Source organism: Iodobacter violaceini (assembly GCF_011601265.1).
GTDB lineage: Bacteria > Pseudomonadota > Gammaproteobacteria > Burkholderiales > Chitinibacteraceae > Iodobacter > Iodobacter violaceini.
The window spans coordinates 1-56,848 of the sequence record NZ_JAAOLX010000002.1 but is presented as its reverse complement, the minus strand read 5'-3'; the positions used below and the strand labels follow the sequence as shown (position 1 = coordinate 56,848).

Below are 56,848 nucleotides of genomic sequence, written 5' to 3'. Positions count from 1 at the left end.
CCCTCGGCCTTGAGCTGTTCCACATCTGCATCAGCCCGGGCTGTTGCAAAAACACGCCACCCACTGGCTTTTAGCCCATGGGCCGTTACATAGCCAATTCCACTTGAACATCCCGTAATTAAGATCACGCCAACCGCCACAGCAGCCATCCTTTTTGTTTGAGCCGCGCAATATTGCGCCAATAATTTTCAACAACCAACAATTAAACTTGCAAATGCATTAAGCGATTAAAATAAAGCTAAACATCCAAAGAAAAATCATCACCAGCAATGCTTAATACAAATTTCATAAAATACAAATACTTATGCAACACAAACTTGTTTTTATGACTAGAAAAAACTAGTAATAAAATTCACACGTACCTTACACAAAAACATACTATGCTTATGCATACAAACAATGTAAGATTTTTAACGGTTTCTATACAAACATTCACACAAGCAAAGAAAGGGAGAGTCTATGAAAAAAATCGCACTCGTCACTGGTGGCATGGGTGGTATCGGTTCTGCTATTTGCAAGGCACTCGCAGATAGCGGCTTTAATGTTGTAGCGACTTACTCTAAGGCAGGCAGAGAGCTGCAATGGCTGGCAGACATGAAAGCATCGGGCTATCTTTTTAGCGCATATGAGTGTGATGTTACTGATTATGACGCCTGCGTTCGCATGGCTGAAAAAATCAATGAAGAAATCGGCCCTGTTGATGTATTAGTAAACAACGCAGGCATTACCCGTGACGCTACGTTCAAACGCATGGGCAAGCTGGATTGGGACAGCGTGATCAGCACGAATCTTAACTCGCTGTTTAATGTATCCAAGCAATTTATTGATGCCATGGTAGAGCGCAACTGGGGCCGTGTTATTAATATCTCTTCCATTAATGGTCAGAAAGGCCAGTTTGGCCAAACCAACTACTCCGCTGCCAAAGCTGGTGTACATGGTTTTAGTATGGCTTTAGCGCAAGAAGTTGCAAAAAAAGGCGTTACAGTGAATACCATCTCACCGGGCTATATCGCTACCGACATGGTCATGGCTGTTCCTGAAGACGTACGCAACAAGATTATTGCCGGCATTCCTGTCAATCGTCTTGGTACACCGGAAGAAATTGCAGGCTTAGTCAGCTACCTTGCTTCTGACTTATCCGGCTTTATGACTGGCGCCAACATCGCCATCAATGGTGGCCAGCACACCTGCTGATGAAATAAAACCTTATCCGCCGATAGCGGCAAGGCGGGTTAATGATATTGAGGCCACACCTTCTTATCATTAACCTGCCTTTTTTCTTGCCTGCCAAACCCTGCACCATCGCCTTCAACACGAAACCTTATTCGTTAAAGCACCTTCTGAATCTTGCTCATTAACGAGCTGCAAACTCTTATTTAACCGGATTGAAAGACGTCCTTTAATTTAAGAATGCCACTTAAGAAACGCCGTACCTATCCAGCGGGCTTTGCACCCCCATGCCACCCCGATTTAAAACATGCGTGTAAATCATAGTAGTGCGCACATCGTTGTGCCCCAGCAGCTCCTGCACAGTACGAATATCGTAGCCCGCCTCTAATAAATGGGTAGCAAAAGAATGGCGCAATGCATGTGGCGTAGCCAGCTTTGGGATGCCTGTTGCCTGCAGCGCCTGCTTCATGGCCCGCTGCATGCCCTTTTCATCCAGATGATGCCGCCGCATCCGCCCCGAGCGCGGATCAGCACTGCGCTGAGCAGAAGGGAAAATATATTGCCAGGGCCATTCCCGATTAGCATTCGGATATTTTTGCGCAAGGGCAAATGGCAGATAAACCTCGCCCCAGCCTTGCGCTAAATCGGCCTCATGCAGCGCTTTTGCATATGCCATTTGCACTTGCAATGCAGTGACGATATTCGCGGGCAGCATGGTCACGCGGTCTTTATCGCCCTTGCCCGAGCGCACCACAATTTCATGCCGGGCAAAATCAACATCCTTTACGCGTAAACGTAAGCCCTCTAATGGCCGCAAACCCGTGCCATATAAAGCCGCCCCAGCATAGACCACACCCCATTCAGCTTTGCCAGAATCTGCTGAACCTCTTTCAGCGTTAATACCACCAGCAGGCTGGCGCTGACCACCTCTTTTAACCATGGCAAATCAATGTGCAGCACCTCACGATAAAGAAACTTGCATTAGCCCTTAATCAACTGATGCCCTCTGCTGAACCGCCAGGAATATGGGTCGTTGCCCTCAAGTGGCGAGAAATGGTTGTTGATTCAGTTCTTGCCAATGATCTTTAACTTTTCCGTCTAGGGGGACGCTCCGCCGGCAAGCCGGCTCCGCGCCTCTTACCTCAAACGTTAGGAACTTCATGTCCGAGCCATCTCAGCAGTTCAGCGTCATCTTGCGTTCGGATTTACTCGACCGTGAGCGCGAGTTACTTGAGTAGTTTTGTTGCAAGATCACAAATGATTCAGGGCAAGGCTTACTTCATCTTCTGTGCACTAGAATTGATATCTCGGACAGATATTATTTCAAGATAGATACCTTCATGCCGGGCGATGCTGCGCCCCATCTGCGTCAGATTCCACATCATTTTGTGATCCAAATTTCGGGCTCCTATGAGCGCCCGCGCTGTGTCCAAGGTGTCTCTGCTCCTGACACGACATTCAAGTGCGCTACACTTCGTTCCGCCGGACGCGCTGACGCGCGCCGATTAACTCTACGTTAGGACTCCCCATATCCCATGGCTACCGAATTCTTCATTGCAAAAACTCAATATTGGTTAGCCTCAGAAAACCCAATCACGTTAAGTGAATGGCTCAATCTATGTAAAAGCGATCCTTCTTTACGCGTTCAAGGTGAACTTAGTGTAACTAACCCGGAGACGGGCGAGGAAATCAAGATCAAAAGCCCAAGGTACGCATTCTTCAATCACCCTGTCGTTAGCAAGAATTTCGCATTTGAGTATCGGAGCGGAAAAATCGCAACTAGGTACAACGAAGAAATACTTTCCAAAGCCAAGGAACTTGCGGCGAAGCTCGGAGCTACTGTCCAGGATGAAGACGGTGAGCCAGTCTGAATTAATTAAATAGGCCAGGCTCGAATTAATTTCAGCAGCAATACTGCTAACATGGCATTCAAACAGGCTGGCTGCAACGTGCGGCTTTTTTATTCAATTGCAGCGCAGACAATTTACCGCATTTGACATCAGGCCCTGGGAGGGGAAATGTTTTTCACATTACTACTCGTTACTTTTGTGTTGTCTTTTTCAGTATCCGCCATTGTGGTACGTATTTTTTCAACGCCAATAGATCAAATTTTAAAAAGAATCATTGCTGATGAAATCAGCAGCGCATGGTTAAAATATCTGAAATTTGCAATCTTTGTGGTTGGCGTTTCTGCCGGAGTGCGTATTTATGAGCTGGAGAAATACATCACGCCAGCGCGTTGGGATAAAGATTCACAGATCATTGAGCTAACCTAGGAGCGTTGGGTTTTAGAGATTTATCGCACCATCATTGAAAGCTTGCAGGGCATTGCCTGGCTTTTGCTTGTTTTCTTTGTTTTTGCATTAATGGCCTTCGTGATTGTCCGCTTTGCTGAAATCAGAAAACAAAAAACAAATAACTAAAGCCGGTATTTTAAATATTACGCACACCATTCAGGCCCGTTCTCACCCGTCATGCAAGCATGACTGGCCAAAATCCAGATCATTTAATCATTAAGTCATATATAGCAACAGGGGAAAACAACTTGAATATTGAACTCAAACGCATCGAATCCATCCTTCTGTTCGTAGCTGATATTGAGGCCGCCGCGGCTTGGTATGCATCAATTTTTGGCGCTGAGGTGCAGCACGAAAATCCGCAGTTCGCCTTTATTCGCGCCCCCGGCATTGTCATTGGGTTTCATCCCGCTGATGAAAAGTGCCCTGGTGGTATAGGTGGCACCTCTGCGTATTGGGAAGTTTCAGATATCACGCACGCGATCGAAAACCTGGTCAGGCTCGGCGCCAGGGTATACCGCGGCCCTGGCGAAACGGACTTTGGTGCAAAGATTGCGCTGCTGATTGATCCTTTCGGCTGCACCATCGGCCTGAACCAGGCTTCGGCAGTATCCCGCAGCAAAACAGGTGTGGTTCTGCCTTAGTATCGGGCGCAAAGATGATTTAAGCACGCGTTCCAGCGGACCAACAAAATGCCTTGCTTTTTGTTGTCCGCGCTTGAGCCGTCAGATATGGAAGTTGTCAGTGATGAGTACGCCTGCCCTATCCATGAAGAGATGTGTTACATGGCCCCACTTCAAACGCCATCCCCTCCTGGTTTTGATCATGTTTAAATTTATACCCCTGATAACACTGCTGCTCTTGTCAGTATCCACGGCCTTTGCCGCGTCGCCACTCATGAGTTCGCTGAAGGTCAGCCAGCCTGAAGCGGCAGTAATGCGGGCGTGTACGCAGGACGAGCTCTGTGTTGAAATCGTACCCGGCTGCGAAGGTGAAGCGTGCGCCAGTGGCGAGGCCGGTGGCAAGGTATTAAGCCTTACTGGCGGCCAGCGCAATCCGTTGTACTCGCGCTACCGATTAGCAGAGCTGGTATCCCAAAATGCAGATGCTTCTCTGCAGCTGTGGCCAAAGCTGATCCGCTTTGGGGATGGCATTCTGGCTGGCGCAGAGACAGAACTGCGTGGCGCGTATTCTGGCGGCGGAGCGAGCTCAACCACCCTGCACCTCATCGCCTTTTTGCCAGGTCAGGCGCCGTTTGAGGTGCTCAGTGTGCCGCAGAGCGCCAGCGTGTTGATCAGGGCATGCTTTAGCGAGCAAAACATGAGGCAGCGTGCCGGGGTCTGCCACGATTTGTATGATTTTAAGGCCAGCCTGACAATTACGGGAACATACGCTGCAGGCCTGCCGGTGCTGCGCTATCGCAGTAAAGCAACCTCTTTTCCGGGGCCTGTATCGCGATCCAAAGATTCGCTGTCTGGGCGGCCTCTTCGCAAGCGCGACATCCATACCGTCACCGATCCCCAGTGCAGCTACCAGAGGTTGTACCGCTTCGACCCGGCCGCCCGCGCTTATATTGCAAATAAGCCAGAGCCCAACTGCTCAGCTTACACCATGCCCTGACTTTGATCTTGTCTTAGGCCACGCGACTGCACGCTGTTTCACTTTGTACTACTGCATGGATGCTTATGTCGTCTGTAACGCAGCAGGCATCTGGCCAGGCAAACATCCACAAGGATTTGGCATTGCAGTGCTGCGCAGCCGCAAAATCGCAGCAATCCTCACAAATGTAAATAGGGCGCTTCGGATGAGGGCTTGGTTATACACTGATGAGAAGATTATTTATTCGCCCGCCATAAAGCGGCTGTGGGTTGATGTTATGCATTTCAACAGCATTGAATAAAGCATTCATACCCGCTGCGCGGCTCTATTTTTATCCCCAAACACCTGCCAAAGCAGTGTTTATTGGGCATGAATGATATGCTTATGCCCATTGGCAGAAAATACCTCGCTGCCCACACCCTATTTACCCTCTTATAAAAGGAAAACAAATGGCTCAATATGTTTTCAGCATGAATCGCGTTGGGAAAATTGTCCCGCCTAAGCGCCAAATTTTAAAAGATATCTCACTGAGCTTTTTCCCTGGCGCAAAAATTGGCGTTTTAGGTTTAAATGGCTCGGGTAAATCGACCGTGCTTAAAATTATGGCCGGTATTGATAAAGATATTATTGGCGAGGCCACGCCAATGCCGGGCCTGAATATTGGCTATCTGCCACAAGAGCCACAGCTTGATCCGCTTAAAACAGTGCGTGAAGAAGTGGAATCCGGCCTTGGTGAAGTATTTGAAGCACAAGCCAAGCTGGAAGCCGTGTATGTAGCCTATGCCGATCCGGACGCTGATTTTGATGCATTGGCCGAAGAGCAAGCCCGCCTGGAAGCCATTATTTCTGCCGGATCCGGCGACAATGCCGAGCTGCAGTTAGAAATCGCCGCAGATGCGCTGCGCCTGCCGGCATGGGATGCCATCATTGGCAATCTGTCTGGTGGTGAAAAGCGCCGTGTAGCGCTTTGCAAGCTGTTGCTATCCAAGCCGGATATGTTGCTGCTGGACGAGCCAACCAATCACCTGGATGCAGAATCCGTAGAATGGCTCGAGCAATTCCTCTGCCGCTTCCCGGGCACTGTTGTGGCCGTAACGCACGATCGCTACTTCCTGGATAACGCCGCCGAATGGATTTTAGAGCTTGATCGCGGCCACGGTATTCCATGGAAAGGCAATTACTCCAGCTGGCTGGATCAAAAGCAAGACCGCCTGAAAGTGGAAGAATCGCAAGAATCTGCCCGCCAAAAAACCATTAAGAAAGAATTGGAATGGGTTCGCCAAAATCCTAAAGCGCGTCAGGCCAAATCCAAATCACGGATTGCCCGCTTTGAAGAGCTCAATAGCCAGGATTATCAAAAGCGTAATGAAACTCAGGAAATCTTTATTCCTGTGGCCGAGCGCCTGGGTAATGAAGTGGTGGAATTCGAAAACGTCAGCAAAGCCTTTGGCGATCGCTTATTGATTGATGACCTCAGCTTTAAAGTACCACCTGGCGCAATTGTGGGGATTATCGGGCCAAACGGCGCGGGTAAATCCACCCTCTTTAAAATGCTGGCAGGCCTTGAGCAACCCGACAGCGGCACGGTTAAAATCGGCACGACCACCAAAATGGCCTATGTGGATCAAAACCGTGAAGCCTTGGGCGATGGCAATAAATCCGTCTTTGAAGTAATTTCCGGCGGCCACGATATTCTGACTGTGGGCCGCTACGAAACATCCAGCCGCGCCTATATCGGCCGGTTTAACTTTAAAGGTGCGGATCAGCAAAAGATTGTCAGCCAATTATCCGGCGGCGAGCGCGGCCGCCTGCATCTGGCCAAAACACTGATTGCCGGTGGCAATGTCTTGCTGCTGGATGAGCCATCCAACGATCTGGATATCGAAACCCTGCGCGCGCTGGAAGACGCGCTGTTGGAATTCGCCGGTTGTGTAATGGTGATCTCGCACGATCGCTGGTTCCTGGATCGGATTGCTACACACATCCTGGCATGTGAAGGCGATTCCAAATGGCAATTCTTTGACGGCAACTATCAGGAATACGAAGCCGACAAGAAAAAACGTTTGGGTGAAGAAGGCGCTAAACCAAAACGCATTCGTTACAAGCCAATCAGCCGCTAAAAAAGCTAAAACGGGAAGCCATGGCTTCCCGTTTTTTATTGCACCGATTCAACGTCAACAGCATTTCAAACGCCTACCGGCTTATCTGCTGCGGCCAAAAACTTCTGCAATGCCTCCGCCATCTGCACTACATGCCCGCATATCTTCATTCATAAATAATGGATCTGCTTCAGCAAATCAGTAAGCCCATCATTCTGCCTGACTCACCACAAATGATTACTCTAATATTATATTTTGTGACTAATATAATTAATCAAACTTAATAAATACACATCATCCACTTACACGCCATTGCAGATAATATCGGTACTGGCATTCAATGCAGGAACAATAAAATGCCTGAAGGCTTAGCCGATCTGTTTGGATCAGACCAATGGGTTCCCACAGGGGCGGTTAAAACCACCGCACAAACAAAATACGATTTTGAGCTGCTGGTACAAGCGCATGTAAACCCCTTAACGCCTGGCGTGATTGATGGCGGTGGAACCTGCGCCAATATCCTGGCAGCCATCCCTGCCGGGCTGCAGAATATTTTTGAATTTGAGCCCAGATCACAGCATGGCTTCAAATTTACATGGACAGATACAAATGGAGTGCAGTGGCAGGTGCACGGGCACGAGCCAGATGCAGGTGCTGTTGCCGGGCATGTGGGCGCAGGCGCATGGACCATGCGCGTGCAATGCGGCAGAGATTTTATGATGTCACGTCAGCTGGTTTCTGATTTCCCCGCCCTGCACGCCAACTACACTCCTCCTACATTCTGGAGCCGCTGCAGTACACCATTAAAAGTTGGGCTTAGCCATATTGTGATCAACAATCCATAGCCCATTCCCCACCTTGGCCGGAGTGCACCATGCCTGCAGGAAAAAGAGCTTTAAATGATCAGCTGTATGTTTTCTCTGATAACAACGGCAACCGGCATCACAACGATGCCATGATTACGGCGCATGGTGAGCAGCTGCTGTTTGGCAACACTTTCAGCAGAACATTCACCGTGCCCGCTGGCACCGCAATTTCTTTCTTTGCACCGCATGGGAGCACCCTCACCACCACTTTCTACAACTGTGGCCGTGGTGCAAACCGGCCAGCAGGCGTAGTAGAAAGAATCGCGGCGGGAGCAGAGTGCTACGATTACAACCTGACTAAATTTGAAGGCTATCACTGCGATGGCGTAACTGGCATTGCCACGCTGGATAAAATCATAGACTGCTGCTACGACGGCCAGCGCGGCCTTTCTTACGACAATCTTGAAACACTGGTGCAAGACCCAACTGTAAACGTAGACGTGATCACCATCAGAAACCGCTGGTGGAGCCGCGAAATGACACTCAGCCGCCTGATTTTCCAACTGATTAACGCAGGCTATCACTACAACGAAATCTATTGCTCCTTCTGCCGCGGCCCCGCATGGGTTTCATGGGGCAGCATCCGCAACTGCGGCATACCTGATCACCGCTTCTGACTGCTTTGCAGGCAGTGCGTTGCGGTTAAACACCGGTTGCGAAGCAAGGGCCAGGTCTTGCAATACAACAAAAAATTAACTAAATTTTTGCAATGCAATACCTGCCCCTCCCTGCTCAAAACAGTCGTCGGGGCGGCCATGCGCAAACCAGTGCATTTGATTTATGGAATTGTGAAATCAGGCATACCGTTTGATGCCCATTTCGGGATTGAAAACCTTGACTTGCAAGACGGTATCTGACCCTCGCTTTTTTTCATTGATCAACCAATCCCCAATTATCTTCATCCATTGGTTCAGCCAGGTTTTCTTTTGGGTAGTTACGTAAACCCTCCAGCACAACCGACAAATCCTGCTCAATAGCAGTCAACTCATCCAAGGGCAAATGATAAGCCGCTTGATAACGAGGCAAATCAAAAGACTCTAAAATAGCTAATGCCCATGAGTGAAAATTACTTGGCATATAATCCCATTGCAAAGCTCGTTTCGAGTGAGCCAACCAATGAATCGGCAATTCAGGGTTAGGCTTAAAAAATGATTCCAAACCTTCATTCATACTCCACCAGAAACTTGCAGAATATATATCTTGCCTAGCCAATAACCAGTGGTGCTCTTGCACTTCAATACGCTTTTCGTACGAACCAGAATCATACAGTTCTGCATAATATAAGAGTAAATCTAAATACACAGGAGTGCATGTTTCGAACTGATACATCTCATTATGAATCAATGCTTGCACTTGAATATTTTTAATCATATGTGCCTCTATAACTCTGCTTATTGCCACGGTAGGGTTGGCTATAATGTTGATTTTAGGATTAGATAATGGTGCTTAAAAAGAAACAAGGCGGCCATCTTTATCTGCAATCACTTTCCCATTGTTGTGATAAACCCCGGCCCCTGAACCTAACCCACGTCTATATTCCTACTATCCAAGCCCATAATAGGTTTGATTAGTTCCAGCCACCAATGCACACCTAATTTAAAATTTTCAGGCAAATCAGGCCTTAATATAACACTATCTATTTCTTTCTTAACGACACGAAACTCTTCTTCTGTTAACTCATCAAATCTCACAAAAATTATTTGTTCTGTTATTTTATCGAAAATCTCTGAGTGTTTTTTTTCAAGAGCAAATGATAGCAGCTCAGAAATACAACTATCAGTGGCCGAATTGACGTCAACGCTTAATAATTCATCAGAATTATCTGAATTTATACCTATAATATAAGTCATTCCCATTTGTCTATCTCACTATTAAAATTTCTCTTTTTGAGTTAAAGAAAGATTCTTCATAAAATGAATAAAGAAAAAATGGGGGTCAAGTCTTGCAATACAACAAAAAAATTAACTAAATTTCTGCAATGCAGTACCTGCTCAAAACAGTCGTCGGGGCGGCCATGCGCAAACCAGTGCATTTGATTTATGGAATTGTGAAATCAGGCGTACCGTTTGATGCCCATTTCGGGGTTGAAAACCTTGGCTTGCAAGACGGTATCTGACCCTGCTTTTTTTCATTGATCAACCAAACCCCAATTATCTTCATCCATTGGTTCAGCCAGGTTTTCTTTTGGGTAGTTACGTAAACCCTCCAGCACAACCGGTAAATCTTGCTCAATAGCAGTAAACTCATCCAAAGGTAAATGATAAGCCGCTTGATAACGCGGCAAATCAAAAGATTCTAAAATAGCTAATGCCCATGGGTGAAAATTACCTGGCATATAATCCCATTGCAAAGCTCGTTTAGATATAGCCAACCATCTCATCGGAATTGCAGGGTTTATTTTCCCATACAACTCCCAAGTTTCATTTATTACCCACCAAAATAGATACCCATAGTTAAAGACCTCTTCATCAACAAGTTCATTCATTACATCATAGTCAAAAATGGATGAATAACATTTCAATAATTCCAAATAGACAGGGTTACAGCTATTAAATAAATAAACATCATCAGACGTTAAATCATCAATACTTGAACAAGGAAACATACAACCTCATTTATTAATTAAGTAATTTTGTTTTTCAGGCAAAGAAGGCCATATAGGAGCCTTTTTCGGAACTGGTGCTTGGACACTAATGACTCGCCCTTATTTATAAGCAATAATTTTCCCATTATTATGATAAACGCGCACCTCAACATTTGGGAATAATTCTAAAAATTGTCTAGAAATTACATCCGTACAGCCCACGCATGGTGAACGCTCAGTAAACAAATCTACTGTAGCACTTACTTTATTATTCATTTTATATTGCTGAGAAAAATTCTCTAATATTTTATACTCCGTATCAACAGCACGATCAATTTTCGACTCAAAAACAACTAACGGCTTCAGAATTCGCTTACTCTCCGCAGGAAGAGTAGCAAAGCCATTAACCACGCTATTTGCATCGTTCCCAAAACCAGAATACGCCTTAACTTCAACGGGCATTTTCCCATCAACACGTATTGTCGCCGTCGCTAAATTACCTGGCAAATGTCCTTTCTCATTCAAAACATTCAGGTTTGCATCCAAACGAACTTGCGCTGCTTTACCTTGCAAATCAAACCATTTATTCACCAAAAAATTCTCGGCATCCCGGCCAGAATTAAGCTCAACTCTGGTCTTTGCAATCGTTTCAGCTTCTAATTTTGCTAATGCTTTTGCTTCTATATTTTTAGCAACTAAATTACCCACTGCGGCTTTCGTAAGCGTGCCACCAACCTTAAATAATGGGATGAGAACATCTTCAACAATAACCGGATCTAATGCAGGCTCGCCTACTTTTGAGTACCGAATAGAGCTTATACCTAGTTGATTGATTGTAGCGACCTCCTGCTCGGCCTTAGCAATCAATGCTTTCTTAGTATCAATAATATCTTGATATTTTTCAGGTGTGCAGTTCTGTACTACAACAGAGCAACCACCTGTACCCGCTTTAATTAATTCAGCCAGTTGATTCTGCTGATCAATTAATACGGCTTTCGTTACCGCAGCGATTTCTTGGCATGCTCCTTGTATATTACAGCTATCAATTGCTGCTTTTAAAGAGAGATCACGCTTTTTATCGGTAGTCTTGAGCTCTTCAGCTTTTTTACAACTGCCACTATTTGTGACATTGCATGCTTTTTCTGCAGCAATAAGCTCTTTCTTTTCGCTACGACTTAAAAAATTATTCTCCATCTCAATCTGCGCCGCATTATTCGCCGCTGCTGCATTGCCATCCGTGGCCACAGCAATGCCGGTGATGATGGAGCCAACCAGATTCTTACGTTTCTCCTTCTCGCTGGCCTTCATCTTATCTGCATTGGTGTTTTCAATTTCTGATAAGACGTTGTTGATGACAACACTCGATGCCGCGCCCACGGCGGCGCTGCTGCAGTTGCTGGCTGAGACTGCCGCTCCGGCGCAGGAGGCGATGGCGTGCAGGGCGGCGCGGACGTTTTGGCTGGTTTGGTTTTCTTCTCCCTTCTTCGTCTGGAAGCTGTCGGCGATGTCTTTGATCTTTTCAGCGCCGATACTTTGCAGGTAAGCCACAGAGGCGTTTTGCACCAAACCCGTTACGCCGCCGCTGACATTACCGCCCACTGCGGCTTGCAGTGCGGTCATGGCGCGGCCGTAGTCTCCTCCGGGTGTCCATCTATCTGCTTCGGTTTTTTGCTCGCCCAGACTCGTTATTTGAGCATCCAGCTGGCGGATCAGCGCCTGATTTTGCTGATCTTGTGGCTTGGCTTGTTCTGCTTTTAAGCTGGCCGTTGTGCCGTCCAGTGCTTTCTTCGCCGCATCCGCCTCAGCCGTGCGGTTGGCCATAAAGGTGTTGCCTTCTTGCAGGAAGGTTTTGGTGGCGCTGAATAGCTCGTTGATTTTTTCCGATTTAAAATCGTTAGCGAGTTGCTGCTGCGCGCCATCGGTGTCGCGGCTCAGGCTGGCGATGGTTTCGGCGGCAGTTTTACCGGTCAGCTCTTTTTGTTTGGCTTCGTCGGTGATGGTGATTTTGGCGGTGGCGATGGCGCTTTTGGTGGTGCTCGTGCCATTGTCTCCAGCGCTAAGGGCGACAGGCGCAGTGGCCGTCACGCCACTTGGGCCTGCATTGTAAAGCTTATTGCCCGAAGTGCTTGCGGCTTGATCGCTACTTGGGGCACTGCCATCATCGGCCTTTTTATCCGTACCGCCCATGCTAAAGCCACCACCAATGCCGATACTGCTGGCGCTGTATTCGGCGTGGTTGTTGATGTCTTTTTGCGTGAGCGTGCCGGTGCTCAGGGTGTTGTCCGCCGATTTGCTGGCGATCACCGCGCCGTTCAGGTCGGTATTCTTTTTAACCTTGATCTCAAAGCCATCTTTGCCTGCAAACAAGCCGCTTTGTTCTTGCACAGCCGCATAATCAGATTTGGTTTTATCTTGGCTAAAGCTGGCGCTGCCCGATACGCCTACCCTCGCCGTAACGCTCGCGCTTGCACTGGTCTGCTTGCTGTCAAACTGGCAGGTATCCTGGCGGCTGGCGAGTTTTAAATCGCCGCCGATGTCGGCAATGATTTTATTGCCGCTGACTACAGCCCCTTCTACGCGGGTGTCGTTGCCGGAGTCCAGCGTCAGGGTTTTACCAGCGTTGATATGGCTGTTTTGCTGAGCAGTATCTTTGCCGTCGGCATGGCCTCGGCTCAGGCTGCCGTTGGCCGTAAAGCCATAGCTGGCGCTGCCTTGGCCATCGTAATAGCCACCCCAGCGCCCCAGCTGGAGCTGCTATTTTTGCTGTGCTGCTCGCTCTCATCCAGCGCCGATTGCAAGTTGATATCGCCATCCGATTTCGACTCGCCATAAGTAACCGATTTAGGATCTGCAGCGGCGGTCTTGGCAGCATCGATGCTATTTTTTGCAGGCCTGCAGCAAGGCAAGACCAAACATACAATGTTGAAATATTTAACCTCTCACATTTCTCTATTTAATTTAAACAAAATCAGGCCGAGGAACATTTGGCATATTCTCATAAGCTTTTAATATGACTTCCAATGGAGTGAGCGTGGTCTCACGATGCCAATAAACGATCTTAAGCCAAATTGCCGCACGTATTGATTGACCATATCCCAACCAATCATCCTCTATTTTACTCTGTAGCATCTTCCTGCCCGCAGCAAAGAGCTCATCTGCATCAAAATCACCCCGAGAATAATGAAGACATAAAGCATATCCAAAATCACGCGGTGGTAATTTACGCTTTAATGATATTTTTTTAACACCATGATATTTCTCAAACTCGGCAATGCCCAACTCATATTGCTCAGCCTGAAAACACAGTGCCATATAATCATCCAAACACTCTTTAGCCATCATTGCTTTAGTGCAATAATCGTCGTTATAAACAGCTATCTCATAAGCTATTCTGGCTTCATTCCAGCTACTTAATGAATTAATCTCATTGTTTATCCATAAAGCCACAGCCAGCCCAATATGCATATCCATTGCATGTGACGCCGGAGAAGCGCCAAACCATTTTTCTTCATGGTTTAAAATGGCAGCATTAAGGTGATTAATCGCCCTAGGTATAAGAGGAAGCAGCTCCTTATGTAATCCAATGAGGCATGCATATATATACGTATACATATCACCACATGCAAAGTTACCAATCGGATCATACTCCTCCGCTTTATCTTTAAGATAAAAATTGAGCATTTCAACATTATAACCATTAACCCTCGATTTCTCTGGATTAAAAAACATAACCCCCCCTTAACAAGGCTTACCATAACAGTACTTAATAATAGTAAAACCTGGGACAGACCATGATTAATTTTCTTCATTGTATATTTGAACCATAACCTATCCCCAGCTTTACTTTTGTTCTATTAATTTTACTATTAATATTTCATTGACTATCTTCAAACCAATACCCCAAAGTTATGTCTTCAACAGCCCTATTTTTTAATCTTTTAATAAAAACTGGCCCAGTAATATCATTTTTTATTTCGTAAAAATCCCTGGTTTGCCGAGAAATTTCTTTTTTTATTAACTCATGCTCATCAATAGCCAGATCATTAGTCGAATTCACGGGGAGATCGACATTATCATAAGCGAGCCCGTCCACAATGTTCAAACAAAGCTCAGAAATATATAATGATTCATTTTTATCACTCCCCCCTAAAAGTCTCGATAAACAACTCAGAGCATCCACCACATCAATAGCAGTAGCAGAGCTACTATCAAAAGCTTCCTCTGGCAATATATTTTCAAAATTAAAAACAGGCACCCCGCATGCCCCCTCCAACCAATCCCATACTTTATCCAAACACAAGCGAATAATTTCATCCCCCGACCTATCTATATTTAAAGACGATCTCTTATAAGCTAAAAAACCTCTTTCACAACACAAAGTTGAAAACAAAACCAACTGAGTATGATCTAATTTTATTAACTCTATTTTTAGCATATTCAAATGAACTAACAATGGTCTCATCAATTTTATCTACCTAAAAAAAAGGGGGAATTGCACCAACCTTTTCGAAGCATGAAGTCAGGACTTATATTTCACTTGAAAAAAATTTACAGAAATTTGCAAATGCGATTAAATTAATTAACTTATTTAAAATTAAAAGCCTAGCCCAGTATTTTTCAAAACTGTATATTTTCTAATCAAACGACCGATCATATATCAAATTGTCGGCCCACACTTTTGCCTCACCCATTCCAATCATATATTCATGGTCGTTCCAGCAAACAACGAAATCCATTTCTAGGTTTGATACATAAAAAACAAAGCCAAATAATTCTTCAATAATCGATGAAAGGTCTTTAAAATTGTTTAGTAAAAAAATTGCAGGATCTACTTCCTGCTCAAAAAAAAACGACAATGCCCTTGCTGATAAAATCAGAAAAAATACATCTTTCACCAGGTAAATGTAACGAGCTATCCAATGACGATGCTCTGCTCCACAAAGGGGTCTCACCGCTTAAAAAAAACTTTCCCTCGCATGAGCGGCGAAAGGAAGCAGCGTCCAGTATTGCCATTTCTACACAATAAATATTTTGCTTTTTTGCTTCAGCAATAAAATCATCAGCTATGTATCTCATTTCAACACCTACACCTCACAAACACTTAAATAAAATACTAATTATTAAACAAAAAAATATAATTACACTCATCAAAAGATGAATTACCTTCACAAAAATCACGCAAATCATCCAACAATGCATTCATTTGTTTTATACCTACTTCAGGGAATATTATTTTCATTGCCATTTTATTTATTAAATAAATATAAAACCACTACACAATCGTTAGCCTAACTTGCATCTTTTTGCCATCAAGTCTGAAAACAATTAAACTCAGCCTATTGCTTTTACACCAGCCTTTGCAGTAAATCCGAGGGAGCGATATATAAAGTGCTTCTGCCATCTTTGCTTGGCAGCAATAAACGATATTCAGCCAGTTTGTTTAAATAGCTTCTGGCTGAGTTATCTGCAATGCCGTAATCGCTCACAATTTCTTTAACTGAGAAATACCTGCCAGGTGATTTTGTTGCTTTTTTAATTATATCTTTTTGTACAAAATTTAAAGACTGGCCAAATTTTGATTTTTCCAGCAAGGCAACCACCTGATTGAATTCTTGTGTTTTTTCTTCCAGATATTTCTTAAGCTCATCAAATGCTCTGATAATGATATCCAGCTGATAATCAATAAAATACGTCAGGTCATTCTGATCTGTTTCGGTGTAAAGATAAGATAAGCCGTAGTCTTTTGGGCTGTCTTTCAATAATTTACTGATCGAAATATATTTAAATAAATCGTATTCGCTTTTTAACATATACCAGTAAAACAAAGCCCTTGCGGTTCTGCCATTGCCATCCCGAAACGGGTGCTCGTAGCCCAGCATAAAATGCAGAATTATCGCTTTAACTACGGGGGCAATAAATTCGCGGCCATCCAGCCCGGAATGATTGGTATTGGCAAAGGCACAGAGTGCCTGCAGCCGGTCCTGGATCAGCTCGTGCGGGGGCGGCTGGTGGGCAATACCACCATCGCCATCTTCCACATAAATATCGTCGCCCCCCCTGAATTGGCCGGGCACCACACTATTGCCTGTTGTGCCCTGCGTAGCAACATGGTGAAAATCTAAAATCAAATCAACGCTTAATTCTTCATTACAGCTTTTTTCGGCTTTTTTCAGCAAAAAGAAATTATTCAGAATCATCCGCTCGTCTTCATTAAGCGGTGCTCTTTCGTCTTCCAGCATTTTTTTGGCCACTTCGCGCGTTGTGGCTGCGCCTTCCAGCTGGGCGCTGCTGATGGCTTCTTCCATAATCAGGGAAGACACCAAAAACTTGGCCTGAATCTGCATGGTTGCCGCCATACCTGCAACCACGGCCACGCTGCCGCCTGCGGTTTTTATGACCTGATGCAGCTTGGCTTCCATCGAGTTGGGAATGCAGTAGCTAAAAGATTCGCCATTCACATCAAACAGATCGACTTCTTTCATCTGAATAAAGCGCTGGAATTTAATCGCAAACCAGATATTTTGCGCCTCGGCCCTGGGCACCCGCCATTTAAGCTTATCCCAATGCAGGTAGCGGCCCTTGCTGTCTGTTAAATCATATAAAGGCAGATACTTTTGCAGCATAGGAAAATCAACATTAACCAAATCAAATTTTGGTGCTCTTTCTACTCTTGGCTTGGCCATTATCTCAAATCCTGAATTTTGCGTTTACAGACTTTAGCATAAAAAAAGGGCAGCGATTGCTGCCCTTTTAAATGAATGCTTTCCTGCCTGATTAAGCTTGTAAACCTTTCTTTAACAGCTCAGTCACTAATTCTGCCATGGTCACTTCCCGCGTTGCGGCAGCAGCATGCAGCTCTTTAATCAAATCGCCATTCAGCTTTACTGCAAAAGGAACCAAACCTGCGGCCTGATCGGCCTTACGTTGCTCGCGCTTATCCATTACTTTTGCAGCCTCTTGCCCAAAACGTCCCGGAGTACGTTCTTTTTTATTTTGTTCGTCGGATTTAAAGCCGTCTAATTTATATAACTGAAACTTACTTGCCATACTCTATTCCCCATTCAATCTGTAGCCATCATTGCCAGGCCCGCAGGCGGCGATGTACAGCTAAAAAATCCAAGGGCGAAGGATGCGGTGTTTTAGTCAACTGCGCAAGGCAGAAGTGAAGCCACCTCCCCGCCAGACATCGATTTATCTGCCTTGTGATGCAAAAAACAGGCAAAATACGCCCCCTCAAAGACAGTCAAGCCGTTTTCATGACAAACCCTTTAATTTATCACGCTCATCCCGACAATCCGGCGACATGGATCAAGTTTCGCGATGATTTATGCAAAAACTGCCAGTCTTCCTGTTGCACCATGCCGGTTGAAGTAAAGCTCAGCGATTTAGTCCGCATGAATCTGGTGGATGCTTTTGAAGCAGAAGGCGAGCCGCCTAAGCAAATTGCCAAGCGCTTAACAAAAGCGGGCATTATTGATCACTTTAATTTTAAAAACAGTATTTACACCCTCAAGCGTAAGGCAAACGGGGATTGCCGTTATTTAGATTTAAAAACGCGCCTTTGCACTATTTATGAAAACCGTCCTAACACCTGCCGCAACCATCCAAGGATTGGCCCGCGCCCTGGCTATTGCGCTTACCGCAGCCGCCCTGCCAAGTTGTTAATCACGGAATAACGCTGACCACGCTCAACACAGATTAATCATCACGGTGATACGCTAAAACAATGAAACCTATCCTCATTCTTTATGCCAGCCGTGATGGCCAGGCCATGCGTATTGCGCAAAAACTAGCCCTGCATCTTGATGCTTACCCGGTGCAGCTGGCCGATTTAAAAACACCCTCCGCGCAAATTGTTGCTTGCAAGGCGCTCATTGTGGTTGCTTCTGTACGCTATGGGCGGCACCTGCCCGAAGCCATACAGTTTTTTAAGCGCCATACAGCGCAAATATCACAGCTTCCCCTGGCCATTACCTCTGTCAGCTTAAGCGCCCGCAAAGGTGATGGCTCGCCAAATGGCTATTTAAAAAAGCTGCTTCAGCAGTTTCAGCTCAGCCCCTTTGCCGCGCTCTCTATCGCGGGCAAGCTCGATTACCCCCGCTACGGCTGGCTGGATACGCAGATTATTCGTTTAATTATGCGCATCTCCGGCGGCCCCAGCGATGGCACCTGCTGTGTTGAATACACAGACTGGCAGCAGCTTCAAAACTTTGCGCAACAAATCACAAGCTATCTTCGCCAGGATCACGCAGATGGATAGTAAACTGCGCCCCAAAGCCCTCACAGAGAAACACCATGACCACCCATACCATCAGCAACCTGATCAGCCATCAAATCAATAAAGAAGCCCACGGGCCGGTAAGCTTACGCTTAAGCGATAAAGAAATTACCCACACCCCTGCCGCACAAAGACTGATCGATCAGCTTTGTAAGCTCTACACCCAAAAGCTGGGCAAAGGCTTTGGCAGCTTTGAAGAAGATCAGGAAGCCTTTCCCATGCAAGGGCTGATTCGTCAGCTTATGGAAGGCGCAGATTTTTTAAGCAGCTCTAAACAAATGATGCAGCACCTGCTGCTGCGCTTAGAGCAAGAGCCCTTAGCCAGCGGCGGCCATGTGCTGATTGCCCGCATCAAAGGCGATGGCACAGATTTTATCCTGTTCACTATTTTGTCTGAAATTATGGGCACCATGCTGGATGAAGAGCTGAATGTGGCCGACAGCATCTACCTGGACACCAGCAATTTAAAAGTCGCAGGCAAAATTGATTTACAAGCATGGCAAAACGGCGCTGAGCGCTATATCAGCTTTTTGCGCGGGCGCGGCGATGTAGCCGCTTATTTCAAATCATTTTTAGGCTGCAACGATATTGTAGTGGCGCTGAAAGAAACACAAAAACTGGTACACGGCCTCAGCCAGTTTGCCGAAGAGCAGCATTTACAGCCTGCAGAGCGCGATCAGTTGTTTGAACGCGCCCACGAATACCTGGACGAGCTGGGCAACGCCAGCTGCGCCGTCACGCTGGAGCAGGTGGCAGAGCAAGTGTGGCCGGATGCCCCCATGCAATTACAAAATGTGCTGGACCATCAGGATCTGGCGTTAAACGATGGTTTTGTACCAGACCGCCGTGCCATCAAGCCACTGCGCACCTTTAAAACCAAAGCCCCCCACTGGAAGCTGGAATTTGACCGCAGCAGCTTACGCAGCGGCGCTGTGCATTACAACCCGGAAAATGACACCCTGGTTTTATCCAATATCCCAGAAGAAATGCGTAAGGAGCTACTTGCGGAAACCAAATGAAAACACGCCAAAATACGCAGTAAAAGATGTTGCAACGCAATAAATTTGCGCTAAACTAATCTGGCAAAGCGTGTGTGATCAATCACTTACTTGCTTTGCCAACACAAAAAACCTTGGTTGTAATATTACATACACAAACTATTTGGCGTAGTATCTTTAAACTGTAATCTGTAACAGCGATGCTAGTGTGGCAATGTGCTCGGTTTCATAACCTGAAACCTCAGTGATCAAACGGTAACCCTCAAAAAAGGTATTCCCATGACTCTGTCGACTACGTTTAAAACCCCCCGCCAGCGCCGTCAGCTGGAACAATCGCAAAGAAATATGGAAATTGTGGTAATGGGACTTCATCGTGCACAGTTTGAAGTAAGGCGTCAGATACGTAACGAGCTTGCAGATCGCGCAGCAGCCAAGGCAGAGAAAGAACTGGATTATCTTGAAAGCGGTAAATAATGAATCAGCAACAAAAAAAGCCACGAATTAATTCGTGGCTTTTTTTATATTATTACGCTTTAAAACAACTCTTTCTTATGCCGCCCGCAACTGGCGCTCATAAACCACATAATTACGATTAGGTTTCCAGCCAGCATCCTGATAAAGCGTTAATGCTTTGGCTTCACTCGCTTCAGATTCCATTTCCATATAGCCCACATTATGAGTGGCGGCGAAGTCTTCTGCGGCTTTGATTAATGCACGGCCAACGCCACGGCCACGGGCATCTTTGGTTACAAATAAATCATTAAGCAGCAATGTTTTCTGCATACGCAATGAAGATAAATTCCAATATAGCTGGGCAAAACCAACGGTTTTTGTGCCTTCACATGCGGTAAACAATACGGAATCGCCTGCTTTTAAGCGCTCTACCAAATATTGATGCCCTGCTTCTAAATCTGCCTTTTGATTAAAATGCTGGCGATATTCATCAAACAAGGCCCATGCGCCCCATAAACGCCAGATTTCGTGCAAGTCATTTAAATCAGCCTGGCGTATGGTTAGTGTTGTTCCATCATTTAATAGGGTATTCATTTTCTCATCATCCGGATAAATCATTAAGCAGCGGTTTATTCTTTAGTGAACAACTGTTTTGTATTCCCTTGTTATTTAGCATTCAAACACATGCTTGATTTATGGTAAAACAAGCAATTCTTATGTTGCATAAGCCAAACTGATGCTTGACTACAAATTACTTGAAGCGCTGGACATGGTGGTGCGTGAAAGCAGTTTTGAGCGGGCTGCCAAGCGCCTGTTTTTAACGCAGTCAGCCGTGTCGCAGCGCATTAAATCGCTGGAAGAAAAACTTGGCAAAGTATTGGTGGTGCGTGAAAGCCCGGTACACGCCACGCGCGCAGGTGAAAAGCTGATTGTGCATTTTCGCCAGGTGCGCCAATTAGAGGCAGCCCTTGCCGAGCAAATCGATTTTAAAGAGCAGGATTGGCAGAGCGTGCGCCTTGGCGTAAATGCTGACAGCCTGGCGATTGGTTTACTGGATGCGCTGGCCCCGCTGTTAGAAAGCGAGCGCTTATTGCTGGAATGCGTAATCGATGATGAAGGCTATACGCTGGATTTGCTCCGTGCTGGCGATGTGGCCGGCTGCATCAGCACCCAGCCCAGCGCGGTAACCGGCTGCGCCGTACAAAGCCTGGGCAGCATGCCCTATGTGTTTGTGGCAACGCCTGCTTTTGCAGAGCGCCATTTCGCCCAGGGGTTTACCCAAACCGCGCTGATGCATGCGCCAACGGCTATTTTTGGCAACCGTGATTCCCTGCACAAACGCTGGTTAGGCGAGCGTTACGGCATTATGGATGATCACTTCCCCTGCCATCAGATTCCTGAAAGCCATGCGCTGTTTGATGCGGTATGCTTTGGCCTGGCTTACGCAGCAATTCCTTACGCACAGGCCAAGCCTGCCATTGCATCAGGCAAAATTATTGAGCTGGCCAGCAGCGAGCGTATTCATATCCCGCTGTATTGGCATCACTGGCAAAAACAAACGCAGGAAGCCAAGCGTATCAGCGATGCCGTGCTCGCATTTGGCCGCCGCGCCTTGCCTTCGCAAGAGGCTTCACTGTATTTGAATGCTTTGTAAACTTGATGCAAAGTGAGCCGCTTTTGCCCAAAGCCGAATCGGCAATCGAACCTGCTTTTATTCGAAAATGGCACGATCAGAGCGAAATCAGCTAAAAATAGAGCGTTTAAGGATAAAATGAACACACAAGATTTTATATGATGAGGGCTCTGATTAAGGAGCCTCACCATGAAAGCCATGCTATTAACCGCCTTACTGATTAGCCAAACTGTTTTTGCCGCTGATTTTAGTGTTCATAGCTCAGATATCAAGGCCGGCACACCAATGTCGGCCCAGCAAGAATTTAATGGCTTTGGCTGCAGCGGAGCAAACCTCTCCCCCCAGCTACAATGGCAAAATGCGCCAGCAGGAACCAAAAGTTTTGCCATTACGGTATTTGATCCAGACGCACCAACGGGCAGCGGTTGGTGGCACTGGAATGTGATTAACATCCCGGCTAGTACGACTTCTGTAGCCGCCGGCAGCGTCCCTAAGGGCGCACTGGAAACACGCACCGACTATGGCTCAGCAGGTTTTGGTGGTGCATGCCCGCCCGCCGGAGACCCCGCTCACCGTTATATCCATACCATCTGGGCTTTGGATATTGAACAGCTGCCCCTTGATGCCCAAGCCAGCGGTGCTTTAGTTGGCTATATGCTGAACCAACACAAGCTAGGCACTGCTCAACTGATCACCACGTATCAGCGAAAAAAATAAGATCGCTGGCTGGCTCCGCGCTTAACCAAACGATCCTCAATTAATCAAACGGAAGCCTGAATGAGCCAGCTTACAAGCCGTAGTATTCAGCAGTGCGTTGTTCAGGCCAAAACCACGCAGTCCTTACGAAAAGTGGGCTTTCTGCAATTTACGCTGATGCGGGTGCGCCATGGCGCCAAGCATATTTACTTGAACGAGCAAACGCAGATTGCCCGCAGCGGAGACATCGTCATTGTGCCCGCAGGTATGGAAATGAGCCTGTCCAATCAGCCCGATGCGCATGGCTATGTTTGCGAAGTGCTGCAACTAGACCCAAAGGTCATGCAAGCTTGCCGCAGCGCCTATCCTGAGGCTGTCCAAGCTCTGCAATCCACGGCGCTATGCGCCAAGCTCACCCCCGTCATTGCCCAACTATGGGATGAGCTTTTTACCGCCAGCCAGAAGGGCGAAGTGACCGAGCTGCTAGAACATCGGGCCCTGGGTTTATTGCTGGGGCTGGTGCTTGCAGGATTGGGCGGCGCGCTGTTTATTGACCGTCACTCCCCCGTTGTCACACGGGTTCAGCAACTGGTTTTATTTCAGCCAGGCAAAGAATGGACGGTGGAAGAGATGGCACAGCATTTGCAAATGGGGCCATCCACGCTGCGCCGCCAGCTTGGGCAGGAAGGCAGCTCGTTTCGCAAAATACTTGAGCAAGTCAGATTAAATACCGCACTGGGCATGATTCAAACCAGCAAACAGCCGATTGGACAAATAGCGAGCCAATGCGGCTATGCCTCTGCCTCCCGCTTTAGCAGTCGCTTTTACCAGTACTTTGGAGTCAAACCCTTACAACTCCGGGCAAGCGTAATGTAACGGAGCGGCCCTGCCTTGCTTCGCCATACCCTGCCCGGCTTATTGCGTTTAAAACACCACCGTAAGCTCTGCGACAAAACACAACATTAAAACGATCGTTTGTAAAGGCGGGATATTCCGGTCACAAGCGGCGCGGTTTCTTGCTATTTTATCTTCTACTCCAGCCAGATAAGGCCACCCAGATGACCCGCCCACTCAATAAAATGAGCCGTATTGCCGCCAAAACGGCCAATCTGCCACAAGGCTTACGCAGCTTTATCCTCACCCGCCTGTTTGGCCGTATCGTGCCGTTTTTAGCCACGGCTTCAGTGCAGTTTGAAGAAGTCGGCGCGGCGCGGCTGGTTGTCTCCATTAAAAACCGCCGCAAGGTGCAAAACCATATCAAAGGCGTGCACGCTGCGGCGATGGCGCTGCTGGCCGAAACCAGCACCGGCTTTGTGATGGGCATGAATGTGCCGGACGATAAACTGCTGCTGCTTAAGTCCATGCATGTGGATTACCAGAAACGCTCGCAGGGCGATATGCGGGCCGTGGCCACCTTAAGCGATGAGCAAATCGAGCTATTACACAGCACAGACAAAGGTAACTTCGCGGTCAATGTAGAGATCAGCGATGAATCTGGCGAAGCGCCCATTCAGTGCGAAATGGTCTGGGCATGGCTGCCTAAAAAGCGCGACTAAGCCTTTCACATCAACACCACCACAAGCTTCTGCTCACCAAGGATGCCCCATGCAATACGAAACGATTGAAGTAAAGGTCAGCAATGCCATCGCCCTTGTCACACTGAATCGCCCTAAAAAAGCCAATTCGCTCAACGCCCTGATGTGGCAGGAAATTAAAGCAGCGCTGAACTGGTGTGATCAAAGCGCCGAAGTACGCGCCGTGGTGCTTAATGGTGCCGGGCGAAATTTCTGTGCAGGGATTGATTTAATGATGCTGGCCGAAATCCAGACCAGCCTGACCAGCGAATGCGAAGCGCGTAATCGCGAAACCATCCGCAGCCTGATTCTGAATTTACAATCCTGCGTCAGCAGCCTGGAGCACTGCCGCAAGCCCGTCATTGCGGCCATTCATGGTGCCTGCGTAGGCGGCGGGCTGGATCTGGTGCTGGCCGCAGACTTCAGATACGCCAGCACAGACGCCAGCTTTAGCGTGCGCGAAGTAGCCATGGGGCTGGTGGCCGATGTAGGCAGCCTGCAGCGCCTTGGCCGCGTAGTGGGCGAAGGCATCGCCCGGGAAATGACCTTCACCGCAATGGATATGCCCGCCAGCGAGGCACTCAATGTGCGCCTAGTAAACAAGGTGCTGGCCAGCCCGGAAGAATGCCTGGCCGCCGCCATGCACACCGCCAGCGTCATCGCAGCGCAATCGCCACTTGCTGTGCGCGGCAGCAAACAGGTGCTGAACTACAGCCGCGATCACAGCGTGGCCGACGGCCTGGAATACGTCGCCACCTGGAACGGCGGCATGCTGCTCTCTGCCGATATCAAAGAAGCCATCACCGCCCAAATGAGCGGGCGCGCGGCACAGTATTTGGATTAAAAACGCAGGAAGGGGCATAAGTATCTGCACAAGTTTGATGTACTTATTCCCCCTTTGAAAAAGGCTCTGCCTGCATTAATAGTTGAAACATTACAGTGTGTGGATACTTACGCTTTTATATAGTGTGCAAGTCGCGGCATCAAACAGACGTTTTTAATTCTTCATTCAGTGCAAAACGCTGCATGGCCAGCTCAATCAATTGAGTGATGAGTTCTCTATACGCCAAGCCGCTGGCCTGCCACATAAGAGGATACATACTCATACTGGTAAACCCCGGAATCGTATTGATTTCATTTACAAGGAGGCTGCCATCCTTGCTCAAAAAGAAATCCACCCGGGCCATGCCCGTGCAACACAGCACATGAAAAGACTGCAAACTCAATGCTCTGACCCGATCAGTCATCGTCGGGTCTATATTTGCGGGTACCGTCAATTTCGCAGCCTTCTTATCGATATACTTCGCCTCATACGAATAGAAATCATGACTGCTACTTATTTCGCCAACAACAGAAGTAACTGGGTTGCCGTTCCCTAACACAGCACACTCGATTTCTCGCCCTTCAACAAACTTTTCCACCAAAACCTTGGTATCAAATTTAAAGGCGGCGTCTATTGCCGCTTGCAACTCAGACGCATCCTCCGCTTTTGCTACGCCAACAGATGATCCAAGGCTCGCGGGCTTAACAAACACGGGCAATCCAAGCTCTTCCAGCACTTTACGGCAGTCGATCGCGTCGCCCCGCCTGAACGCATAAAAGGGAGCAACTGGAATACCCGCCTCGCGCAATAATCGCTTGCTTACATCCTTGTCCATGCCAATGGCAGATCCAATAATTTCCGATCCAACACAGGGAACGCCAGCTAGTTTCAATAAGCCCTGAATGCTGCCATCCTCGCCACATGAGCCGTGCAATACAGGAAACACAACGTCAACAAACGTGCTGCTCGCCATGTCAGAAAGATGCACCAACCTCCCCTTGCCACCAGGAACAAACGAAACCAACAGGCCGGGGCTTATTGCGACCCCGTCTGACTCTGCTGCCGCCCCCCCGAGCAAAAAATCCAGAGAGTCCACCAGCAACCATCGCCCGGCTTTATCAACAAAAATCGGGACAAGCTCGAATCTGTCTGAATCGAGTGCATCCATCACATTTTTCGCAGACAGCAATGAGACTTCATGCTCAACCGACTTACCACCAAAAAGGATGCCCACTTTCACTAATGCTGTCTCTACCATGTGCTGCGCCCTTATCAAAAGCCAAAAATTGATTACAACTTGCCTGTATATTGTTTTCTAGTTTGGTGAAACGATCCTGATGAAGCTCTGACATACAAAAAGCCCAGCTAAGCAAGCTGGGCTTTAATTATTCAAAAAAAATATCAAGCCAAGCCCTGCTCCAGATCCGCAATCAAATCATCAATATATTCCAGCCCTACCGAAATACGGATCAGGCCTTCGGTGATGCCTGCTGCCTCGCGCGCGGCGGGGGTGATGCGGCCGTGGGTGGTGCTGGCAGGGTGGGTGATGGTGCTGCGGGTGTCGCCCAGGTTGGCGGTGCGGCTGATCAGCTGCACGGCATCGACGATTTTCCAGGCCTGCTCACGGCCGCCTTTCACCACAAAAGACACCATGCCGCCACCGGCGTTTTGCTGGGTCATGGCCAGCGCATGCTGCGGGTGCGAAGGCAGGCCGGGGTAGTAGACTTGCTCTACGGCGGGGTGCGCTTCCAGATAAGTGGCCAGCTTTAAGGCGGTTTCTGAATGGGCGCGCATGCGGATAGGCAAGGTTTCCAAGCCCTTGAGTAAAACCCATGCATTAAAGGCCGACAAGCTTGGGCCAGCGGTACGCAAGAATAAATACACAGGGTCAACCAGAGCAGATGAGCCCACGACCGCGCCGCCCAACACGCGGCCTTGGCCGTCAATATATTTGGTGGCCGAATGCACCACCAGATCGGCCCCCAGTGCGAGTGGTTTTTGCAGGATGGGGGTGCAAAAGCAGTTATCCACCACCAGCAAAGCGCCCCGTGCGTGGGCGATTTCGGCAATTTTGCGAATATCGCTGATTTCAGTCAGCGGGTTGGATGGCGTTTCCAGGAACAGCAATTTGGTATTCGGCTGGCAGGCATCGGCCCATTCGGTGGTGTCTGTAGCGGACACATAGCTAACGTCTACGCCAAACTTGCTGAGATAAACATTAAGCAGCTGAATGGTGGAGCCAAACAGGCTGGCCGAGGCCACCACATGATCGCCCGATTTTAAATGCGCCATAAACAATGACAAGATGGCACTCATACCCGATGCAGTGGCCACAGCGCGCTCTGCGCCTTCCAGGGCGGCAAGGCGTTCTTCAAAGGCGGTTACGGTGGGGTTGGTAAAGCGGGAGTAAATAAAGCCGGGCATCTGGCCGGTAAATTTTAATGAAGCTTCTTCAGCGCTGCCAACCACAAAGCTGGATGTCAGATACATCGCATCAGAGTGCTCGCCAAACTGACTGCGGGTTGTGCCCGCTCTGACGGCTAAAGTATCGGGGTGCAGGAATTCATCTTCAAACATGGCTTTCTCTACTTGATCACGGGCTAAGGAAGGGCATTCATTCAAGGCAGCAACATCCGCTTTTGGCGCTTATTATAACGTAAGCATTACAGCGCGCCGCCTCTTTCCCCGCTTATTCAGGCCTTTTTCCTTAACCAGCTCCATGTAATGCAATTACTCGTCTGCAAAACGATCCTGTATATGCCGCCGTTCCTGCTCTGCGCCACGCAGGGCATTCACGCATTCAGCATCCAGCCGCCCAAGCGCTGCTTCGTGCTCCAGCTCTGCCCATACCCGCTCTTCAGACCAAGACAGCTTATAAGGCCGTACATTGGTCAGGGCATCAAACACATCGGCCACGGCTACAATGCGCGCCTCCAGCGGAATATCGGCCATCAGCAGGCCACGCGGATAGCCAGAGCCATCGCCCCGCTCATGATGAGCCGCCACCATATTACGCATCACGCTGGTCGACATGTTTTCTGCCATGCCCAAGGCTGAAATAATCTGATCAATCAGATTTTCACCCATTTCTACATGCCTGCGCATAATCAGCCATTCTTCATCATTTAACTGGCCGGGCTTAAATAAAATCCGGTCTGGTATGCCCACCTTGCCGATATCGTGCAAAGGCGCAAATAAATAGACATATTCAACAAATTCATCAGGCAAAGAATGAGAATGCGCCAATTCTTTAGCAATAATGCGCGAATAACTGGCCATACGCTCCAGGTGGTTGCCGGTTTCCAAATCACGGACTTTGGCTAAATCACTGGCAATATGAACCGTGCCAATCAGGCTGCGCACGGCGGTGAGCTGCAATAAATAAAGCTGGGCAATTAAGCCCGTGAAAATATCTAAAAACCGGGCTGATTCTTCGGTAAAAAAACGATCCGATTTTGAATCAAAAAAGATAAACCCTGCCAGCTCGTCTCTTTGATAAACAGGCACGGTATAGCTGGATAAATAACCCATGCCTTTCAGCCAGTCTGTATGTTCTGTACATACTGGAAAGCTGTTGCTGATATCCTGCACAACCCGCGACTGACGGGCACTGGCCAGTGCTTTTAAGGATGGCACGTCCTGCAATTTTGCTTCATAAGCAGCCAGCGCCACACCATCGTGATTGCTGCTCACAAAGGTTTTCAGCGTGTCGCTGGCCGCGTCATAAATCGCCATAGCCACCCTGTCTACGCCGGGATAGCGGGACGAAATGACTTTATGAATGGTCTCCACACTTTCAGTCATGTTTTTGGCTGAAGGGCCCAGCTCTAAAAATTGGGGTATCGCATTTTGCATACAAAACCTGCTGATGATTTAGAAGCGCCATAAAAATACAAGGCCAGATTAAGCAAAAAATAAACTTGATTACTTAAACAATAGATTCAATCCATAGCAGCAACAAGACTACTGTTCACCTTTGGGCAGATAAGCAAAAAACCAGCGTAAGGAAATACCAGCAAACAGAATGTTTTTGTAAACATACGCATATCTTAAAAACCCCGTGCTCTTTTTAACCCGCGCCCTGCCCCAGCTGATGTGCCGCCGCAAGCAATTAGCAACGCAACAAATCAAAATCTCAGGCAAAAAAAACGCCAACCCTCAGGCTGGCGTTTTAATCTTGAACAGGCTTAAAGCAAATTCTGCTCGCCTACTCCAATATTCATATCTAATAAGCGGCTTTCTGCCACATCACCGGCTTTAGCTGATAAGGGTGACAAACGCTTTGCTTCTAATTCATCCAGATAGGCAGGCGTAATATCACCTGTAATGTATTGCCCATCAAAGCAGGATGTTTCAAAAGAAGTAATTGCACCACCGCTGGCTTTGCTGCACGCATCAATCAGAGCGTCTAATTCCTGATAAATAATGGCATCCACACCAATTTCATCGGCAATTTGCTGATCAGTGCGCCCTGTTGCAATCAGCTCGGCACGGGTTGGCATATCAATACCGTAAACATGCGGATACATCACAGGTGGCGCAGCGGATGCCAGATAGACTTTAGTTGCACCACAGTCGCGAACCATTTGCACGATCTGGCGGCTGGTTGTGCCACGCACAATCGAATCATCCACCAGCAATACATTTTTACCGCGAAATTCAACAGCAATTGGGTTCAGCTTTTGGCGAACTGATTTTTTACGGCTTGCCTGGCCCGGCATAATAAAGGTGCGGCCAATATAGCGGTTTTTCATAAAGCCTTCGCGATATGGCAAACCTAATTTATTGGCCAATTGCAAAGCGGAATCACGGCTGGTATCCGGGATAGGAATCACCACGTCAATATCAAGCTTTGGAATCACGGCAGCCACTTTATCCGCCAGATTTTCACCCATATTCAAGCGCGCTTCGTGTACCGAGATACCATCAATCACGGTATCCGGGCGGGCAAAGTAAACATGCTCGAAAATACAAGGCACCAGTACAGGGTTAGCGTGGCATTGCTTGCTTTGGAATTCACCTTCAAAAGTCACAAATACCGCTTCACCCGGCGCAATATCACGCTCAAATTTAAAGCCTAATACATCATGTGCCACCGACTCAGAGGCCACGATATATTCCAGGCCTTCCGGTGTTTCATGTGTACCAAGGCAAAGCGGGCGAATACCATATGGATCACGGAATGCCACCAGACCAAAGCCAGCAATCATGGCAACAACAGCGTAAGCCCCTTTAACCCGGGCATGCACCGCAGTAATTGCATCAAAAATGGTCTCCGCATTCAGCTCAGGGCCTTTTACGCGGCGGGATAATTCGTGAGCAAAAACGTTCAGCAGCGCTTCAGAATCAGAATTGGTGTTGATATGGCGCAGGTCAGTGCGGTACATATCGTCTTTCAGCTGCTTATCGTTAGTTAAGTTGCCGTTATGCGCCAGCACGATACCAAACGGGCTGTTGACATAAAAAGGCTGAGATTCAGCCAGGCTGGATGCAGATCCTGCGGTTGGGTAACGCACATGCCCAATGCCGGCATTGCCCATCAAAGAGCGCATATTGCGAGTGCGGAACACATCACTCACTAAGCCCTGCCCTTTGTGCATATGGAGCGTCAGCCCCTCTGCCGTTACAATCCCTGCTGCATCTTGCCCACGATGCTGTAAAACCAACAAGCCATCGTACAACAGCTGATTAACGGGTGTCTTGGCGACGATACCTACAATGCCACACATCAGAAATGCCCCTTTGAGTTCTTAATCGTAACAAATGCGTACTGCCAGTCAGTCTGGCAGTTAATTTTGGCCTGAACGGCAACTGCTAAAAACAAGGGACGAAAAACTCATCCAAATCAATCCGCCATCTGCAAGGCGGTTAATCATAATGAATGCGGGCTGCCAGCGCTTCTGGCAGCCAAATTTTAGCCATCACGGCCGCTTCTTCAAATAAGGGGCTGAACATGGCATTTCGCCATATTGTTTGCTTGGGCAGACTGGTAAACCCCGCCAGCAAGACCAGCGTTAAACTCAGTAAAAAACCTCGAACCAGACCAAAGCCTGCGCCAAAAAGCCGGTCAGCAGGTTTCAGGCCGGTGGCCTGCATAAATTGATTCAGCGTTACCCTCAACATAGCCGAGGCCACCCAGGTCACAAAAAAAATCGCCACAAAAGCGGCCAGATAGCGCAGCTCTTCATTAGGCAGATTTTTGGGCATCCATACAGACACCTGACTTGAGTAATGGCTGGCCAGCCAGAACGCCAAAACCCATGCCGCCAGTGCCAGCGCTTCCTGCACAAGGCCCCGCATCACTGAGAGCAGCATGGAAAGCCCCATGATGCCTAAAACCGTGTAATCAAAGCCAGTCATGCTTTAACCTATTTGCCAGACAGGTGCCCGCTAAATCCAAGCACTCCCATTTTTTTAAGGTAACTCTGCGCCTTTGCTTCATCGTTGACAGGGCCAACACGTACCCGGGTTAAAGCGCCTTTATCTGTAACTGTTTTTTCGGAATAAGCAGGAATCCCCGCGCCTTGTAACTTACTGACAACCTGTGCCGCTTTATCCGCATCGGCATAAGCACCAATTTGAATGTAATAACGCTTTGGATCAGCAGTCACTGCGGGTTTTGCTGCAGGAGCCACATCCAGCCCTTCCAGAATGCGCTGCGGATCAACGGCAGGCTTGGGAGTGGGCGCAGGTTTGGCTGCAGGAGCGGGTTTAGGGGAAGGTGTTGCGGTAGGAATCACCACTTTTTTCTGGTGATTAACCAGCTTACCCGGCAGCACGTTTTGTGCTGAGCTTGCTACGCGATAAGCAGGTTCGGGTGTTGCAACAGGAGGCTGAATTTCTTCTGGCACCGGGGTAATCAGTGCGGCACCGGCCTGCTCTGTGGCAGAGGCCTGCGCCACAACGACAGGCTCGGGCGATGGCTGTTGTAATGCCGGCGAGCTGGAAATAATTTCAATATTATTCCCCCCGGCAATAACGGCTGGCGGCGCACTATCCAGTGCAGTCCATAAAACGATCAGAGCAAACAGCACCAGTGCAATCGCACCCACAAGACGGCGGCGGGCACGTTTTTTAAGCTGCAGCAAATCATCGCTGACATTTCGGTTGATCATATTCAGCGCTCACGCGTCGCCATGACTTCAGCAACTGTGTAAAAGGATCCAAAGGCGAGAATTCTATCACTTTCATCCGCAAGCTTACAGGCCGAAGCGAAAGCAAGCGCTACATTCTCATAAATATTTATTTTCGCCAGCGGTGCAAGCTTGCCGACAATTTCAGCAAGTTGCGCCGGTGTTGCTGCTCGTGGCAGTTGCGGTGCGGCTAAATGCCAGACATCTATACGATCTGCCAATAAAGCCACCACACCAGCAATATCTTTATCCGCCATCATTCCCAGCACTGCATGGGTACTTGAATAAAAACCCATACTATCTAAATTGGCACGTAAGACTTTTGCCGCATGCGGATTATGCCCCACGTCCAGCACAACAGCAGGACGGCCGGGTAAAACCTGAAAACGCGCAGCCAGCTCGACTTCCAGCAGGCCACGTTTGATATCGCCAATCCCAACCGGCAGTACATCTTTTACCGCATCGAGCAGCGCCAGCACAACGGCAGCATTACCTAACTGGTACTGGCCGCGCAGAGCAGGAAACGGCAGCGCATGGCGGCGCACGCCTGCTTTATTCCACCATGTCCACTGCTGCCCTTCTGCCTGTTTTTCAAAGCCAAAATCCTGACCGATCAGTTGCAGATGCGCACCAATACGCTGCGCTTCGGCAATCAGTGTGGCAGGTGGCTCAGGGTCTGCGCAAAGCGCAATTTTGCCCTGCCGGTAGATGCCGGCTTTTTCATGCCCGATGGCTTCGCGGGTATCACCCAAAAATGACTGATGATCCAGCCCCACATTAACCACGGCAGAGGCAACAGGCTCAAAGGCATTCACGGCATCCAGACGGCCGCCTAAACCAACCTCCATCACGGCCACATCAACGCCTGCAGCCATAAACTGCTGCATCGCGGCTAAGGTGCCAAATTCGAAATAAGTAAGGGAAGTGTCGCCACGGGCAGTTTCAATGGTTTGAAAGCTGGCGACAATATCAGCATCAGAAGCGGGGCGAAGATTAATCGCCACCCTTTCCTGATAATGCAGTAAATGAGGTGAGGTATAAGTGCCGACTTTATATCCAGCTGCACACAAAATACTGGACAGCATGGTACAAACAGAGCCTTTGCCGTTTGTCCCTCCCACCAGCAGCACAGGAAAATCAGGTTTTAAACCTAAGGCATCCCGCACGCGAACAACGCGCTCCAAACCCATATCAATGGCGCTTGGGTGAAGTTGCTCTAAATGGGATAACCACGCATCAAGGGAGAGGGAATCAAACGGCATAGACATCAGTTAAGGGCTGGCTGTTTAGAAAGAAGGGTCATTAATTGCGCTAATTTCTGGCGCATCTCACGGCGGTCAACCACCATATCCAAAGCCCCTTTTTCCAGCAGGAATTCAGCACGCTGAAAACCTTCCGGCAGCGTTTCGCGCACGGTCTGCTCAATCACTCGCTGGCCAGCAAAGCCGATCAGGGCACCTGGCTCCGCCATGACGATATCGCCCAGGAAGGCAAATGAAGCAGATACACCGCCCATTGTCGGATCGGTCAGAATAGAAATAAACGGCAGTTTCTTATCTGCAAGCTTAGTCAGAATGGCGCTGGTTTTAGTCATTTGCATCAGCGAATTCAAACCTTCCTGCATACGTGCGCCACCTGAAGCGGAAACGCAAATAAAAGGTACATTGTTTTCAATCGCAGTCAGTACGCCGCGCGCAAAACGCTCGCCCACAACCGAGCCCATTGAGCCGCCAATAAATTTAAACTCAAATGCAGCCATAACTACAGGCACATTCTGAATCGCGCCCTGCATGACCACCAGTGCGTCTTCTTCGCCTGTTGCTGCCTGAGCCGCGCTCAGCCTCTCGCTGTATTTCTTGCTGTCTTTAAACTTCAGCACATCCAGCGGTTTAACTTCTGCGCCAATCTCAAACCGCCCTTCCTGATCCAGCAGGATATCCAGACGGCGACGAGCGGAAACAGCATTGTGAAAGTCACACTTAGGGCAGACTTCTAAATTGTTTTCCAGATCAGTGCGGTATAAAACCGCGCTGCAGGCCGGGCACTTGTGCCAGAGGCCTTCCGGTACACCGGACTTACTCACCGTGGTACGGATCTTAATCTTTGGCGGAAGCAGTTTTTGCAGCCAGCTCATTGTATTCCTCCATCAGCACCGCTCTAAGGGGCATTAAAACCCCGCCATCTTTGCAGATGACGGGGTTTTAAAACACGCTTAAACGCGAGCGGTGTCCATCGCGGCACGAATGCCGGTAAGAAAATCAGTTAATCGATCAGCAAGGCCTTCTTCTCCGGCCTCTGCTTCTTTTACCAAACGTGAACCGATCACAACTGCATCGGCCACGGCAGCCACCGCTTTTGCAGCAGCTGCATCACTAATCCCAAAACCAACACCAATCGGGATGGTGAGATATTCTTTTAATACACTCAATTTTTCTGTTACATCAGCAATATCCAGATTGGCTGAGCCTGTTACCCCTTTCAGGGAAACATAGTACACATAGCCCGATGCCAGCTCGGCAACTGCTTTAATTCTGGATGCGTGCGTTGTTGGTGCCAGCAAAAAGATCGGATCAATACCGTGGGCTTTTAAAACAGCCACACGTTCTTTAGCTTCTTCCGGCGGTAAATCAACGGTGAGCACACCATCCACACCCGCTTGTACTGCTGCTTTTGAAAACACATCGTAACCCATTGCTTCCATCGGGTTCGCATAGCCCATCAGCACAACCGGTGTGTCTGTGTTTTTCTGGCGAAATTCAGCCACCATACCAAGCACATTGCGTAAACTCACGCCATGCAGGAGTGCTCGCTCTGATGCGCGCTGAATCACCGGGCCATCGGCCATCGGGTCAGAAAAAGGCACGCCCAGCTCTAAAATATCCGCACCGCCAGCAACCAGTGCATGCATGACATCCACCGTCACACGGGGATGCGGGTCACCTGCCGTGATAAAAGGAATCAGGGCCTGGCGATTTTGGCTTTGTAAGCGCGAGAATGTCTGTTGAATTCTGGACATAGCATTAGTTTCCAAGTTCGATGCCGGAAAGGCGGGCCAAAGTAGGAATATCTTTATCACCACGACCGGATAAATTCACCAGAATTACCTGATCTTCAGACATCGTTTTCGCCATTTTTGCTGCATGGGCCAGTGCATGACTCGACTCAAGGGCCGGAATGATACCCTCAAAATGACAAAGATCGTGAAAAGCTGCAATCGCTTCGTCATCATTAATCGCTACATACTCCGCGCGACCGATGTCTTTCAGGTAGCTGTGCTCTGGTCCTACACCCGGATAATCCAGCCCGGCAGAAATCGAATGTGTCTCCGCAATCTGCCCGTCTTCATCCTGCATCAGGAAGGTACGGTTGCCGTGCAGGATACCTACTTTAGCGTCAGATGTAAGCGGCGCAGCATGGCGGCCGGTTTCTACGCCATCACCACCCGCCTCCACACCAATCAAACGCACTGATAAATCATCGACATAAGGATAGAAAATCCCGATCGCATTCGAGCCACCACCCACACATGCCACAACCGCATCAGGCTGACGGCCAATCATTTCTGGCATCTGCACCTTACATTCATCACCAATCACGCGCTGAAAATCGCGTACCAGCTGCGGATAAGGATGCGGGCCAGCACATGTGCCAATGATGTAGTAAGTGGAATCCACATTGGTCACCCAATCACGCATCGCTTCATTCATCGCGTCTTTCAGGGTTTTTGTACCGGATTCTACAGCGACAACTTTAGCGCCCAGTAATTTCATCCGGAATACATTGGGCGCCTGGCGTTTCACATCTTCGGCCCCCATATAAACGATACATTCAAGGCCATAGCGTGCCGCCACGGTAGCGGATGCAACGCCGTGCTGGCCTGCGCCTGTTTCGGCAATCACCCGTTTTTTACCCATGCGGCGGGCAAGCAGCGCCTGGCCGATGGTATTGTTCACTTTATGCGCACCGGTGTGGTTCAGATCTTCGCGCTTTAAATAGATTTGTGCGCCACCCAGGGCTTCAGACCAGCGTTTTGCATGATAAACAGGGCTTGGGCGGCCAACATAGTGCTTAAGCTCGCTGTGATACTCAGCAACAAAGTCAGGGTCTTGCAGGGCTTTTTCGAACTCAATACGTAACTCATCCAAGGCAGGGATCAGTGTTTCAGCCACAAAAATGCCACCAAATTGGCCAAAATGGCCGAGGGAATCAGGTTGCTGATAGGGCTGCTGCTCGTGTTTAGTCTCAGTCATGCGCTTTTCTCTCTGCTTGATTAATAAAGGCAGCAATTTTTGCTGCATCTTTGATTCCCTTGCTGCTTTCTACGCCGCTGGATACATCCACGGCCCAAGGCCTAACCTTACAAATCGCTTCATAGACATTATCCGGATGCAATCCACCCGACAAAACCAGTGGCAAAGGCAAATTTTTGGGCAAAAGATCCCAATCAAAAGCCTCACCCGTACCACCTGGCACCCCTTCTACAAAAGCATCAACTAAAATCCCTTTGCAAAGCGCGTCCACAAAACGCTGTGCATATTCTACCAAATTTATGTCAGGTGTTACCCTTAGTGCTTTTAAATAAGGGCGTCCAAACTGACGGCAATACTCAGGTGTTTCATCACCATGAAACTGCAATATATCCAGCGGCACACTGGCGAGCACGCTGCGTACAAAGGCCGCCTCAGCATTAACAAATAAACCCACACTACTTACAAAAGCAGGCAAAGCGGCAACAATTTGCGCCGCAACTGCAATCTCTACATGACGCGGGCTGGGCGGGTAAAACACCAGGCCAATTGCATCAGCCCCTGCCTCAGCCGTAAGCCTTGCCATTTCCGGATCAAGCAAACCGCAAATTTTGATACGTGGATTCATTCGCCTCCCCCTTTAAATCAAACCATGACGCGAAACCGGCTCGCTGGCCAGACCAAACTCAGGGGGGTAGCTTACACCAGCAAGATAGAGTCCGTCTGGCATAAAGGTGGGGGGAGCACTCGTTCTGTCACGGGCCAGGATTAAATCTTCCATCCATTCAGGGGATTCATGACCTTTTCCGATATGCAGCAAGGCCCCCATAATATTGCGCACCATATGGTGCAGGAAGGCGTCTGCAGAGAAATCACAGATAAGCAAACTGCCTTCTTTCTGAATATGGGCCCGGGTCATGGTTTTAACGGGCGTTTTAGCCTGGCATTCCGCCGCTCTGAAGCTTGAAAAATCATGCTGCCCCAAAAGATGTACTGCCGCAGCCTGCATTGCATCAAAATCCAGATCATTAAAAGCCCAGCCCATGCGGCCAGACCATAATGCCGGGCGCACAGGGTGATTGAGCAGCAGATAACGATAGTGACGGGCAAAGGCAGAAAAGCGCGCATGAAAGGCATCCGGCACGGGCGCAGCCCACAGCACGGCCACTGTATCAGGCAGAAAGCTGTTTACCCCCCTCACCCATGCGGTTAAAGGGCGATTAACATCCGTTTCAAAATGAACGATTTGTCTGGCACCGTGCACTCCTGCATCGGTACGGCCGGCGGCATGAACCTGAACAGGCTCTCCCGCCATTTGACTGAGCGCAGCCTCTAAAGCGGCCTGCACAGTAGGTAAGTCTTTTTGAATTTGCCAGCCATAAAAGGCCCGGCCATCGTATTCCACTGCGAGCGCGTATTTCATTACACCATCATCAATAAAGTGAACAGCACTGCGGCAAACAAGACCCAAAGCAGCGCCAAATCAAAAAAAGACAGCGACTCTACCAGAATAGAGACTTCCTGCAACTCGCAAGGCTGCTCAGCCCCGGCCAATTGCATCAAAAATCCCTCCCGGTTTAAAGCATCTTGTTGCAGAAGCAGATCACCCGAAAAAGTCATCGTCAGGCTTAAGCGCAGGGCCCAGCGCTCACGATTAAACCCAATAAATGCAAAAGGAGCGAGGAGTACATAGAGCCCCGAAAACATACGGGCAGCACTTAAGCGCCACAACAACAGCTGCAAAGCCGCCAGCACACCCAGAAGGCGCACCAGCTGCAGCAAGCCCCAGCAGAGCCCCTCTTCTGTGGGAGACCATCGCCCGGGCCACAAATACTGCCCTGGCACAGACCAGCCGTAGACCAGTGTAATAGCCAGGAGCAGAAAACGTATCCGTTTTAAAGTGCGCCAGCAGCGCCCGGGGCAATAATAAAAGGCCAGCAAAATGCATACGGCAGAAAAAACAATGAGTGGCGCACCCTGCAAAATTTGCAGGATGCACGCCACCCAAAGCCAGACTGCAATTTGATTCGCAGAATGAATTCTAATCAAAGATTACCCAACAAAGCCTGTGCTTGCTTTTGCTGCTCAGGATTACCTTCACCTATGGCCTCTTGCAAGATCTCTCTGGCCCCTTCGGTGTCTCCCATATCAACATAAGCTTTTGCAAGATCAATTTTGGTTTGCACCGGATCATCACCGGCAAATTCCAGCAATGAATCAGAAGACGCACCTGAATCTGCAGCAAAATCCAGATTCATTTCAGCCAGATCAATCGATTCTTCTGCGCCAGACGCCGCTGGCACGGAAGCCTCAAGATGCGTATCCAGTGAGAAATCAAAATCCAGGCCTAAACCATCATCGGCACTTGTTGCCTCCAGCACATCCTCAGCCACAGGCTGAACCTTTGCTGGCGGTGCAGCTGGCGCTTCCGGCGCAGAAAGCACGCCCAAATCCAGATCAGGCAATTCAGCAGAGAAATCAGCAGGTGCTGCCGCTGCTTCCGGCATGTTGTCAAGACCATCAAAATTCAGATCAAACGCCTCATCTGCCGGGGCGCTTGCTTCCAGAGCGCTTCCAAAATCGACCGGCATATCCAGGGACAACATATTTTCTGATTCAGGTGCACTGGCAGGTGCCGCGGCCTGTGCGGGCTCTTCCGGAACCAAAAAATCATCCAGGCCAAAATCAATCCCCATGGCAAAATCATCAGGGGCTGGCGCACTAACTGCAGGGGCCGGTGCAACTTCAGGCAAATCAAAATCAAGCGAAGATAAAGCCTCCGGCTGCGAAGGAGGAGTATCCACAAAAGGATTAAGCTCCTGCACAGGCTCAGGCGCGGTGCCCACGTCAAAATCAAGCGACAAATCTAAATCTGCCAGATCATTTTGTATATTATTCTGCGGCGCATCCGGGATTTCTTCGCTCATCAAAGCATCAAAATCACTCACACCCGCAGAAGGTGCAGTTGCCGCAGGATCATCAAAAGACAAATCAAAATCATCGGCCTCAGGTGCAAGCGCCTGGCTTACAAGCGGCGCAGCTGCAGCAGCGGCTACCGCAGCCACAACAGGTGCAACTGCTGGCTCAATGCGTTTGTACAAAGGATTTTCAGGATCGAGCACGCTGCCCTGATAAGCCGCCTGCTCCCATTGCGCGCCCTTACCCCCGGTCATGGCGAATAAATCAGCCGCAATTTCTTCATATGATGTCGGGTCTTTCTTCGCTGCAAATATTTCCAGCAACTTCATGCGGATTTCATGACGCGCAGGATCTTTAAGCAGAGCATCCCGCAGAATTTCTTCTGCCTGCTCATTACGATCGTAAGCCATATAAACTTCGGCTTCGGCAATCGGATCAACCTCATCCGTATCAATCGTCCCTAAGCCCTGACGGCTGAAATCAGTAAGGAAAGAGTTTTCCGTGGGCTGAGTGCTGATGACTGCACCACCGGTATTACCCAGCAGAGTGTTGGACTTTAAATCGCCACCAGTCAAAACGCTGTCTGCAAATGCAGAGCCCTGCTTACGACGACGAGCCCACCAAAGGCCAGCCCCACCTAATAAAAGCGCCGCCAGGCCGCCACCAACCGGCAGTGCATTATCAGCAACAACATCCATCAGACTAGGCTCTGGCACGGGCGCCGGAGGCGGAACAATGACGCGGCGTTTTTTAGGCTGGCTGGCAACGTCCTGAACGGGCTGCACAGCAGGAGCACTTCCAGCAACAGCCGCAGCCTCAGAAGCATGCTCAGCGGCAGGTGCTGATGCTACTGCAGGTACCGCGGTGGCAACAGGGGCCACGGCAGGCGCATCAGTTGGTTTACTTGCTAACTCAACACCTGCACGGCTTTTAAGTGCCAGCAGCTTTTCCATATCCTGAACATTTTTTTGCAGTGCTGCGACGCGCTGATTTGCTTCATCCAAACCCTTTTGCCGTGCGGTTACTTCTTCTTCCAGAGCACGAATCCGCGCCTGCTCGCCCTGCTGATCAGCCTTCGCCTTACCAGGCGCTTCGCCCTTAGAAAGCTTCAGCACATCCTGATTGGCATTGCCTGATTTTACTTTTTCTTCAACTTTCGGGCTGATGCGGCCAGCACTTGCAGATTCATTCCCTGCAACCGCAGCGCGTTTTTGTACCGATTCCGCCACTTTATTGCGATACGCCTGCCAGTCTTTAGACTGCAAACGCACTTCCTGCCCGGCCTCCTTTGCGGGTACAGCCTGCAAATTTTCTTTGGCTGGAATATTTAAAATCTTACCCCGGCGCAAACGGTTCATATTGCCATCAAAAGCATCGGGATTTTGCCGGTAAAGCCCAACCAGCATCTGCTCGAGTGTAACGCCCTCAGCAGCAGTCTGGCGCGCAACACTCGATAAGGTGTCTCCCGCCTGTACTTTATATTGCTGATCACCGGTGGCTTTTTCTGCCTGGCTTGCTGTTGCTGAGGTTTTTTTACCCGCCCCAGCAACTGCACCCTTGCGACGGGTACCCGGCAAGGCAGATGGCGCAAACTGCTCGTTTGCCTTTGCCTCAGCGCCCGCAGAGGAGCGCGAGTTCTGATAACCCGGCGGATCAATCAAAGCGGTATAGTCCCGCTGAATTTTGCCGCCAGACCAGTTCAAATCAACCAGCAGATCCAGAAAAGGCTCTGAAACTGATTGTGCAGAACTAATTAATACATACTGCTGCCCATTCGCGCGTTTTTCTATGACCAGACGCAAGCCAAGCGACGCAGGCGGATAAGCCACCTGAGCCTGGGCAAATGCCTCTGGTGACGCAAGCCGGACAAGCAAGCTTTCGGATTCCCCTGGCTGAACTGAAACCAGATCAATTTCAGCCCGAAATGGCTGACCAAGCCCGGAAAGCACGTTTAACCTCCCCAAGCCCACTGCACCAGCAGAGGGTGGCAAAGTCAATATAAGAGCAAGGACACACGCCTTGAGTTTCGGTTTGATTGGCACAATTCCCCCAGCACTTCACTTTATTTTTAACCAGGTATGATATAAAACCCAGCGCTTACAGCCCGACGAACATAACATTTGCGCCAAGCCTGACGCAAGTCATGCACTTAATTTACACATACCGCCACGCTGGCAAATCTGCTTTTTTTTGTGGCATCTCAATATCCGGTCAGGACAGAAAGTCTGCAAAAAAACAGGAGAGCAAAACTGGCAATACATCAATTTGCTAATAAAAAATACACTTAAATCATATAGCAAATAATATAGCACTATTCCAATAGTTATCTACACAAATCAAAAATTCAACTTAAATGCCACGTTTTCCTCCTGGTGCTGCATGTAAAAAATCATAAAACCCCGGACAATCCGCCCTTAAGTCATTGATTTTACTTAAGCCAACTTTGCCGACCCCGATTTAATCAAAGTCACCTCAGAAATTTATAATTCCAAAGTCAGGATAAAAAAAATCAATCCATTAGCCGGCGGGGGTAAACACAAAATATCTGAGCCGGGCAATTATAACGCCCATTGCTATTACACCAAAATCCTCATTCAAGCCCTGGTGCAACAATAAGGTGAATACCCGAGCGGAAACGACAACAGACAAATCAATTAAATCATCCCTATTAATGAAAAACACCCCGCTGCCACTATCCACTTAACATAAAATCACAGATAAAACCCATCCCCAATAGCAGAATAGACCGGCCCGCATGTGTGGTGCCAGCGCAGCACAAATCACAAACACGCCCTGCTGATTATCACCACTAATTATTTATAAATAACCAGCTTATTGCTTCTAAAGCACGGGGCTCTGCTAAAATCAGGGACGATCTGCCCAAATTTTGTGCGGCTCAAGGACCAGTGCCCAATATATATAAGGATTCAATCATGACGTACGTAGTGACCGACGCCTGTGTGAAATGCAAATACACGGATTGCGTCGATGTATGCCCGGTAGACTGTTTTCGTGAAGGGCCAAATTTTTTAGTGATTGATCCTGATGAATGTATCGATTGCACACTCTGCGTAGCCGAATGCCCCGTTGAAGCGATTTATGCAGAAGACGACGTTCCGGCCGACATGCAGGACTACATTGAACTCAACGCTGAAATGTCTAAAATCTGGCATGCCATTGTAGAAAAGAAAGATCCGCTTCCTGATCACGAAACATGGGCTGCGGTCAGCGGCAAGATTGATCAGATCGAACGTTAATTACCCGCGTTTTATATCCCTTGAGTCCGGATCAATTCTCCGGTATGATCCGCCCCTCTTAACAACCCTTGCCTGACCGTAGTCGCACGCGGCAGGCTTAACATCCATAAGGAGATGTCATGCGACATTACGAAATCGTATTTATCGTGCATCCGGATCAAAGCGAACAGGTTCCAGCGATGATTGATCGCTACAAGACCCTGATCACAAACGGTGGTGGTGCTATTCACCGCCTTGAAGACTGGGGCCGTCGTCAGTTAGCTTACCCGATCCAAAAGATCCACAAAGCTCACTACGTCATGATGAACGTCGAAATCAGCCAATTGATTTTGGATGAACTAGAACACGCCTTCAAATTCAATGACGCCGTTCTGCGCCACATCACTCTGCGCACAGAACATGCTGTTGTTGAAGCTTCCCCAATGATGAAGGAAGAGAAGTCCAAGTCCCTGACACCAGCCGCCGAAGGCGTTCCTGCTGCCTAAGGTAAACAGTAAGCACTGCGAAACTTTCGCCCTGCTTGCTATGGACTACTAAATTGGACAAACGCAACCGGGTACTTATTGACGGTACCGTTATAAAACGAAGCGATATACGTTACACCCCTGCGGGGACCCCTGTTTTAGAAATTGTGATCACTCACCTTTCAGAACAGACCGAAGCAGGTAAACACCGCAAGGTGGAGTGTGAAGTGGCCATGATGGCACTCGGTGACATTGCAGCAAGACTTGCTCCGATTCAAATCGGACAAAGACTTGCCAGCAAAGGTTTTATTGCCGCAAAAAGTAATCGTTACCGCCATGAGCTTGTGTTGCATCTCGAAGAATTTGAATTGTTGAATTGAGGTTTATCATGTCGCGTCATCTGTTCAAGCGGAAAAAATTCTGCCGCTTTACCGCCGAAGGCATTGCCCACGTGGATTACAAAGATATTGCTCTGTTAAAAGACTTTATCTCTGAAAACGGTAAGATTATCCCAGCTCGTATCACTGGTACTAAAGCTAAGTTCCAACGCCAGCTGTCTGAAGCAATCAAAGTAGCTCGTCTGCTTGCGCTTCTGCCATACACCGACCAACACTAAGAGAGAAGAATAAAAATGCAAATCATTCTGCTCGAAAAAGTAGCAAACTTAGGTGGTCTTGGTGATGTTGTTACCGTTAAAGATGGTTACGCACGTAACTTCTTGGTACCACAAGGTAAAGCAAAGCGCGCAACTGCAGCTAACCTGGCACAATTCGAAGCTCGTCGTGTAGAGCTCGAAGCACGTCAGGCTGAAATCATTGCTGCTGCTACAGCTCGCGCTGCTAAGCTGGAAGGCTCTGCAGTAACAATCGAACAAAAAGCTGGTGTTGATGGCCGCCTGTTCGGTTCAGTTAGCACACAAGACATCGCCGAAGCATTCGTTGCTGCTGGCTTTGAAGTGGCTAAATCTGAAGTTCGTCTGCCTGATGGTCCTTTCAAGCAAATCGGCGAATACGAAGTTGAACTTGCTCTGCACCACGAAATCGTTGCTGCAGTGAAAGTAACTGTTGTTGGTATTAACTAATCTTTACGATTAATTAATAGCTTCACATATGAAAACGGCAATCTTCTGATTGCCGTTTTTTTATATCAATTGCCTCTTTTCTCAAGCTTACATTCGTAACTAAGCAAAACCCTTCCCTTTTCATCAACACTCTCCAGCTTTACCGAAAACCCCCACAGCCGTGAAATATGCTTCAGCACCTCATGCACACTATTTCCTAAAGGCCTGCGCTGATATTGGTAATGCCTTAAAGTTAATGAACGATCCCCTTGGGTATTAGCCTCATACACCTGAATATTAGGCTCACGCCCCGCTAAATTATACTGATCAGCCAGCTTTTGCCTGATATCCAGGTAGCCTGCATCATCATGAATGGCCGCCACTTTTAATTTAGGCAAATAGTCATCATCCAAAATAGCGAACAAGCGGAATTCACGCATTAATTTAGGCGAAAGATACTGCAAAATAAAACTTTCATCCTTAAAGTTACGCATTGCAAAATCCAGTGTTTTTTTCCAGTCTGTATTCACCAAATCCGGAAACCAAGCTTTATCTTCCTCGGTAGGCTCCTCACAAATCCGCCGCAGATCACGAAACATAGCAAAACCCAGGGCATAAGGATTAATCCCGTTAAACCATTTGCTGGTTACAGGCTGCTGAAATACCACATTGGTGTGGCTGTGCAAAAACTCCAGCATAAAAGCATCATCAACCAGGCCTTCGTCATACAATTGATTTAACAATGTGTAATGCCAGAATGTTGCCCACCCCTCATTCATCACCTGGGTTTGCCGCTGCGGATAAAAATATTGAGCAATTTTGCGAATAATCCGCACAATTTCTCTTTGCCACGGCGCTAATAAAGGCGCGTATTTCTCAATAAAATACAGTAAATTTTCTTGCGGCTCAGAAGGAAAACGGCTTTCCTCATGTGCTTTCTCTTCCTCTGTACGCTTAGGAATAGTTCGCCATAATTCATTTATTTGCGATTGCTGATAATTCTCCCGCTCTGATTGCTTAGCCAATTCTAAAGAGAGTGATAATTTTTGCGGCCGCTTATAGCGATCAACACCATAATTCATCAGCGCATGGCAAGAATCAAGTAACTCTTCTACCTTATCTTCTCCATATCTTTGCTCACACTGAGCAATATAATTTTTCGCAAAGACCAGGTAATCAATAATGGCAGTTGCATCCGTCCAGCTTCTGAATAAATAATTACCCTTAAAAAAAGAATTATGGCCAAAGGCTGCATGCGCAATAACTAACGCCTGCATGGTCATGGTGTTTTCTTCCATCAAATAGGCAATACAAGGGCTGGAGTTAATCACAATCTCATAGGCAAGCCCCATTGCCCCGCGCTGATACGATTTTTGCGTTGACAAAAAATGCTTGCCATAACTCCAATGGTTATACATTACCGGCATACCTACTGAGGCATAGGCATCCATCATTTGTTCGGCTGAAATCACCTCCAATTGATTAGGATATGTATCGAGGCCAAACTGCTTTGCTACGCGCGCAATTTCCCGATAATAATCATCAATCAAATCAAATGACCATTCCGAGCCCGTTGATAAAAGCTTTTTTGCGCGCGATTTTTTTTGGCGTGTATTTGTGCTCATGCCCCCCCCCTTGCGCTCACTTTTTTAAACAGCTCCTTAAATATCGGCCAAATTTCTGCGGGATTACGAATGCGCCGCATCGTAAAGTGAGCATGCTGTTCGGCCACTTTTTCATATTCAAACCAAAGATTTTGCGGTTCCCCCTCGGTGATTTCCACATAAGCATAATATTGCAGCAGCGGCATAATTTCGGCGCTTAATAATTGCCGGCACTGAGGCGAATCGGAATCCCAGTTATCCCCATCACTGGCTTGTGCCACATAAATATTCCAATCGGCATCCGGGTAGCGTTCATCAATTATTTTCTTGGTGAGCTTGATTGCCGATGAAACAACGGTCCCCCCCGTATCCCTTGCATGAAAAAAATCGTGCTCATTGACTTCGGTAGCCTGAGTATGGTGCCGTATAAAGACCACCTCAATTTTTTCATATGCGCGCACAAGAAATAAATAAAGCAAAATAAAGAATCGCTTTGCAATATCTTTCTTTGCCTCATCCATCGAGCCGGAAACATCCATTACACAAAACATCACCGCCTGGGTTGTTGGCTTAGGCACCCGAACACGATTGGTATATTTCAGATCAAACGGATCAATGTAGGGAATGCAAACCAATTTTGCTTTTAATTCACGAATAATAGCCTGCAGGGTTTGCACTTCCTGCGAGCGCTCCCCTTGCGTTTCAAGCAATTCATCCAGTTGCTCCTGCAGGGTATTAAGCTCCTCCAGCGGGCCTGCAGATAAAGCAATGCGCCGCCCTAATGCCGCACGCAAGCTGCGCAATACATGGATATTGGTGGGCGTACCATCAGAGGTAAACCCGGCCCTGACGGGCTTCATCACCATGCTTTGTTTTAATTGCGTTTTAACTAAATTGGGCAATTCAAGATCATCAAAGAAAAATTCTAAAAACTCTTCTTTGCTTAATTCAAAAACAAAGTCATCCTCGCCATCGCCGCCATTCCCGGCGCCGCCATTACCCCCGCTGCCCCCGCCGCCATCAGGACGATCGATTTCATCTCCCCGGCTATAACGATCATTACCGGGAAAGACGCGCTCCCAAATACCACCTGGGGCATGGGCAAAACCCGGCTCATTAATATCTTTGACCGGAATAGATACTTTTTCACCACGCTCTATATCGGTAATTGATCTGCCATTTACGGCACGTGTCACCGCCTCTTTAATTTGCCCCTTAAAACGACGAAGAAATCGCTCCCGATTTATCGCCGACTTATTTTTACCATTCAAACGCCGATCAATCATATGGATCATTTTGCAACTCCAGTGAGGAGTGAGACGCAAGGAGCGATCCCGAGCCACCCTCGATACCACTCCTCCCCCTCACTGGATTACGATGATTTACGCACTCTTAAATACCATTCGCATAACAGTCTGACCTGCTTGGGCGTATAGCCCTTACTGACCATTCTGTTTACAAAATCTTCATGTTTACGCGCATCGTCATGGCTTGCTTTGGCATTAAATGAAATCACCGGCAACAATTCTTCGGTATTAGAGAACATTTTTTTCTCTATTACAGAGCGCAATTTTTCATAAGAAGTCCATGCAGGATTATTGCCGCCATTGTTAGCACGGGCGCGTAATACAAAATTGACAATTTCATTTCTGAAATCTTTTGGATTAGAAATGCCTGCCGGTTTTTCAATTTTTTCCAGCTCATTATTTAAACTGGTGCGGTCAAATGATTCGCCTGTATCAGCATCGCGATACTCCTGATCCTGAATCCAGTAATCAGCCAGCGTGACATAGCGGTCAAAAATGTTCTGACCGTATTCCGAATAGCTTTCAAGGTAAGCGGTTTGAATTTCCTTACCAATAAAATCAACATATTTCAAAGCCATAAATTCTTTGATATATGAGATATATTTTTGCTCAAGCTCGGCAGAAAACTGCTCACGCTCTACCTGCTGCTCCAGCAAATACAGTAAATGAACCGGATTTGCCGCCACTTCGGCATGATCAAAATTAAAAACTTTTGATAAAATTTTAAAAGCAAACCGGGTAGACAACCCATTCATACCCTCATCAACGCCAGCAAAATCACGATATTCCTGAATCGATTTTGCCTTTGGATCAACATCTTTTAAATTTTCACCATCGTAAACCAGCATTTTTGAAAAAATGCTGGAATTTTCCGGCTCACGCAGCCGGGATAAAATGGCAAACTGCGCCATCATTTTTAAAGTGCCAGGTGCGCATGGTGCTTTTGACAGAGAGGAATTAAGCACCAATTTCTCATAAATTTTCACTTCCTCACTAACCCTCAGGCAGTAAGGCACTTTTACAATATAAATACGGTCTAAAAACGCTTCGTTATTCTTATTGTTTTTAAATTGCTTCCATTCCGATTCATTTGAGTGCGCAAGTACAACGCCATCAAAAGGAATTGCACCAAAACCCTCAGTACCCTTGAAATTACCTTCCTGTGTTGCCGTCAGTAAAGGGTGTAATACTTTAATGGGTGCTTTAAACATTTCTACGAATTCAAGCAAGCCCTGATTGGCAAGGCAAAGCCCGCCGGAATAGCTATAGGCATCCGGGTCATCCTGCGCATATTTTTCTAATTTACGAATATCAACTTTACCCACCAGCGCAGAGATATCCTGATTGTTTTCATCGCCAGGCTCAGTTTTAGCAATCGCCACCTGACGCAATACAGAAGGGTGGCGCTTAACCACTCTGAACTGGTTGATATCACCATTAAATTCATGAAGCCGCTTAACGGCCCAGGGGCTTGGAATGGTTTTTAAATAGCGCCCTTCAATTCCAAATTGCTCCTGCAATAAAGCACCATCTTCTTCGGCATTAAACAAGCCCAAAGGAGATTCATTCACTGGTGAGCCTTTAATGCAATAAAAAGGAACACACTCCATTAATTCTTTTAGTTTTTCGGCAATAGAGCTTTTCCCGCCACCCACCGGCCCCAGTAAATATAAAATTTGTTTCTTTTCTTCAAGCCCCTGAGCAGCATGGCGGAAATAAGCAACGACCTGCTCAATCACTTCTTCCATGCCATAAAACTCACGAAAGGCCGGATAGATACGGATCACTTTATTCTGGAAAATACGCGACAAGCTTGAATCCAGCCGGGTATCAATTAATTCAGGCTCACCAATCGCCATCAGCATGCGTTCTGCCGCAGTGGCATAAGCAACCTGATCATGTTTGCACAACTCAAGATAGTCCCGCAGAGACATTTCTTCTTCGCGTGTGCGCTCATAACGTGCAGCAAAATTATTAAAGACATCCATGACGCCTCTCCTCACCGTGTATGTCATTCGAGTGGCGCGGCGATTGCTGCACCTCTGCACTCTTTATAGACATAGTAAAGTTGATTATTTCAAAAAATTACGTGCACATTGCTGATAAATTTAAGTTGCACATTATTTCTGCAAAAAAGGCCCAAAAAAAAGAGCCCCTAAGGGCTCCGTTTAATACGGGTTGAGAATCAGGATTCACGCAAATCCGCAGAGAAAACCGTTACGCGATTACGTCCGTTTTGCTTGGATGCATAAAGTGCCAAATCAGCCTCTTCAATCACGCTGTGCGGATTGCTGCAGCCAGAATGACAAGCAGATAACCCCAAGCTGGCAGAAATTTGAATATTGGTTTCCCCAACCTGTACCGGAGATGAGCATAAGATTTCACGAATGCGCTCTGCAGCGATTTCTGCTCCGGTCAAATCAGTCTGAGGCAGCAAAAGTAAAAACTCCTCACCACCATAGCGGCCAAACACATCAGTATCACGCAAAGTAGTCAGCACGCGTGAGGCAACCACCCTCAGCACTTCATCACCTGCAATATGCCCGTACTGATCATTCACTTGCTTAAAGCGATCAAGGTCAAACAGAATCACCGTAAAAAACGCCGCCTGATAACGAGACATCCGCTCCAGCTCCTGAGTGAAGCGCATATCCAGATAACGGCGGTTATAGATACCGGTTAAACCATCACGATTAGAAAACTCTTCCAGTTTTCCCATCGCTTCCTGCAATAGATTTTGTGCAATCGCATTATCGGTAACATCAAACAGATTCACCGTCACCGCATCCACTTCACCAGATTCATTGCGCACCGGCATAAACGTGGTGTTTTGTTGCATAAAATCCATACCGCCGGTAATGGGGCGATTATGTGAAAACTTAAATAAATAAGGCCTTTGCTCCCAAGAAGTAAAAGCGAAATTCTTCAGCACAAAAACACTTTCAATTTTTTTACTCAGCCATTTTTGAGGCAATTCGGGGAATAATTCAAATAAATTGGCCCCAATTGCCTGCTCTGCACTGATGCCGCTATGCTGAGCCATAAAACGATTCCACAGTAAAATATGATGGTTTTTATCAAGTGAAAAAACACCAACACCCACTTCATTCACAATAAAATCACAAAGTCTTTGTTGCATCAGATCTTTTCCATAAACGCATCAATCGCCAGCTGCAATCGTAAAATTGATTCTTCCGGCATAAGAGTGAGCAAATGGCAGGTGAAATCACGAATCTCTAAAGTAAAATGAACCTCTACAAGCAGGGCGTAATTCCAGGTTATTTGCTTAATATTGATCAGCTTATCGACTTCAACATTTTCGGCCATAATGGTAGGCGCGGAATAAACCAGCGATGCACCTAATAAATCAGCCACCCCGTTTAAACAAGCGCCCACTAAAACATTGCCCACGTCCAATAGCAGCTCGCGCTCAGAAGTGCGGTCAATCACGCCATCGTAGCCCATCAGGTCAGCAAGATTTCTGCACCCATGCTGGTCATAAACCACCATGGCTTCGCCCGATAAAGAGCCGTTAAATGATTGGCGAATTGCAGTAGCGGCACTTTTAGAGCCAATCATATTCAAAATATTGCGGGATACAGAAGAGGATTGAATAATATTAATACGGGGAACGGACAGCTTAATAAAGGTATCTAAAATCTGAGCCAGCTGCGCACCTGCACGGCCCATTGCAATATTAGTAATCTCTTGCAATGCATCCGTTTGCTCTTCAGTCAAAAACAATTCTTCATTCATAAAGCGATTCCATATTCGCGCAAAATAATCTCAATATCAGAAGCTTTCACTGGTTTTTGAACAAAGGCCGCAGCCCCCAATTGTCGTACACGCTCACGTGCCAGAGGCTGAATATCTGCCGAAACAACCACTACATAGCTATTCAGCCCCTCTTTTTGCATGGTCTCAAGTACAGAATAACCATCCAGAAGCGGCATGGTTAAATCTAAAAACATTACATCTGCTTTGCCCGCGCGATAAGCAGCCAGTGCTTCGATACCATTGCATGCATGTGTAATTTCAACATCCCAATTAACAGGCAATGCTCTGATCAGCATTTTTCTGGCCATAGCAGAATCATCAACAACCAAAATGGGGGTAGGCATTATTTTAGAAAATCCTTTTTTATAAACAGGCACTACACTAAAACGCAATAAATATTATTATTTATATAAATATCAGTTACTTTGATTTTTTTCATGCACGCAAAGAGAATGAAACTCCGTCTTTTTGCTTAAAAAATATACTGAATCAATCTGTATGTCCCCAAAGCCATCAGGCTACCCCCAATCAGCCAGCGTAAATATTTGTTTTTAAATAAATACCTAAGCTGCTCAGAAAACGCAGACATCAATAATAAATTAGGGAGTGTACCCAAACCAAAAGACAACATAATTAAAGCACCGTGCCACGGGCTGGCACTTGCCAGAGCATTTAATGATGCGGTATAGACGAGGCCACAGGGAAGCCATCCCCAAAGTGCGCCAACAATCAGGGTATCCGGCCAGCGCTTAATGGGTAAAAACAACCGCATATACGGCTGAATTTTACCCCATAAAGGGCGCCCTGCTTTTTCCAGAAACATAATTAATGAAGACCACCCAGCCATATAACTGCCTAATAAAACCAGCAGTAAATTGGCAAAGATATACAGGCCCCCTTTAACGCCTTGCAGTGAAAGCAATGCTGACAAGGAACCCAGCAAGCCCGCAAGCATACCAATCAGGCAATAACCGAGCAAGCGCCCGAAATTGAAACCAAGGTGATAATGCCAGCGGGGGCCATTTGGAAGCTGCAAACTAAAAGCGGCGACCACGCCGCCGCACATTCCTGCACAATGCCCGCCCCCTAAGAGGCCGGCAAGAAACAATGCGAAAAGATCAAATTCAAGCATTCATTTATATCAACTTTGAATAGCGCCCCGCTGGTGCGGCATGGCGTAAATACCGGTCAAAAACCATCGCAATAGAACGAACGAGGAAACGCCCCTTGGCTGTGATTGTGATTGAATCATTTTTCAACACAAGTAAACCATCCAGCTCATATGGCGCAAGCAGTTTCAATTCTTCTGCAAAATAACTATTAAAATCAATCAAATAAGACAATTCAACAGGCTGAAAACTAAGCTCAAACTGACACATCAGTGACTGAATCACTGAGCCACGCAAAAAATCATCATGATTAATTAATAAGCCCCGCTCAACAGGCAGGCGATCTGCATCTAAAGCCTGATAGTAAGCGTCTAAATCTTTTACGTTCTGAGCAAAACAATTGGCCACTTTGCCAATTGCAGACACCCCAAAAGCCATCAAATCGCAATCTGCATGGGTAGAATAACCCTGGAAATTACGGTGTAATTGACCACGCCTTTGGGCAATAGCCAAAGCATCATCCGGCAAGGAAAAATGATCCATACCGATATAAACATAACCGGCCGCAAGTAACTGATTCACACTACTTTGTAAGATGTCGAGTTTACCCTCTGTAGTGGGTAAATGCCCAGCATCAATGCGTCTTTGCGGCATAAATCGCTCAGGTAAATGAGCGTAGCTGTATAATGCCAGCCGGTCGGGGCGCAAAGTAATCACTTTTTCGATGGTGTGATACATACTGGCCTGACTTTGGTGCGGCAAACCATAGATCAGATCAATGCTGACTGATTTAAAGCCATTTGCTCTTGCTGCATCGATGACGATGCGTGTTTCTTCTTCACTTTGCACGCGGTTAACCGCCTGCTGAACTTCCGGATTAAAATCCTGAATACCCACACTCATCCGGTTAAAACCAATCGCGCCTAAATGCGCCACTGTTGCGGCACTGACCTTGCGCGGATCAATTTCAATCGAAAACTCGCCATCAGGCTTTAAATCAAAATGGGTACGAATCCCATCCATCAGTCTGCTTAATTGATCATTAGTCAAAAAAGTAGGTGTACCACCGCCAAAATGCAACTGAGAAACTGTGCCACGCTTTGTTAATAATGCCGACTGTAATTTTACCTCTTTAAGGAGATAATTAAGATATTGGTCTGCTTTGCTCTGATCCTTGGTAATGACTTTGTTACAGGCGCAGTAATAACAAATGGTATTGCAGAATGGCAGGTGAAAATACAAGGATAATGGCTTAATACGGGTGCCGGGCTGTTGTTGCAATACACTTTGCTCATAAGTATGTGCATCCATTGCAGCAAATCGATCCGCAGTGGGGTAGGATGTATACCTTGGGCCTTTCCCATTGTGTTGGCTAATTAAATTTCGATCAAAATCAAGTGGCTGTAATACAGCAACATTATCTTGGAGCATTCTGTTTCATCCTTTTATCGTATCGGTGCAGCTTGCCCAGATTCATTTTTCATAACCTTGATCGATATCAAAATCTGCACGGGAAATCGTGCATACTAAGTGATATCGAGAACACGAATTGAAACGCCCCATGACAACGACACCTCACATCCCAGTACGTGACCTCAGCCTTAAGCATCTTCGCCAAAGCTGTGTCAATTGCAGCTTGCGTGAGCTTTGCCTGCCTATCGGTCTTTCTGCGGAAGAAATGCGCGAACTGGATACCCTCATCACCCAGGCCAAGCCCATTAAGCGGGGCGAAGCGCTCTACCGTGCCGGAGAACCTTTCCGCTCACTGTTCGCTATCCGGCTTGGCTTTTTCAAAGCCAGTGTTATTTCAGAAGACGGCCGCGAACAGGTTACAGGCTTTCATATGACTGGCGAGCTGATGGGCATGGATGCCGTAAGCTCTGATCTGCACACTTGCGATGCCATTGCACTGGAAGACAGCGAAGTTTGCGAGCTGCCCTTTACCGATATGGAAGAATTAAGCCGCCGTATCCCTATTTTGCAACATCACTTTTATAAGCTGATGAGCCGGGAAATTGTTCGTGACCATGGCGTAATGCTCTTACTGGGCAATATGAAGGCAGAAGAACGTATTGCCGCCTTTCTGCTGAACCTGTCTCAGCGCTTTGCCATTCGTGGCTATTCGGCCAGCAGCTTTCATTTACGCATGACGCGTGAAGAAATCGGCAGCTACCTGGGGCTCAAGCTGGAAACAGTCAGCCGCTCACTTTCTAAGTTCCAGGAAAACGGTTTAATTAAAGTACAAAACCGTCTGATTGAAATCATCAATCCCGATGCACTGAAGCAACTTATCAACAACTGCCAGCAATAAACCCTATGACTCTGTTAAATGGCCCGGTTCTGTTTCTTGCCCCTGCGGCCATTTTAGAGTCATTGCAATCCCGGCTTAATCCCCTTCAGCTTTCGCAACTGATGCTGCTCCCCTTGGATATGCAGACCCAGATTCCTGCCCTGCCCCCGGGAGGATTATTAATCAGCGCGGGGCATACCTGCCTGGATGATTATCTGCTGAGTGCCCAATGGGCTCAGGCTCAGCAATGGCAGCATGTCGATCTGGCCCTTACCGGCGAGCCCCAATGCGCAGCGCAATTTGGCTGGATGCTGGCAGCGGGCGGCACGCATCAGGCACTGAGCCTTGCTGCGCCGCTGCTTGACGCACTGGCCCCAGCTGGCCGCAACAGCTGGCTGCACGCTGGCGGCCCCGGTGCAGCCAGTTTCTTAGCCTTATTGCAACTCATCCTGATGAAGCCGCTTCTGGAAAGCTGGAAAATCATTTTCCCTGACGGCAAACCTTCACCCAAAGCAGATTTGCTGAAACTAGCCCAACTTCAAACAGAGCAATGGCAAGACATTGTGCCGCTGTGTACACGCTATTTAATCCTTGCTCAAGATAGAAAGCATCAAGCGTTTCATACACAAAATTGCCCCTTCAATCTACCTGCATATGCCGAACCAGCATCCTCGCTGGCTCAGTTTATTTTGTCTTTAACAAAAGCAAACTGAAAGCCCCCCTCCTGCGGCCTTTTCTCGTTTAGTTTATGGCTGCGCACCATCAATACACCTTCCCGTGGCCACATGGCATTTAATGCCTGTCCGCTGGCAAAAAAGCCAATAAAGCAAAATGAATAAATAGCTTTTAAGCTGAAAAAATCTGATTTTCATGCTTTAACCGCCATTTATTTGACAATTTCTTTATGTTTTCTATAGTAAGGCGAGCATCGGTCAATACCATTGACATATTTAAATGGTCTGACATAAAAATAAAAATTCTTTCAATTACCTTTCAAGCTTGCTTATTACATGCCAAGCAGGGCACGGCTTTGCCTCTGATTTGTATTGAGCACTAAACGAGTACATGCATCGTTGGCCACGATGCAGTACCCCTCAACGAGGGTGCAGTAAATGGGGTAGAACAGGCCTGCGCCTGCTTATACCTTTCCTCTTATAAAACCAAAGAAGAGACAACCATGAAAAAACACTTCAGATTAGCTGTAAGCGTTCTCAGCACATTATGTGTACTGCCATTCACCAGCATGGCTGCCAACAGCACGCCCGTCAAACCCACCATTGTAGGGGGGATTGAAACAACACCTAATTCCAGGCCTTACCAGGTTGCCTTACTCATGAATGGCCGCCAGGGCTGCGGTGGCACCTTAATCAGCCCCAACTGGGTTTTAACAGCAGCCCATTGCGTGGATGGCGCATCGACCAGCTCACTGACGGTACAGGTGGGCGCTCACAGCATGAGCCGTCATGACGGGCAAAATATTCGAGTCAGCCAAATCATTACCCATGAAAACTGGAGTGGCGCACAGGGGATACGTTCAGGCTGGGATATTACAGTGCTAAAACTTGCAAGCCCTGCCAGTGCAAGCATTAAACCAGCCAAACTACCTACCGTTGCCATTGAAAACCAAATTGCTGGTATTGGTAAAAGCGTGACCGTATCAGGCTGGGGCCTGACAAGAAATCAAGGCAGCCCGAGTGATGTGCTGCGTGAAGTGAATTTACCGGTATTAAGCAATCAGGTCTGTAGCAGCGAGCTGAATTTTAACCTGCCCGCATCGGTGATTTGCGGCGGGGGTGCGGGAGGTGTTTCGGCCTGCAATGGTGATAGTGGCGGGCCATTTGTTGCGGCCCAAAACGGCAATTTCTATAGCATCGGCATTGTTAGCTGGGGCAATTCATGCGTCGGCGCCACGGCATTCACCCGTACCTCCAGCTATCTGCCGTGGATTGCACAAAAAACCGGCATTACTCCCGATGAGACCGGAGGTGGCGATCAAAAACCTGTTGCCTCGTTCAGCAGCAATATTGTCGGTATGAATGCCAGCTTTAAAGACACATCATCTGACGACAAAGGCATCAGCAATTGGGCATGGAGCTTTGGTGACAATTCAAGCTCAACGCAGCAGTCTCCAAACCACAGCTATGCCAGCGCAGGCACTTACAATGTCAGCCTCACCGTAACCGATACGGCAGGACAAAGTAACAGCATGTCGCAATTAGTCAAAATAGGCGGTGACAGCGGCTGCGGCAATATTACGGCGTGGAGCGCAAGCGTTACCTATAAAGTCATGGATATGGTCAGCTTTATGGGCAATAAGTATCAGGCAAGCTGGTGGTCAAATGCCGCACGTCCTGATGTTTACAGCAATGTATGGACGCTGCTAGGCAGCTGCAGCGCTAAGTAATATTTAAAAGCCCCCTGTTCCAACACAAAGTCATCGTTTGCTATTCGGAACAGGGGGCTTTCTCATCTTTAGCCTTTGTGTGTAAATCAGCGTGCAAAACTTTCCAGGTTCCCGGGGTAAACAGCGTCCAATAGTTTCCACCCCGGTTGTGTAACCATCCGGTATTTCGCCGGAGAAACCTGGGGTGTTATCCATGGACATCATTGC

Annotated in this window: 62 protein-coding genes and 1 pseudogene (1 of these 63 cut by a window edge); 28 read left to right on the top strand and 35 right to left on the bottom strand. The window is 47.8% G+C overall.

Going from position 1 to position 56,848, the window contains the following annotated elements; all coding sequences use genetic code 11:
• A protein-coding gene (locus HA050_RS03770; RefSeq protein ID WP_205836282.1) for an SDR family NAD(P)-dependent oxidoreductase crosses the window boundary here: on the bottom strand, positions 1-149 show its 5' portion. It extends 724 nt beyond the left edge of the window; only the first 149 of its 873 coding nucleotides appear in the window; its start codon is at positions 147-149; its stop codon lies off the left edge, out of view.
• 310 nt (positions 150-459) lie between these two features.
• Here HA050_RS03770 and phbB point away from each other — a divergent pair, with 310 nt between their 5' ends.
• Entirely contained in the window at positions 460-1,194 is a 735-nt protein-coding gene (phbB, locus tag HA050_RS03765; RefSeq protein ID WP_099398351.1) for an acetoacetyl-CoA reductase, read from the top strand.
• 223 nt (positions 1,195-1,417) lie between these two features.
• On the opposite strand, the gene HA050_RS03760 is transcribed toward phbB, so the two are convergent.
• Positions 1,418-2,110: an integron integrase gene (locus HA050_RS03760; protein WP_166822268.1), complete on the bottom strand. Its 693-nt coding sequence runs from the start codon at positions 2,108-2,110 to the stop codon at positions 1,418-1,420.
• 595 nt (positions 2,111-2,705) lie between these two features.
• Between HA050_RS03760 and HA050_RS03755 the strand changes: the two genes are divergently transcribed.
• The 9 genes from HA050_RS03755 (at position 2,706) to HA050_RS03715 (ending at position 8,888) form a co-directional block, all read left to right on the top strand.
• Complete coding sequence (locus HA050_RS03755; protein WP_166822265.1) at positions 2,706-3,041, top strand: hypothetical protein; 336 nt, start codon at positions 2,706-2,708, stop codon at positions 3,039-3,041.
• A 147-nt stretch (positions 3,042-3,188) separates the two neighbouring features.
• Positions 3,189-3,446 carry a hypothetical protein gene (locus tag HA050_RS22055; RefSeq protein ID WP_240928973.1) on the top strand — a complete coding sequence of 86 codons (258 nt, stop codon included), beginning with the start codon at positions 3,189-3,191 and terminating at the stop codon, positions 3,444-3,446.
• Between the two features lie 269 nt (positions 3,447-3,715).
• Entirely contained in the window at positions 3,716-4,111 is a 396-nt protein-coding gene (locus HA050_RS03745; RefSeq protein WP_205836281.1) for a VOC family protein, read from the top strand.
• Positions 4,112-4,292: 181 nt separating this feature from the next.
• Complete coding sequence (locus tag HA050_RS03740) at positions 4,293-5,087, top strand: hypothetical protein (RefSeq protein WP_166822262.1); 795 nt, start codon at positions 4,293-4,295, stop codon at positions 5,085-5,087.
• Positions 5,088-5,142: 55 nt separating this feature from the next.
• Positions 5,143-5,367, top strand: a complete 225-nt coding sequence (locus tag HA050_RS03735) for a hypothetical protein (protein ID WP_166822259.1) — start codon at positions 5,143-5,145, stop codon at positions 5,365-5,367.
• A 148-nt stretch (positions 5,368-5,515) separates the two neighbouring features.
• Positions 5,516-7,186: an energy-dependent translational throttle protein EttA gene (gene ettA, locus HA050_RS03730; protein ID WP_099400164.1), complete on the top strand. Its 1,671-nt coding sequence runs from the start codon at positions 5,516-5,518 to the stop codon at positions 7,184-7,186.
• A gap of 335 nt (positions 7,187-7,521) precedes the next feature.
• Positions 7,522-8,010, top strand: a complete 489-nt coding sequence (locus tag HA050_RS03725) for a polymorphic toxin type 30 domain-containing protein (RefSeq protein WP_166822256.1) — start codon at positions 7,522-7,524, stop codon at positions 8,008-8,010.
• Between the two features lie 29 nt (positions 8,011-8,039).
• Positions 8,040-8,648: a putative adhesin gene (locus HA050_RS03720; protein WP_166822253.1), complete on the top strand. Its 609-nt coding sequence runs from the start codon at positions 8,040-8,042 to the stop codon at positions 8,646-8,648.
• Positions 8,649-8,705: 57 nt separating this feature from the next.
• A complete protein-coding gene (locus tag HA050_RS03715; protein WP_166822250.1) occupies positions 8,706-8,888 on the top strand; it encodes a hypothetical protein in 183 nt (60 codons plus the stop codon).
• A gap of 13 nt (positions 8,889-8,901) precedes the next feature.
• Here the strand turns inward: HA050_RS03715 and HA050_RS03710 are convergent, their stop codons facing one another.
• The 4 genes from HA050_RS03710 to HA050_RS22455 form a co-directional block, all read right to left on the bottom strand.
• Positions 8,902-9,402, bottom strand: coding sequence for a hypothetical protein (locus tag HA050_RS03710; protein ID WP_166822247.1), 501 nt, complete (start codon positions 9,400-9,402; stop codon positions 8,902-8,904).
• Positions 9,403-9,551: 149 nt separating this feature from the next.
• A complete protein-coding gene (locus HA050_RS03705; protein WP_166822244.1) occupies positions 9,552-9,887 on the bottom strand; it encodes a hypothetical protein in 336 nt (111 codons plus the stop codon).
• Positions 9,888-10,159: 272 nt separating this feature from the next.
• Entirely contained in the window at positions 10,160-10,636 is a 477-nt protein-coding gene (locus HA050_RS03700; RefSeq protein WP_166822241.1) for a hypothetical protein, read from the bottom strand.
• A gap of 99 nt (positions 10,637-10,735) precedes the next feature.
• Entirely contained in the window at positions 10,736-12,700 is a 1,965-nt protein-coding gene (locus tag HA050_RS22455) for a deaminase domain-containing protein (protein ID WP_166822238.1), read from the bottom strand.
• A gap of 48 nt (positions 12,701-12,748) precedes the next feature.
• On the opposite strand from HA050_RS22455, the gene HA050_RS03690 reads away from it, so the two are divergent.
• Positions 12,749-13,138: a hypothetical protein gene (locus HA050_RS03690; RefSeq protein WP_166822235.1), complete on the top strand. Its 390-nt coding sequence runs from the start codon at positions 12,749-12,751 to the stop codon at positions 13,136-13,138.
• 3 nt (positions 13,139-13,141) lie between these two features.
• Here HA050_RS03690 and HA050_RS22525 read toward each other — a convergent pair.
• The 6 genes and pseudogenes from HA050_RS22525 to HA050_RS03655 form a co-directional block, all read right to left on the bottom strand.
• Positions 13,142-13,413 (bottom strand): annotated as a pseudogene (locus HA050_RS22525) (hemagglutinin repeat-containing protein); the annotation flags it as partial.
• A 160-nt stretch (positions 13,414-13,573) separates the two neighbouring features.
• Entirely contained in the window at positions 13,574-14,344 is a 771-nt protein-coding gene (locus HA050_RS03675; protein WP_166822228.1) for a hypothetical protein, read from the bottom strand.
• A 145-nt stretch (positions 14,345-14,489) separates the two neighbouring features.
• Positions 14,490-15,077 carry a DUF416 family protein gene (locus tag HA050_RS03670; protein WP_166822225.1) on the bottom strand — a complete coding sequence of 196 codons (588 nt, stop codon included), beginning with the start codon at positions 15,075-15,077 and terminating at the stop codon, positions 14,490-14,492.
• A gap of 377 nt (positions 15,078-15,454) precedes the next feature.
• Positions 15,455-15,691, bottom strand: coding sequence for a hypothetical protein (locus HA050_RS03665; protein WP_166822222.1), 237 nt, complete (start codon positions 15,689-15,691; stop codon positions 15,455-15,457).
• Between the two features lie 269 nt (positions 15,692-15,960).
• A complete protein-coding gene (locus HA050_RS03660) occupies positions 15,961-17,298 on the bottom strand; it encodes a Fic family protein (RefSeq protein WP_166822219.1) in 1,338 nt (445 codons plus the stop codon).
• A gap of 91 nt (positions 17,299-17,389) precedes the next feature.
• A complete protein-coding gene (locus HA050_RS03655; protein WP_115227345.1) occupies positions 17,390-17,662 on the bottom strand; it encodes a hypothetical protein in 273 nt (90 codons plus the stop codon).
• A gap of 209 nt (positions 17,663-17,871) precedes the next feature.
• On the opposite strand from HA050_RS03655, the gene HA050_RS03650 reads away from it, so the two are divergent.
• The 4 genes from HA050_RS03650 (at position 17,872) to HA050_RS03635 (ending at position 20,365) form a co-directional block, all read left to right on the top strand.
• Entirely contained in the window at positions 17,872-18,291 is a 420-nt protein-coding gene (locus HA050_RS03650) for a YkgJ family cysteine cluster protein (RefSeq protein WP_115227344.1), read from the top strand.
• Between the two features lie 50 nt (positions 18,292-18,341).
• Positions 18,342-18,875 (top strand): flavodoxin domain-containing protein, encoded by a 534-nt coding sequence (locus HA050_RS03645; RefSeq protein ID WP_166822216.1) that lies wholly within the window; start codon positions 18,342-18,344, stop codon positions 18,873-18,875.
• Positions 18,876-18,910: 35 nt separating this feature from the next.
• Entirely contained in the window at positions 18,911-19,912 is a 1,002-nt protein-coding gene (locus HA050_RS03640; RefSeq protein ID WP_166822214.1) for a nucleoid-associated protein, read from the top strand.
• A gap of 258 nt (positions 19,913-20,170) precedes the next feature.
• Positions 20,171-20,365 (top strand): hypothetical protein, encoded by a 195-nt coding sequence (locus tag HA050_RS03635; RefSeq protein WP_166822211.1) that lies wholly within the window; start codon positions 20,171-20,173, stop codon positions 20,363-20,365.
• A 75-nt stretch (positions 20,366-20,440) separates the two neighbouring features.
• Here HA050_RS03635 and HA050_RS03630 read toward each other — a convergent pair whose 3' ends face one another.
• Positions 20,441-20,938 (bottom strand): GNAT family N-acetyltransferase, encoded by a 498-nt coding sequence (locus HA050_RS03630; RefSeq protein ID WP_166822208.1) that lies wholly within the window; start codon positions 20,936-20,938, stop codon positions 20,441-20,443.
• A 142-nt stretch (positions 20,939-21,080) separates the two neighbouring features.
• On the opposite strand from HA050_RS03630, the gene HA050_RS03625 reads away from it, so the two are divergent.
• The 5 genes from HA050_RS03625 to HA050_RS03605 all read left to right on the top strand — a co-directional run bounded on the left by HA050_RS03625 (position 21,081) and on the right by HA050_RS03605 (position 25,091).
• Positions 21,081-21,998 carry a LysR family transcriptional regulator ArgP gene (locus HA050_RS03625; protein ID WP_099400184.1) on the top strand — a complete coding sequence of 306 codons (918 nt, stop codon included), beginning with the start codon at positions 21,081-21,083 and terminating at the stop codon, positions 21,996-21,998.
• Between the two features lie 168 nt (positions 21,999-22,166).
• The gene (locus HA050_RS03620) at positions 22,167-22,694 is read left to right on the top strand and encodes a YbhB/YbcL family Raf kinase inhibitor-like protein (RefSeq protein WP_166822206.1); all 528 of its coding nucleotides are present in this window, start codon (positions 22,167-22,169) and stop codon (positions 22,692-22,694) included.
• A gap of 60 nt (positions 22,695-22,754) precedes the next feature.
• Positions 22,755-23,549, top strand: a complete 795-nt coding sequence (locus tag HA050_RS03615) for a helix-turn-helix transcriptional regulator (protein ID WP_166822203.1) — start codon at positions 22,755-22,757, stop codon at positions 23,547-23,549.
• Positions 23,550-23,731: 182 nt separating this feature from the next.
• Entirely contained in the window at positions 23,732-24,229 is a 498-nt protein-coding gene (locus HA050_RS03610) for a DUF4442 domain-containing protein (RefSeq protein ID WP_166822197.1), read from the top strand.
• 49 nt (positions 24,230-24,278) lie between these two features.
• Positions 24,279-25,091, top strand: coding sequence for a crotonase/enoyl-CoA hydratase family protein (locus HA050_RS03605; RefSeq protein WP_166822194.1), 813 nt, complete (start codon positions 24,279-24,281; stop codon positions 25,089-25,091).
• A gap of 139 nt (positions 25,092-25,230) precedes the next feature.
• Here HA050_RS03605 and ddlA read toward each other — a convergent pair whose 3' ends face one another.
• The 14 genes from ddlA to HA050_RS03535 form a co-directional block, all read right to left on the bottom strand.
• Positions 25,231-26,328 (bottom strand): D-alanine--D-alanine ligase, encoded by a 1,098-nt coding sequence (gene ddlA, locus HA050_RS03600; protein WP_166822191.1) that lies wholly within the window; start codon positions 26,326-26,328, stop codon positions 25,231-25,233.
• A 143-nt stretch (positions 26,329-26,471) separates the two neighbouring features.
• Positions 26,472-27,647, bottom strand: coding sequence for an O-succinylhomoserine sulfhydrylase (locus tag HA050_RS03595; RefSeq protein ID WP_166823439.1), 1,176 nt, complete (start codon positions 27,645-27,647; stop codon positions 26,472-26,474).
• 153 nt (positions 27,648-27,800) lie between these two features.
• Positions 27,801-28,925 (bottom strand): HD domain-containing phosphohydrolase, encoded by a 1,125-nt coding sequence (locus HA050_RS03590; protein WP_166822188.1) that lies wholly within the window; start codon positions 28,923-28,925, stop codon positions 27,801-27,803.
• 332 nt (positions 28,926-29,257) lie between these two features.
• On the bottom strand, positions 29,258-30,799 hold the full coding sequence (gene purF / locus HA050_RS03585; protein ID WP_166822185.1) for an amidophosphoribosyltransferase: 1,542 nt from the start codon (positions 30,797-30,799) through the stop codon (positions 29,258-29,260).
• A gap of 139 nt (positions 30,800-30,938) precedes the next feature.
• A complete protein-coding gene (locus HA050_RS03580; RefSeq protein ID WP_166822182.1) occupies positions 30,939-31,430 on the bottom strand; it encodes a CvpA family protein in 492 nt (163 codons plus the stop codon).
• A gap of 8 nt (positions 31,431-31,438) precedes the next feature.
• Positions 31,439-32,185, bottom strand: a complete 747-nt coding sequence (locus tag HA050_RS03575; protein WP_166822179.1) for an SPOR domain-containing protein — start codon at positions 32,183-32,185, stop codon at positions 31,439-31,441.
• A gap of 2 nt (positions 32,186-32,187) precedes the next feature.
• Positions 32,188-33,471: a bifunctional tetrahydrofolate synthase/dihydrofolate synthase gene (gene folC / locus HA050_RS03570; RefSeq protein WP_166822176.1), complete on the bottom strand. Its 1,284-nt coding sequence runs from the start codon at positions 33,469-33,471 to the stop codon at positions 32,188-32,190.
• The gene (gene accD, locus HA050_RS03565; protein ID WP_166822173.1) at positions 33,471-34,337 is read right to left on the bottom strand and encodes an acetyl-CoA carboxylase, carboxyltransferase subunit beta; all 867 of its coding nucleotides are present in this window, start codon (positions 34,335-34,337) and stop codon (positions 33,471-33,473) included. Before accD ends, folC begins: the two co-directional genes overlap by 1 nt.
• Before the next feature lie 78 nt (positions 34,338-34,415).
• A complete protein-coding gene (gene trpA / locus HA050_RS03560) occupies positions 34,416-35,219 on the bottom strand; it encodes a tryptophan synthase subunit alpha (RefSeq protein WP_166822171.1) in 804 nt (267 codons plus the stop codon).
• A 4-nt stretch (positions 35,220-35,223) separates the two neighbouring features.
• Positions 35,224-36,453, bottom strand: coding sequence for a tryptophan synthase subunit beta (trpB, locus tag HA050_RS03555; protein WP_166822168.1), 1,230 nt, complete (start codon positions 36,451-36,453; stop codon positions 35,224-35,226).
• Entirely contained in the window at positions 36,446-37,078 is a 633-nt protein-coding gene (locus tag HA050_RS03550; RefSeq protein ID WP_166822165.1) for a phosphoribosylanthranilate isomerase, read from the bottom strand. The genes trpB and HA050_RS03550 overlap by 8 nt, the downstream gene beginning before the upstream one ends.
• Positions 37,079-37,090: 12 nt before the next feature.
• The gene (truA, locus tag HA050_RS03545) at positions 37,091-37,873 is read right to left on the bottom strand and encodes a tRNA pseudouridine(38-40) synthase TruA (RefSeq protein ID WP_166822161.1); all 783 of its coding nucleotides are present in this window, start codon (positions 37,871-37,873) and stop codon (positions 37,091-37,093) included.
• Positions 37,873-38,499: a CbiQ family ECF transporter T component gene (locus HA050_RS03540; protein WP_166822158.1), complete on the bottom strand. Its 627-nt coding sequence runs from the start codon at positions 38,497-38,499 to the stop codon at positions 37,873-37,875. Before HA050_RS03540 ends, truA begins: the two co-directional genes overlap by 1 nt.
• On the bottom strand, positions 38,496-41,339 hold the full coding sequence (locus HA050_RS03535) for a motility hub landmark protein FimV (RefSeq protein ID WP_501037367.1): 2,844 nt from the start codon (positions 41,337-41,339) through the stop codon (positions 38,496-38,498). The genes HA050_RS03540 and HA050_RS03535 overlap by 4 nt, the downstream gene beginning before the upstream one ends.
• A gap of 963 nt (positions 41,340-42,302) precedes the next feature.
• Here HA050_RS03535 and fdxA point away from each other — a divergent pair.
• From fdxA to rplI, 5 genes are all read left to right on the top strand, one after another.
• Positions 42,303-42,626, top strand: coding sequence for a ferredoxin FdxA (gene fdxA, locus HA050_RS03530; protein ID WP_115227322.1), 324 nt, complete (start codon positions 42,303-42,305; stop codon positions 42,624-42,626).
• A gap of 119 nt (positions 42,627-42,745) precedes the next feature.
• Complete coding sequence (gene rpsF / locus HA050_RS03525) at positions 42,746-43,111, top strand: 30S ribosomal protein S6 (RefSeq protein WP_046351878.1); 366 nt, start codon at positions 42,746-42,748, stop codon at positions 43,109-43,111.
• 53 nt (positions 43,112-43,164) lie between these two features.
• Positions 43,165-43,470 (top strand): primosomal replication protein N, encoded by a 306-nt coding sequence (gene priB / locus HA050_RS03520; protein WP_166822152.1) that lies wholly within the window; start codon positions 43,165-43,167, stop codon positions 43,468-43,470.
• A gap of 8 nt (positions 43,471-43,478) precedes the next feature.
• Positions 43,479-43,706 carry a 30S ribosomal protein S18 gene (gene rpsR / locus HA050_RS03515; protein WP_046351876.1) on the top strand — a complete coding sequence of 76 codons (228 nt, stop codon included), beginning with the start codon at positions 43,479-43,481 and terminating at the stop codon, positions 43,704-43,706.
• Between the two features lie 15 nt (positions 43,707-43,721).
• Positions 43,722-44,171, top strand: a complete 450-nt coding sequence (gene rplI / locus HA050_RS03510; protein WP_099399451.1) for a 50S ribosomal protein L9 — start codon at positions 43,722-43,724, stop codon at positions 44,169-44,171.
• A 65-nt stretch (positions 44,172-44,236) separates the two neighbouring features.
• On the opposite strand, the gene HA050_RS03505 is transcribed toward rplI, so the two are convergent.
• The 8 genes from HA050_RS03505 to hemN all read right to left on the bottom strand — a co-directional run bounded on the left by HA050_RS03505 (position 44,237) and on the right by hemN (position 53,378).
• Positions 44,237-45,775: a SpoVR family protein gene (locus tag HA050_RS03505; protein ID WP_099399450.1), complete on the bottom strand. Its 1,539-nt coding sequence runs from the start codon at positions 45,773-45,775 to the stop codon at positions 44,237-44,239.
• Entirely contained in the window at positions 45,772-47,049 is a 1,278-nt protein-coding gene (locus tag HA050_RS03500; RefSeq protein ID WP_166822149.1) for a YeaH/YhbH family protein, read from the bottom strand. Before HA050_RS03500 ends, HA050_RS03505 begins: the two co-directional genes overlap by 4 nt.
• A gap of 77 nt (positions 47,050-47,126) precedes the next feature.
• Entirely contained in the window at positions 47,127-49,049 is a 1,923-nt protein-coding gene (locus HA050_RS03495; RefSeq protein ID WP_099399448.1) for a PrkA family serine protein kinase, read from the bottom strand.
• 197 nt (positions 49,050-49,246) lie between these two features.
• Entirely contained in the window at positions 49,247-50,200 is a 954-nt protein-coding gene (locus HA050_RS03490) for a GGDEF domain-containing protein (protein WP_166822146.1), read from the bottom strand.
• The gene (locus HA050_RS03485) at positions 50,200-50,817 is read right to left on the bottom strand and encodes a chemotaxis protein CheC (RefSeq protein ID WP_166822143.1); all 618 of its coding nucleotides are present in this window, start codon (positions 50,815-50,817) and stop codon (positions 50,200-50,202) included. The genes HA050_RS03490 and HA050_RS03485 overlap by 1 nt, the downstream gene beginning before the upstream one ends.
• Entirely contained in the window at positions 50,814-51,182 is a 369-nt protein-coding gene (locus HA050_RS03480; protein ID WP_099398764.1) for a response regulator, read from the bottom strand. Before HA050_RS03480 ends, HA050_RS03485 begins: the two co-directional genes overlap by 4 nt.
• 128 nt (positions 51,183-51,310) lie before the next feature.
• On the bottom strand, positions 51,311-51,970 hold the full coding sequence (locus HA050_RS03475) for a sulfite exporter TauE/SafE family protein (RefSeq protein WP_166822140.1): 660 nt from the start codon (positions 51,968-51,970) through the stop codon (positions 51,311-51,313).
• 4 nt (positions 51,971-51,974) lie between these two features.
• Positions 51,975-53,378: an oxygen-independent coproporphyrinogen III oxidase gene (hemN, locus tag HA050_RS03470; protein ID WP_166822137.1), complete on the bottom strand. Its 1,404-nt coding sequence runs from the start codon at positions 53,376-53,378 to the stop codon at positions 51,975-51,977.
• 130 nt (positions 53,379-53,508) lie between these two features.
• On the opposite strand from hemN, the gene fnr reads away from it, so the two are divergent.
• The 3 genes from fnr to HA050_RS03455 all read left to right on the top strand — a co-directional run bounded on the left by fnr (position 53,509) and on the right by HA050_RS03455 (position 56,641).
• Positions 53,509-54,258, top strand: coding sequence for a fumarate/nitrate reduction transcriptional regulator Fnr (fnr, locus tag HA050_RS03465; RefSeq protein ID WP_166822135.1), 750 nt, complete (start codon positions 53,509-53,511; stop codon positions 54,256-54,258).
• A 5-nt stretch (positions 54,259-54,263) separates the two neighbouring features.
• Positions 54,264-54,950, top strand: a complete 687-nt coding sequence (locus HA050_RS03460) for a hypothetical protein (protein WP_166822132.1) — start codon at positions 54,264-54,266, stop codon at positions 54,948-54,950.
• A 464-nt stretch (positions 54,951-55,414) separates the two neighbouring features.
• Positions 55,415-56,641 carry a trypsin-like serine protease gene (locus HA050_RS03455; RefSeq protein ID WP_205836280.1) on the top strand — a complete coding sequence of 409 codons (1,227 nt, stop codon included), beginning with the start codon at positions 55,415-55,417 and terminating at the stop codon, positions 56,639-56,641.
• The last annotated feature ends 207 nt before the right edge of the window (positions 56,642-56,848 follow it).

Bases quoted from the DNA above. Each gene is read 5' to 3' on its own strand.
- HA050_RS03575 (WP_166822179.1), bottom strand. From the start codon at position 32,185: ATGATCAACCGAAATGTCAGCGATGATTTGCTGCAGCTTAAAAAACGT.
- HA050_RS03655 (WP_115227345.1), bottom strand. From the start codon at position 17,662: ATGGCAAGTAAGTTTCAGTTATATAAATTAGACGGCTTTAAATCCGAC.
- rplI (WP_099399451.1), top strand. From the start codon at position 43,722: ATGCAAATCATTCTGCTCGAAAAAGTAGCAAACTTAGGTGGTCTTGGT.
- HA050_RS03480 (WP_099398764.1), bottom strand. From the start codon at position 51,182: ATGCCTACCCCCATTTTGGTTGTTGATGATTCTGCTATGGCCAGAAAA.
- fdxA (WP_115227322.1), top strand. From the start codon at position 42,303: ATGACGTACGTAGTGACCGACGCCTGTGTGAAATGCAAATACACGGAT.
- rpsF (WP_046351878.1), top strand. From the start codon at position 42,746: ATGCGACATTACGAAATCGTATTTATCGTGCATCCGGATCAAAGCGAA.
- HA050_RS03675 (WP_166822228.1), bottom strand. From the start codon at position 14,344: ATGTTTTTTAATCCAGAGAAATCGAGGGTTAATGGTTATAATGTTGAA.
- fnr (WP_166822135.1), top strand. From the start codon at position 53,509: ATGACAACGACACCTCACATCCCAGTACGTGACCTCAGCCTTAAGCAT.
- HA050_RS03700 (WP_166822241.1), bottom strand. From the start codon at position 10,636: ATGTTTCCTTGTTCAAGTATTGATGATTTAACGTCTGATGATGTTTAT.
- HA050_RS03650 (WP_115227344.1), top strand. From the start codon at position 17,872: ATGACAAACCCTTTAATTTATCACGCTCATCCCGACAATCCGGCGACA.
- HA050_RS03595 (WP_166823439.1), bottom strand. From the start codon at position 27,647: ATGTTTGAAGATGAATTCCTGCACCCCGATACTTTAGCCGTCAGAGCG.
- phbB (WP_099398351.1), top strand. From the start codon at position 460: ATGAAAAAAATCGCACTCGTCACTGGTGGCATGGGTGGTATCGGTTCT.
- HA050_RS03705 (WP_166822244.1), bottom strand. From the start codon at position 9,887: ATGGGAATGACTTATATTATAGGTATAAATTCAGATAATTCTGATGAA.
- HA050_RS03755 (WP_166822265.1), top strand. From the start codon at position 2,706: ATGGCTACCGAATTCTTCATTGCAAAAACTCAATATTGGTTAGCCTCA.
- truA (WP_166822161.1), bottom strand. From the start codon at position 37,873: ATGAAATACGCGCTCGCAGTGGAATACGATGGCCGGGCCTTTTATGGC.
- HA050_RS22055 (WP_240928973.1), top strand. From the start codon at position 3,189: ATGTTTTTCACATTACTACTCGTTACTTTTGTGTTGTCTTTTTCAGTA.
- HA050_RS03645 (WP_166822216.1), top strand. From the start codon at position 18,342: ATGAAACCTATCCTCATTCTTTATGCCAGCCGTGATGGCCAGGCCATG.
- HA050_RS03605 (WP_166822194.1), top strand. From the start codon at position 24,279: ATGCAATACGAAACGATTGAAGTAAAGGTCAGCAATGCCATCGCCCTT.
- HA050_RS03615 (WP_166822203.1), top strand. From the start codon at position 22,755: ATGAGCCAGCTTACAAGCCGTAGTATTCAGCAGTGCGTTGTTCAGGCC.
- trpA (WP_166822171.1), bottom strand. From the start codon at position 35,219: ATGTCCAGAATTCAACAGACATTCTCGCGCTTACAAAGCCAAAATCGC.
- HA050_RS03665 (WP_166822222.1), bottom strand. From the start codon at position 15,691: ATGAGATACATAGCTGATGATTTTATTGCTGAAGCAAAAAAGCAAAAT.
- HA050_RS03625 (WP_099400184.1), top strand. From the start codon at position 21,081: ATGCTTGACTACAAATTACTTGAAGCGCTGGACATGGTGGTGCGTGAA.
- accD (WP_166822173.1), bottom strand. From the start codon at position 34,337: ATGAGCTGGCTGCAAAAACTGCTTCCGCCAAAGATTAAGATCCGTACC.
- folC (WP_166822176.1), bottom strand. From the start codon at position 33,471: ATGTCTATGCCGTTTGATTCCCTCTCCCTTGATGCGTGGTTATCCCAT.
- HA050_RS03485 (WP_166822143.1), bottom strand. From the start codon at position 50,817: ATGAATGAAGAATTGTTTTTGACTGAAGAGCAAACGGATGCATTGCAA.
- HA050_RS03610 (WP_166822197.1), top strand. From the start codon at position 23,732: ATGACCCGCCCACTCAATAAAATGAGCCGTATTGCCGCCAAAACGGCC.
- HA050_RS03760 (WP_166822268.1), bottom strand. From the start codon at position 2,110: ATGGTTAAAAGAGGTGGTCAGCGCCAGCCTGCTGGTGGTATTAACGCT.
- HA050_RS03620 (WP_166822206.1), top strand. From the start codon at position 22,167: ATGAAAGCCATGCTATTAACCGCCTTACTGATTAGCCAAACTGTTTTT.
- HA050_RS03635 (WP_166822211.1), top strand. From the start codon at position 20,171: ATGACTCTGTCGACTACGTTTAAAACCCCCCGCCAGCGCCGTCAGCTG.
- HA050_RS03550 (WP_166822165.1), bottom strand. From the start codon at position 37,078: ATGAATCCACGTATCAAAATTTGCGGTTTGCTTGATCCGGAAATGGCA.
- HA050_RS03590 (WP_166822188.1), bottom strand. From the start codon at position 28,925: ATGCAAAATGCGATACCCCAATTTTTAGAGCTGGGCCCTTCAGCCAAA.
- purF (WP_166822185.1), bottom strand. From the start codon at position 30,799: ATGTGTGGCATTGTAGGTATCGTCGCCAAGACACCCGTTAATCAGCTG.
- HA050_RS03505 (WP_099399450.1), bottom strand. From the start codon at position 45,775: ATGAGCACAAATACACGCCAAAAAAAATCGCGCGCAAAAAAGCTTTTA.
- HA050_RS03460 (WP_166822132.1), top strand. From the start codon at position 54,264: ATGACTCTGTTAAATGGCCCGGTTCTGTTTCTTGCCCCTGCGGCCATT.
- trpB (WP_166822168.1), bottom strand. From the start codon at position 36,453: ATGACTGAGACTAAACACGAGCAGCAGCCCTATCAGCAACCTGATTCC.
- hemN (WP_166822137.1), bottom strand. From the start codon at position 53,378: ATGCTCCAAGATAATGTTGCTGTATTACAGCCACTTGATTTTGATCGA.
- HA050_RS03640 (WP_166822214.1), top strand. From the start codon at position 18,911: ATGACCACCCATACCATCAGCAACCTGATCAGCCATCAAATCAATAAA.
- HA050_RS03630 (WP_166822208.1), bottom strand. From the start codon at position 20,938: ATGAATACCCTATTAAATGATGGAACAACACTAACCATACGCCAGGCT.
- ddlA (WP_166822191.1), bottom strand. From the start codon at position 26,328: ATGGTAGAGACAGCATTAGTGAAAGTGGGCATCCTTTTTGGTGGTAAG.
- HA050_RS03725 (WP_166822256.1), top strand. From the start codon at position 7,522: ATGCCTGAAGGCTTAGCCGATCTGTTTGGATCAGACCAATGGGTTCCC.
- HA050_RS03710 (WP_166822247.1), bottom strand. From the start codon at position 9,402: ATGATTAAAAATATTCAAGTGCAAGCATTGATTCATAATGAGATGTAT.
- HA050_RS03475 (WP_166822140.1), bottom strand. From the start codon at position 51,970: ATGCTTGAATTTGATCTTTTCGCATTGTTTCTTGCCGGCCTCTTAGGG.
- HA050_RS03495 (WP_099399448.1), bottom strand. From the start codon at position 49,049: ATGGATGTCTTTAATAATTTTGCTGCACGTTATGAGCGCACACGCGAA.
- HA050_RS03500 (WP_166822149.1), bottom strand. From the start codon at position 47,049: ATGATCCATATGATTGATCGGCGTTTGAATGGTAAAAATAAGTCGGCG.
- ettA (WP_099400164.1), top strand. From the start codon at position 5,516: ATGGCTCAATATGTTTTCAGCATGAATCGCGTTGGGAAAATTGTCCCG.
- HA050_RS03735 (WP_166822259.1), top strand. From the start codon at position 5,143: ATGGATGCTTATGTCGTCTGTAACGCAGCAGGCATCTGGCCAGGCAAA.
- HA050_RS03490 (WP_166822146.1), bottom strand. From the start codon at position 50,200: ATGCAACAAAGACTTTGTGATTTTATTGTGAATGAAGTGGGTGTTGGT.
- rpsR (WP_046351876.1), top strand. From the start codon at position 43,479: ATGTCGCGTCATCTGTTCAAGCGGAAAAAATTCTGCCGCTTTACCGCC.
- HA050_RS03670 (WP_166822225.1), bottom strand. From the start codon at position 15,077: ATGAGACCATTGTTAGTTCATTTGAATATGCTAAAAATAGAGTTAATA.
- HA050_RS03740 (WP_166822262.1), top strand. From the start codon at position 4,293: ATGTTTAAATTTATACCCCTGATAACACTGCTGCTCTTGTCAGTATCC.
- HA050_RS03720 (WP_166822253.1), top strand. From the start codon at position 8,040: ATGCCTGCAGGAAAAAGAGCTTTAAATGATCAGCTGTATGTTTTCTCT.
- HA050_RS03580 (WP_166822182.1), bottom strand. From the start codon at position 31,430: ATGACTGGCTTTGATTACACGGTTTTAGGCATCATGGGGCTTTCCATG.
- HA050_RS03660 (WP_166822219.1), bottom strand. From the start codon at position 17,298: ATGGCCAAGCCAAGAGTAGAAAGAGCACCAAAATTTGATTTGGTTAAT.
- HA050_RS03455 (WP_205836280.1), top strand. From the start codon at position 55,415: ATGAAAAAACACTTCAGATTAGCTGTAAGCGTTCTCAGCACATTATGT.